Below are 57,671 nucleotides of genomic sequence, written 5' to 3'. Positions count from 1 at the left end.
ACGGCAGCCATACTCTATGTTTCTTACAATATTGTACTGTCTGTGGCTATCTTGTCTCCCTTAGGTGTGGAAGGCCGGAGTAAAAAGAGTCTTGTTTGGGGTGGCCTGCTGGGTGGTCTAGGGTTAGGTGCTGGGATTCTGGCAATTAATCTGGCAATCATCTGCGGGTCTCCGGAAATTCTTCCTTTTCAGGTTCCCATGGTATTTCTCGCTACCAGACTGAATCCCCTGGTAGGCTATGCTTACGGGCTCATTTTGCTTTTGGAGATCTATACCACTGCCGTAAGCATACTCTACGGCTTTACAGCCAGGATTGCCTACGACAACAAGCAAAGGATTCTTGGCGCGAGCCTTGCTTCCATCGGTGCAATTATCGCTGCCCGGTACGGTTTTTCCGCGGCAGTCTCTGCCATATATCCTTTAATCGGATTCGCTGGGCTGATCTTCCTCGGAGGGCTGTTGTTTACGCAGTTCAGGGATAGCTTCAACAGTTTATTCAAATCAGGGAGATTCAAATGATTTTTTTGGGGTCTAGTACATTGATCTTTTAATAATTTGACAAATATATTCATTTGGGTCTAGTCTGCGCGCCACATTCCGCTCTCGGCAGATAGCGCCCTCCATGGCGAGTCGCTCTTTGCCATCCATGGCAGCGACATTAGGCCCTCCGTGGCCGTCAAACAGCCGCGCTCCGCATCCATGCTCCGCTTACGCTGGAACTGAGGCACACAGACCCTGCTATGAAGGTTTTAATGTCTAGTTATTTAGAGAACGGTATACTAGGCAAGGAACTGTAAGTATCCAGCCTGAATGTATTGACAGCCCCCAACAATACTTAGTATTATAAATACGTACATATGCATATATGCGCATATGTACAGTTTTGATTATATTTTGCTTTAGGAGGCCGTTAAAATGTCTGTATTTCACGCACCTGTCCCGGAACAGCCCCAAAAACATATTCCAGGTATAGAACTATCCCTGGAACTGGCAGACTTTTATAAGGTATTTGCGGATTTCTCCAGAATACGTATCCTTTTTGCACTACTGGATCATGAGCTGTATGTGAATGAACTGGCAGAAATTTTAAGTATGAGCCAATCGGCCGTCTCCCACCAATTAAGAATTCTCCGGCAATATAAATTAGTCAAGGTACGCCGGGCCGGTAAGACAAGTGTTTATTCTTTGAGTGACGATCATGTTTATCGGATACTGACCCAGGGGCTCGAACATCTTTCTCCCTAATTGATTGTTTATGGATTCATTCCTTCAATTAAAACCGCTCTTACGGGACTGCCGTCGCAGTCTCTTATTTTTAGAGGCAGTGCAACAAGAAAGTAATCTCCCTCATTAACTTCAGATAAGTCTAGTCCTTCTAATACTGCACTGTTTCCGGAAAGCAGAATGGTATGACTTGAATAAGCGCTGCTCGTAGAATCATCAATGGACAAGTAATCGATCCCAACCAATTGTACCTTTTTTGCTGCAAGGTATTCAGCGGCTTCGGAAGAAAGATAAGTATACTCCGGTTGAAACATAGGGTCCTTTAAAAGGCCTGAGTTCCGGGTTTTAAACAAGATCCTGTCCCCTTCGCGGATTCCTTTGGGGATCAGATGGTCAGGCAGGATACTCCCCGCAACCGCCACTTCGATTACCCTGGCCGCTCCGATAAGCAACTCCAGAGGAATCCTGTCAACAGATCCTCCTCCTGTCAGGCAATGAGACGGCGCATCAAGATGGGTTCCACAATGGGAGCCCATCGAAAGCATCGAAAGACGATATCCATCCTTGTCTAGGGAATACACCGGTTCTGATTGAAACGGCGGATCCCCGGGATAAGAAACCATTCCCGGAAAAAGCGGGATCGTTATATCATGAATTACCATAACAAACTCCCATATCTTCAACTAATTCGCTTCCTACGACAATCCTGTTTCGGCCTGTATTTTTAGCCTCGTAAAGTGCATCATCCGCTCTTTTAAAGATATCATCAACACTCAGGTCCAGTTCTTTCTTTTCAGCAATTCCGATGCTGACAGAAACCTGGATCTTTTCGTTATTTTCCATTTCTATGACGACATCAAGGACTTTCTGCTGGATTCTCTCGGCTACAGTTTGGGCCATCATAAGGTCAGATTCTACTGGAATTACCGCGAATTCCTCTCCCCCGATCCGCGCCAGGATATCCATCTCACGCAAAACCAGCTTAAAAGCCTTGACGACCTCTTTTAGCACCCGATCACCGACCAGATGTCCATACTGATCGTTCACACTTTTAAATTTATCAATGTCAATCAAAAGCATCGTAAAACTCCGCTTATATCTCTCCGAGCGCGAAAATTCCTCCTGCGCTTTTTGCATAAAGGCAAGCCTGTTATCAATGCCTGTCAGATAGTCTGTGGTTGCCTGGTGCAGCAATTCCTTTTCCAACTTTTTCCTGACAGTTATGTCCAGAACAATCATGATTAGATGAACGACATTGTCCCCGCTGTCACGAACTGTGGATAAATTGATTTCGGCCCATAAAGACTGTCCGTCTTTGCATTGGAATTGTTTCTCACATTTCTTCCACGCGTATTTGCCTTCCCATACTTCCCGGCAATGTATGATGCTCTCCTGCCGGTCCTCAGGCACAATCGAATCAAAAAAGGTTAACCTTATTAACTCTTCCTGTGAGAAACCAGTCATCCGGCACAGGGTCGCATTTACGTAATGATAATGCCCATCCTGGTTCAGCAAGGCAATTCCTGCGGCTGCATTATTTATTACCCCACGGTACAACGCTTCACTTTGCTTCAGGGCATTTTCAACCATTCGTTTTTTATGAATCTCCTTATGCATCCCCACATTTAAAGTAAAGGAGAATATAAACAAAATAATAATGATTGGCAGCCAAAAGAAAAGCTTATCATTATCCCCAATAAACAAATAGACAATAACAAAAGCTCCGATTATACAGGCATTAAACAGAAAAAGTTTTTGTCTCCAATTATCCTTATACCAATTGATCTTGTCCATGATTCCTTTTTATCCCATTTTTTATTTTTTGTGGAAATATTTTTGATTGATTAATTCTTGAAAATAATTTAATATCCTTTATTTTTTTTTTGATCGTTTCTGGAATATTTTAGGTAAAATTTGTCGTGATTGTGTTAAAAATACGAAAAATTTAATAACTGATTTGGCTCGATCCTGCAAACCATTCGGGCTAATAGGACTAATAGGCTATTTATCCGGGACTTTGGTCTTTTCTCTTAGGACCTTTATACTATTTGCATTTACATCATAACGCAAATTCCCGTTAATTAAAACCAGAAAATTTTCAAAGGATGGTTCTTGTACCTTACTTTTCCAGCCGATATTACATTATCTTGCTCAGGTCAGTCTCCGTAATGGATGGCCGCTTTCGGCAGGTTGCGCCCTCCTTGGCGAGTCGCTCCTTGCCATCCATGGCATCGCGACATTAGGCCATCCGTGGCCGTCAAACAGCCGCGCTACGCAATCCATGCTCCGCTTGACGCTGGCCATCCATTACGGAGACCTAATCTGGAGTTAGTGAAAACTTTTTTGAAGTAACGTTATTTTGGAATCGATGTACTAGTAAGACGTTCTTAAAATAGCTACATAACGAGCTGTATTCTGACATGCAGACCTGCTTGAATAACCCTCTGATCAGTCTGCGTGCCACAGTTCCGCGACGAGCGGAGCCTGGATGGCGAAGCGCGGCTCTTTTGTTCGGATTGTGCCATCCATGGCACGCGGATATTGTGGCACGCAGACAGGCCCAAATATATTTTAGTTAGTCTTTAGTCCACAGAATTACCCAAACGCAGTGTCAGAATTAAATCGCCCTGAAGTCTCTTGAGCTCCAGGGCGATTATTTATGCAATATGTCATTACTGAAAAGTGTGCACGTGCTGATATCACTCTGCTTTTACTCCACGGTATCTGTCAAGAGGTTCTTCACATACGTCGGAAGGGCAAAGCTTCCTTTGTGTATATCCGTATTATAATACCGGGTTTTTAACCCAAGCTGATTCCAGACCTCTTCTTTGACATCCATTACCGGGTCATACTTTTTTGAAGCAAAACCGAATAACCAGTGACCTGAAGGATAGGTCGGAATATGGGCCTGGTAGACCTTACAAATCGGGAAATATTCCCGGATGCGTTTATGGGCCCTTTGCATGGCTTGCGCATACGCATTATAATAAGGACTTTCATGCTGATTGACCAGGATGCCTTCTTCTTTCAAAGCTTTAAAGCAGTTGCCATAGAACTCTCTGGTAAAGAGCCCTTCCCCCGGACCGAATGGGTCGGTGGAATCAACAATGATAAGGTCATAGGTATTTTCCCTGGAGCGTACAAATCTCAGGCCGTCTTCATAATGAAGATGCACCCGCGGATCGTCAAGCTTGCAAGCTGTCTGAGGCAAATATTTCCGGCAAACATCGACCACCATTTTATCGATTTCCACCATATCGATGTTCTCAATGGTTTTATAACGGGCGAGCTCCCTAACGGTACCGCCGTCTCCGGCACCAATAACCATGACGTTCTTAATCCCGGGATTCGTTGCCATAGGGACATGCACAATCATATCATGATAAATAAACTCATCCTTTTCTGTCACCATCATCAGTCCGTCCAAAGTTAAGAACGTTCCGAACTCCTTGGACTTAAAGACGTCAATTCGTTGGTATTCACTCTGTCCAGTGTAGAGCTGCTCGTCGACTTTGATGGTAAAGCGAACATTTTGGGTATGCTGTTCCGTATACCATAGTTCCATACTTTATTCCCCCACAACCCTGATATTTTCAATAAACATATCTTCCGTCCCGGTGAGAAAACTTCCTTTGCTCTTGGCATAGACAATGTAATCAATAATTTCCTCAGTAATCCGTTCTCCCGGTGCGAGAATCGGAATCCCCGGCGGATAGGCCATCACAAACTCACCGCTGATTTGACCTGCACTTTGGCGGATAGGAAGAGAATGCTGGTTGGAATAAAAAGCCTGCTGCGGAGCCATCGCAACATCAGGCGTAATGTACTCGTGATCAAACATACCTGTTTTATCCCGCATATAAAGCCTCTTAATCTCCGACAAAGATGAAACCAAGCGTTCCAGAGCCAGCGCTCTGTCACCGACAGAGATAATCGCTAAAATATTTCCGATGTCACCAAATTCGATCTGAATATCATAATGATCGCGGAGTATATCATAAACCTCAACTCCGGCTAACCCGATATCGCGGGTATGTACAACAAGCTTCGTCGTATCAAAATCAAAAACCGAATCACCATTGATTAATTCTTTCGAGAAAGCATAATATCCGCTAATTTTATTGATTTCATCCCGTCCATAGTCCGCTAAGGAAACGACCTTGGCAAAGATATTTTTCCCGTCAAGCGCCAGATTACGCCTGGAGATATCCAAAGAAGATAAAAGCAGGTAAGAAGCGCTGGTCGTCTGAGTCAGGTTGATAATCTGCCGGACATGTCCAATATTCAAACGGCTGCCGATCAGCAAGAAAGAACTTTGACTTAAGCTTCCGCCGGTTTTATGCATACTGACCGCCGCCATATCCGCTCCGGCCGCCATCGCATTCAACGGCAGGTTTTCCCCAAAGTAAAAATGGGTCCCGTGTGCTTCATCAGCCAGTACAAACATGCCATTTTGATGGGCAAGCTCGGTGATGGTCTTCAGGTCTGAGCATATGCCATAATAGGTTGGGTTATTAACGAAAATCGCCTTGGCATCCGGGTGCTGCTCCATCGCTTTTTGTACATCACTGATGGACATCCCCAGAGGTATGCCGAGCGTGTTATTGACTCCGGGATTTACGTATACCGGGACCGCCCCGCTGATAATCAGCGCATTAATGGCACTTTTATGGACATTGCGCGGCATAATGATCTTATCGCCTCTTTTGCAGACACTCATGATCATCGCCTGGACTGCCGAAGTTGTTCCATTAACCATGAAAAACGCATGGCAGGCGCCAAAAGCATCCGCAGCAAGCTCCTCCGCTTCTTTAATGACCGAAACAGGATGTCCTAGATTATCCAGGGGTTTCATGGCATTAACATCAACGGAAAGACATTTTTCCCCGAGAAACTCCCTTAGCTCCGGATTACCTCTCCCTTGCTTATGTCCCGGTACATCAAATGGCACGATCCGCATCGCTTTATATTTCTGAAGGGCTTCATAAATAGGCGCTCTGTCCTGAGAAGCTAACTGCATAAAAATCTCCACCCTCTGCTATGGTCTGATTTCTGGATAAAATAGTTCAACGTTACTATAGTAGACAATCAGGACATTGTCAATAAAATCGCTGCATCCTTGGAACAAAAAGTCTGCGCTTCGCATCGTGCTTCGCCCGGCATTCTCCATCATTACAGTGACCGGTGTGAAGTCGGAGAAAGCTGCCGATCCCAGGACGTAATTGTTCTGGCGGATGTAAAATATATGTTATAATGAAATAAATATCACTACCTCTTAAGGAAGTTTACTTTATGATACATAACTACACAATCAGAAAAGCGGAATATAAGGATATCCCTGATCTTAGTGACTTATTGACCGTCCTGTTCTCTATAGAACAAGATTTTGAACCGAATGATGAAAGACAACAAAGCGGCTTAAAAATGATGCTGAATGACAGCATGAACCGCTGTGTTATGGTTGCCGAACTGGGCAAAAAAATCGTTGGCATGGTTACATGCCAACTGCTGATATCAACTGCCGAGGGCGGACAAGTTGCCGTAATTGAAGATTTAATTGTCAACCGGGAATACCAGGGGAATGGGATTGGGAAACAACTGCTTTCTTCAATTGAAGATTGGGCAGTCGAAAAGGGTGCCACTCGTTTGCAGTTACTGGCTGACAAAACCAATACACCAGCTTTGAACTTCTATAAAAAAATCGGTTGGGACCACACCCAATTGATATGTCTGCGCAGAAAGCATTAAAATTCATTATTCGTCACAGTATCGTCTTTTCTACTTGTCATGATAATGTAACCAAACGGATCAGATCATGCTCATTGAATGTTCTCTTTTTCTTATCCGCCATTCGGATAAAAATGCTATAAATTTGATCCAGCTCTGCTTGGCAGTATTCGTAGCCAAGCTCTTTTAATTTGTGTTTTAAGGCATTCCGGCCCGACCTGGCTGTAAGAACGATCTTTCCTGCAGGCGCGCCAATAATTTGAGGATCAAATGGTTCGTAGGTCAGCTTTTCTTTGATAATTCCGTCCTGATGAATGCCTGAAGCATGAGAAAACATATTCGTTCCGACAACTGCCTTGTAGCGGGGAAGTGGAATTCCGGTAATTCTGGATACCGTTTTACTGGTCTCGTAGATCTGTCTGATTTCAGCTCCCGTCGTTATCCCAGAATCGTTTTGTTCCAGATACAAGGCCATAATAATTTCCTCCAGCGAAGCGTTTCCTGCTCTTTCGCCAATACCGTTAATCGTACCTTCCACCTGGTCTGCCCCGGCCAGTAAAGCTGTTATAGCGTTTGCTGTCGCCAGGCCTAGATCATTATGACAGTGAACACTCAACTTGACTCTTTCGATATGCTGAACAGTTTCTTTAAGCTTTCTAATTAATTCTCCGTACTTCCAGGGCATGCCGACTCCCACGGTATCCGAAATTGTAACAACAGTAGCTCCAGCTTTGATCACACTTTCCATGATCCACACCAGAAAATCAAATTGACCGCGCAAAGCGTCTTCCAGGAAAAATTGCACCTCATGAAACGTTTTCCCCGCATATTTGACTGCCCAGACTGCTTTCTCCACAACCTGATCGGGTCTTAACCCAAGCTTTTTGTCCATATGAATGGGTGATATGGCCAATCCGATGTTAATTCGGGTATTTTTGCTCCCCAACATGGCGTCAGCACAAAGATCGATATCTCTTTGCACGCACCTTGCCAGGCCGCAGACAATAGCTCCCCGGATTTCCTGACTGATTCTTCGGACAGATTGAAAGTCATTCGGCGAAGAAGCCGGAAATCCTACTTCGATGACATCGACGCCAAGCCTGACCAGCTGTCTGGCAATCTCTAATTTCTGAGAGCTGTCCATCGTCGCTTCCAGTGATTGTTCCCCGTCTCTTAAAGTTGTATCGAATAAGTCGATCTTCCTCACCTTGTTTTCTCCTTTCAGGTCAAAGCAGGTGTAACGATGAGCTCTACGCGCCCCTCATCTTGCCTGCATATTTGCAGGCTGCATCTGCAGGCTATCAGTTCAGGCTCAAGCCACTGGGGAATATGATTGCAGATGACCTCTAATACCCGGAATTTTTTCTGCCGGAGAAACGGCAAAAGAACCTGCTTCGTCGTAACCTGCAAATGATTCTCCTGAATCTCTTCAAGTGAAACAACATAATGACCTGAGGATATTTCCCGGATGAAACGTTTATCTTCATTTTCAGCCGCCGTTTTTAACAACAAACCCTTCTCCTGTATAAGCTCTTCTTCCTCGTTCTGCAGAATCTTATCGAGAAACTCCGGCGGGCGCCCTTTAACTTCCCAGATTTTGATTTTTTTCTGTTTGAGAATATTTAAAACAATCCCCTCCATTTTTTCCGCCGCAAGAATTTTGCTATCCGCCATAAATGCGGTCAGATCCGCAATCTTATCTCGCAATTCTTCCATGGAGGTTATTCCGCTTAAAGTAAATTCCTTAGCGACTTCTTCGCTCCAAACGCCCGCATTTCTTACGAAAGTAACAGCTCTGCATAAATCCGTCAGAAGGGCAGTCTTACCCTCTTTATCCAGCATAACAGTCATTTTATGGGCCATAGCTCCCCCTCCTTTTTAACCGGCTTCAGTCTGAATCCTGCACTTATTCTTTCTTCTGAACAATTCGCCGGAACAGTCCTTACCAAGCATACCGACTGCATCGGCTCTGCATTGTTTACAATGAGACATCTGCCGCATAAACTTTCCGCATTGCAATCTCATTTTCAGGATGCTTTTCGTATCCGTTGCCGTCCGGTTTTCAAACGGACTTCCTTTAACCGGAATAAAGGGCATAATGTTGGTGGTGAAGACTCCTAGTTCTTTCATTTTCTTGACAACCTCAGGGACATGATCGTCATTAATTCCTTCGATCATCACAATATTTATTTTGACCAGGACGCCGTATTCCACAAGCTGTTTAATTCCTTCCAGCTGATTCCGGATAAGAAGCTCAGCACCTTCAGTTCCGTAATATGTTTTCCCGCGGTAGTTTACGCTGTGATAAATTAGGGCTCCGATAACCGGATCCAGACTGTTTACAGTAACCGTGACATGCCGGACATTTAAAGCCACGATTTCTTTAGCAAGTTCGGGTAGAAGCAGGCCGTTTGTAGACAAACAAAAATTCAACGCATTGCTCATCAGTGCCGGATTGCTATTAGAATTTTTGTCCACAGCGCTTATTTCATCTTGTTCATACCCATAAATAAGTTCCAGTGTCCTTCTGGTGTTTTCCCAGTTCGCCAAAGCATCTCCCGGCCCGGCAATGCCGACAACCGTCAAATTGTTTAATTTTTTTCGGGCAATCTGATATCTGTCCAGCGCATCTTCCGGTGCAAGCAGCTCACTGGTTACTCCCGGCCGGCTTTCATTGACACAGTCATATTCACGGCTGCAGTAATTGCAGCTGATATTGCAAGCGGGTGCAACAGGCAAGTGAATCCGAGCATATTTATGCTGTGCCTTTGAGGAGTAACACGGATGTGTAGTTGTTTTATCATAAAAGTTACGCATATTATTCACCTGACCTTCATTTATATATCTGATAATATTTTTGGTACATCTCGCTACGGTAATTTCGATACTTATTTTCTAAAAGTGTATTGGTAAGCCGGTCCAGAAAGCATAGGCTTCCCTGATAGCCTGCCGATAAAATTCTCTGGCCGCCAACCCTGTCAATGACCGGAAAACCGTATCTGACCAGCGGGATATCCGCCCTTTCTGTCAAGATCTTGCCTTCGGAATGCCCAACAGCAAGATTAACCTTCACTTCCCGGCTTTTTTCAAGAATATGGGCAAAGTCGGTATCACTCATCAATTCGTATTTTTCATGATGATTATCCGGACTCCCGTCAATTTTGGCAAATTCAGCATGCAGCAGCTGTTCAAGTTTTTTACTCCGGCTGCCCGTAGCTATAACGAGCGGATGAATTCCATTCTCCAGACAAAGCCTCGTTACGGCATAAACTTGTTCCGGTTCACCGAAAATAGCAGCCCTGCCTTCAAAGTTATACTTATGGGAATCAAACATGCCGTCGAGCAGTCTGCCTCTTTCTCTGGATATCTCGTCCGGGATTTCTTTCCCGCTGATAAGCTTCAGCGTATTAAAGAATCGGTCGGTGCTTTCAATCCCTACGGGCAGCGGAACCCTGAAAAGAGGTACCCCAAACTCATTCTCCAGATATTTTCCTGCCGATTGAGAATCCTCCACCGTCAGCCCGATTTCCAGGGTAGCTTTTGCTCCCGGCATTTTCCGGATATCTTCCAGGCGCGTTCCCCCGTCAGGTATTTTTTTGTAAGGTTTGGAATAAGGTGCATCCAACGTATCCGCATAGTCCGGCAGTAAAATAAAATCAATATTCATCAGTCGAAGCATTCGTTTGATCTCGCGCAGATCGGCAGTACTGATATGCGGGACAATTACATTAATTTTGGCGTGGGACATCCTGTCTTCAGCCAGAGAAGAAATAATCGTAAAAACAGTACGCCAATATCCCTCCGAATGGGAACCGCCATATCCCGGTGTTGGAACATTCACGATCGGCAGACCATCCGTCAATTGTCTTTCTTCTAAATACCGGCTTGTAATCCGTCCGATATCTTCACCGATGGTTTCAGCCAGACAGGTGGTTAGAACACCGATCATCTTAGGTTCATAGAGCAAGCGGACATTGTCCAGACCTTTCTTCAGGTTTTCTTCGCCTCCGAAAACAGTCCCCTTTTCATTCAGGGAAGAAGAGGCGACATCAATCGGTTCTTCATAATGCTCTGAGATTGTCCGGCGCATATACGTTGCACACCCCTGGGAACCGTGGAGAAGGGTCATGGATCCCTCAATCCCCCTGAAAGCTATAATACCGCCTAAAGGCATACACATATTGCAGGGGTTCTCACTGACATTGCGGTAACTTTCCTTCTGATTTTTCATGTCCTCTCCTCCTTTGCACCCGTGGACAAACAACGTTCCCGATATGCCCAGACGGGTGAGCATACAGTCGCGTAAACTTCCTCGGCAAAATTAGCAGCCCCGGCATAACCGCTCAAAGGATGTTTGCGGTCATGATTGTGATCGATAAACGCAATCCCCATTTTATAGGCCAGGGGACGTTCTTTGACACCGCCTACCAGTAGGTCCGCTTCTTTTTCGATGATGAATTTTTCAAGTTCAGAAGGATTGGTATCATCCATGATGACGGTCCCTTCCTTGACGAGATCATTGATGGTCTCATACTCTTCCTCCCGCCCTGTCTGCGTACCTACCATCACGACCTCAATTCCAAGTTCACGGAACTGCTTAATCAGGGAGATCGCCTTAAATCCGCCGCCGACATAAATTGCCGCTTTTTTCCCTTGCAGCTTGCTGCGGTAATAGGCGATTTTCGGAGCAATTGCCTCTGTTTCCGTTTGAATCAATTCCTCAGTTCTGCGCATCATCTCGGTATCCTGATAGGTCCGGGCAATCCGGCGCAGTGATTCGGAGGTGTCTTCGATGCCGATAAAAGAGATATTCATGTAGGGAATATGAAAGCGTTCTTTCATCTGATTGGCCGTATATATCATCGAACCGGCGCATTGAACGATATTCAGACACGCCTTGGTCGCCAATTTCAAAGTATCGTAACTCGAATCACCTGTAAGCGCCACATTGAGCTCAATGCCAATCCGTTTCAGGTAATTCTGAATGATCCAAAGTTCCCCTGCCAGATTGAATTCCCCAAGATAGTTAATGGTTTTGTCTTTCTCGAGTTCTTCTCCTGGCGGCGGTTCCATCAGCCTCATTAAAGCATCACACGCGGCTTTGTAGCCGGCCGATTTGCTGCCGATGAAGCCGCTGGACTGAACTGGGATCACTTGGATCCGATGCCGCTTGGATGCAGCTTTACAGACAGCCTCCAAATCATCCCCGATCACGCCGACAATACAGGTGGAATAAACAAACATTAATGGAGGATGATACTTTGCCACAAGATCATCAATTGCCCGGGTTAATTTTTTTTCCCCGCCGAAGATGATATCCATTTCCTGCAGATCCGTGGAGAAGCTGAAGCGGAATAGATCCGCTCCGCTTGTTAAACTACCCCGGATATCCCACGTATAGCTTGCACAACCAATGGGTCCATGCACCAGGTGAATTGCATCTGTGATGGGATTAAGGACAACCCTGGCCCCGCAATAGACACATGCCCGTTGGCTGACACAACCTGCCACACTGTCAGTATTGCATTTAAATGGTTGTGTTTGTTCTCCCTTTGTTTGAATAGAGTCTTTTCTCTCTTCAATCGCCAGATTTGACCTGCTCTCCATCTCTTTCGCCTCAGCTTTTTTATTTTTTATGACTTTTATATTTTTGTTATATTCAATTTACAGAACTAAATCGCTTTTGCCTCAAAGCTGATCGCTCTTTTGACGCAGGTCTTGCCGCAGGCCATACAGCCGATACAGTTTTCTTTCTGATCAATTTTGGACTGCATTCTGTCAGCATCCTCATCATCATTCAGGTTACCAAAACCCAATGCTGCCTGGGAACATACTTTGACACAACGCCCACAGCCGATACACAACTCCTGATCGATTTCCTTAATAAATTGAGGCGTCCATTCCGAACCGCCATAGTTTAATCCCTGGTAAAAGGGCATTGGCATGATTCCTCCTTATGATTCATTTCTTCCATCAGACGTTTGCGCAGCCAGGGCGGAGGGGTTTCTTTCAGCATTGTCTGCAAACGCTGCAGCTCCTGGGCAATCGGTGTTCCCTCCGGTGCTTTCAGCGGCTGAATACCGCTTTGAACCAGACGGGCTGCTGCCGGACCTCCAATATGCGTGCAATAGACAACGATACATTCTTTCAGCAGTTGTGCCCGGATTTCAACTTTATCATCTTCCTGCGCTTGTTCCGGGAGATGGAGCATTTTACTGAATTCACAGCTTTCCGAGCCTATATCATAAACAGCAAAATCTGTTGCCATCCCAAAATGGGCATTAATTTTCTCTTCTCCCGTCGTCGCAAAAGCAACAAACATTTCCCCGCCTCCTTCCAATTGAGGGGTAAAGGGCATTTCCCCAATGCGTTGTGCCCTACCCCTAACCCTCATTAAATTATCTGGCCTTATCTCAGCATTTCAAAGCGCTCACTTGGACAATTGCGGTCATATTCATCAATAAATATGTTAGCGAGCATGGTAATCAGATTAATGGCTCCCTGGTAGCCAACGATCGGCTGGCGGTGCAGGTGAACGCGGTCCGTCATGAAGTAGCCGATACGGGCCAACGGCACCTTGGCATCTTTGGCGATTTGTTTGCCATGCGTATCCCCGATCAGCATATCGACCGGATCGGTCAGCAATAAGGAACGCATATGCCAAAGGTCTTTGCCGCTGTATACTTTCCCTTCCGCGCCGTACTGGCTGGTTGCCAGCAGGGCCTCCATTTCTTTGGTAAACGCGTCATTGCCGTTGCTGCAAACAATATGAACCGGCATTCCGCCAATTTCCATCAAGAAGCCGACAAGTCCAAGCAACAGATCCGGGTCCCCATAAAGTGCAAATCTTTTGCCGTGAATATACTGATGCGCATCGACGGCCGCGTCAACCGCCCGTCCCCGTTCCGCCTCCAGTTCAGCCGGAATGGCTTTCCCGGTCATCTGCTGCAGCGTCATCAGGAAAGCATCGGTGTTCTGTACACCAATCGGCATGGTAACGGTCTCCGTCGCAATCTTCTGGACGTTTTTCACAAACTTTTGCGTCCCTGTCGTTGAATATTTTTGCAGGAATAAGAAACCTGAGGCATTCAGCGCATCAGCAAGTTCTGCCATGGTCGTGCCGGGCTGGTACATATTGTATTCTCCGGTATTGGGTGAATCCAATGTTTCAGTCGGATCCGGCAGCATGGTCATATAGATTCCCATGGCTTTAATCATCCGCTTGTATTCTCTTAAATTCCCGGCGTAAAGGTCAAAACCGGGGACCACGTAGAGCCGTCCATTGGTCCATTTACCATTGCGGGTATCCGCCAGGGAATTGAGCAAACCTTTCAGCATATTGTCATATCCGGTGATATGGGAACCGACAAAGCTGGGCGTATTGGCATAAGCGATCGGAAAATCTTCCGGGACCGCTCCCTGCGTTCTGGCATTGATGATAAAGGATTTCATATCATCCCCGATAACCTCCGCCATACAACTTGAAAACATGCCAATGATGGAGGGTTTATAAGTGGCGTAGGCATTTTTGAGTCCTTCAATTAGGTTTGCCTGACCCCCGAATACCGCGGCATCTTCCGTCATTGAATCCGAGACCATCGCAATCGGTTCTCTGACATGACGCGTCAAGGCAGAGCGGAAGTATGCCGCGCATCCCTGCGACCCGTGTAAAAAAGGCAGACACCCCTCAATTCCTAACGCGCAGAGCATCGCGCCGTATGGCTGGCAGGTCCGCGCCGGGTTAATGACCAAAGCCTCCCTGGCAAAGTTCTTTTCCTTGTATTCTTCAGTTGCCATCCAATCTAATACGGCCTGAGTATCTCCCGCGGGGGCACATGATGTCGTGCAAGTGGTTGCACAGTTACTTGTTGGGCATGATTCAGCTTTGCTCATTTTTTACACCTCCTTCGCTTTGTTCCACGGTGCTTTGGTTAAGGACCGGGTCGGACTGTTCACAGCCATATCCATATCACGTGCAAAGATCGGGAATCCATCATAACCATGGTAAGGTCCTGAATAGTCCCAGGAATGCATTTGACGGAACGGTACACCCATTTTTTCAAAAACATATTTTTCTTTAATACCGGAACCAACCAGATCCGGTCGTATTCTCCTGACGAACTCATCCAGTTCATGTTCTGTCGCATCATCGTAGATCACGGTTTCATTGGTCATCTCCGGGAAAGTGCGGTCATAGTCGTCCTTATGGGCAAATTCATAGCCTGTGCCGACGACTTCCATTCCCAGGTCTTCGTAGGCGCCGATGGTGTGGCGGGGGCGCAGCCCTCCGACATACAACATAACCTTTTTGCCTTCCAGGCGCGGCCGGTACGTATCAATGACCTTCTGCATCATCGGCTGATACTTGGCGATGACCTCTTCTCCTTTTTTCTGGATTGTCTCATCAAACATCGCCGCAATTTCCCGGATGGATTCGGCAATTTTGGTCGGTCCGAAGAAATTGAATTCTATCCAGGGTATCCCATACGTTTCTTCCATATGGCGGCAGATATAGTTCATACTGCGGTAACAGTGTATAAGATTCAACTTTACTTGATGCGCAGCCATCATGCCTTCCGTCGTACCGTCGCCCGTCCAGACATTCTTAACGGTAAGCCCCATTTCCTCGAGAATTTTCTTGGATGCCCAGGCATCACCGCCAATATTATAGTCGCCGATTAGGGAAACATCATAAGGGCCGACTTCCTCGGGACGTTCCCGCTTGCCGAGCAAGTAATCCCTGACGGCATCGTTGGCAATATGGTGGCCCAGAGACTGACTGATGCCGCGGAAACCCTCGCAGCGGACCGGAACAATCGGCAGATCCAACTCTTTGGCTGATTTCTTGGCAACGCTTTCAATATCGTCGCCGATGAGACCGACAGGACATTCAGAACAGATGGAAATACCCTGAACTGTCGGAAATAATTCTTTGGCCTCTTTCATGACTTGGGCCAACTTTTTGTCCCCGCCATAAACGATGTTGCTTTCAGAAAAGTCCGAGGAAAACATCATCGGCGAAAAAGTTTCCACCCCGACAACCCCTTGCGTCAGGTTGCGCCGCATCCCCCAGGAATAATAACCGCAGCCGATCGGGCCGTGGGAAATATGAATCATGTCTCTGATCGGTCCCCATACAACGCCTTTAGCCCCGGCATAAGCACAGCCGCGGGCTGTCATCAGCCCCGGAATGCATTTGACATTGGACTTGATAGCGCAGGAACATCCTTCTTCTTTGATAGCAATGTGTTTGGCTCTAAGCTTTTGCGCCTTTTCAGGATATACCGCTAAAACTTCTTCGAGCATAGCAGCGTTTGGTCTTTCTCCCACCGCGATCACCTCCGCTTTATCTTAATTAATTGATAACGTTTATTCATCTGCCTTCATCTTCCTGATGATTTCATCCTTATTCTCATCATTCTGTCGTTCAAATCAGATGCTTCTCCAACTCCGGCTACGGCCTTATCCCAGTTTTGCTGCCGCTGTTTCTTCGTCTTCGATAATTCCAAACTCCATGAGCAGCTCTTCCAATTCATCCATCGTCAAAGGCGTCGGGACTACCAGATTCTTGTTCTCGTCGATTTTTTTGGCTAAAGCCCTGTATTCATCTGCCTGCGGATGCTTATCGTTATATTGGATGACTGTTTGGCGGCGAAGCTCCGCCCTCTGAACCTCATTATCCCGCGGAACAAAATGAATCAGTTGCGTACCCAGGCGTTTTGCTAAGGCATCAATCAGTTCATATTCCTTGTCGGTGTTACGGCTGTTACAGATGAGTCCTCCCAAGCGGACGCCGCCGGAAGTGGCATATTTCAAAATCCCTTTGGAAATGTTATTGGCCGCGTACATCGCCATCATCTCGCCGGAACAAACAATGTAGATTTCCTGGGCCTTATTTTCCCTGATCGGCATCGCAAATCCGCCGCAAACAACGTCGCCCAAAACGTCATAAAAAACGTAATCCAACTCAGGTGTATAGGCTCCATTCTCTTCAAGAAAATTAATCGCCGTGATAACACCGCGTCCTGCACAGCCGACGCCAGGTTCAGGGCCGCCGGATTCAGCGCAGCGTACATCTCCGTATCCCCTATAGAGAATATCATCAAGTTCAATGTCTTCAACCGATCCCTTGTCTCTGGCCATATCCATAACGGTGGTCTGCGCTTTAATATTTAAGATGAGTCTTGTCGAGTCCGCTTTGGGATCGCAGCCGACAATCATAATTTTCTTTCCCATTTCGGCTAAGGCTGCCACCGTATTTTGCGTGGTAGTGGACTTGCCAATACCCCCTTTTCCGTAAATCGCTATCTGACGCATAATCATTTCTCCTCTCTTCTTTATAAAATCCTGGCCGGTGCCAGCCGTTTGAGTCAGACATTCTTGTACTGATCTCATTTTTTCAGGGTACATCAATTTCAGGTGCTTCTTAGGAAACTGCTCTCGGGCCGTTCTCTCCGGTTCTTACTCTGATTACTTCTTCTAACGGACAAACAAATATTTTTCCGTCCCCGATATTTCCAGTCTGATTGGCTTTAATTAAGGCTTTTACTGCGCTTTCTGCTTCGTCATCCTGAACGACCAGGTGCAGCATCCGTTTTGGTATCCACTTCATTACCGCATCCGGCATCGGGGTTTCGTATTTAAGCAGCGGATTTAGCAACGGATCGACCTCTGCGGCCCAGCCTCCTACTCCTTTCTGTTTCCCGTGCCCTTCAACACTTTGAATCGTAAGCGCATTAAAGCCGGCTTCCTCCAAAGCTTTTTTGGAAGAAGGCACCTGATGTCTTCTTATGATGGCTATGATCTCTTTCATCTGCTATCACTCCTTTACAGTGCCTCTTCGCCGGTACGTACTGTGTATGCCGTTTCAACAGCGGATATAAATATTTTCCCGTCACCAATGTTACCTGTTTTGCCATTTTCCAGGATCACTTCAATTGTTTTCTCCAACTCCTCGTCGGATACAACAATCATCAGCATTACTTTGGGAAACTCATCGTAGATAATATCTCCTACCTGCAAACCTTTGGTTTTTCCACGGCCAAATACATGCATTTTTGTCATGGATACAATCCCAATTCCCGCTAATTTTTCAGCAATGCTTTCACTTTTCTCTGGTCTGACAATCGCTCTGACCATTTTCATTTGGAACCCCCTCCTTCTATGAATGTTTTTTTATAAAACAAAAGGCGCTTCTGCTCCGGGTAAGTCCCCGTCCAAAAGCGCCTTTGCTTTAACCAACATGAATAATAATTTAAAAACCCTAGCTGTACTCTAAAAGGCAAAAAAATACTTTCCCCCTTTTATTATTAAGAGGGAAAGCGCCGTTGCTTATAGTTCTTTAATAACCATGCCATTACTATAAAAAAACCGTTAGGTAAAGTCAATAAGAATGCAAATTGTATTACGTATAATTTACAGGATACATAATAATATATATTGACAATATGTTCAGATCGATTATGATTATCCTATCAATTCTACAAATTTCAAATATTATGAGGAAAATTATTTATGTTTAAACTAAAATTGATATTAAGAGACAAAATTTTTGTAATTGCATTAATATATGTCCTTTTTTTAACAATTCTAATATATATGAACCTATCTGTCGTTCCAAACGAAGCATCAGCAGATCAATTTTCAGGAAAACATCCGGCCTTATTACGATTAGAGGATGTAGGTCCCGGGGAAGAATATACAAGCCAGGAAAACCTTGATAAACTGATTGTATTAGCAGATTATCTTCAGCAAGAGGGGATACCGTTTGAAGTCTCCTTAATTCCCAGGATGGTTGTGCCCGGCAGGAACTATGATGTTGCCATTACCGATAATACAGAATATGCCCAAAAATTCGTCTCTACCATTAAAAGCCTGGAAGAAAGAGGCGGTATCATCGGGGTTCACGGCTATACCCATCAGAGCGGGAACAGCAATAGCGTGTCAGGGTATGAATTTTACAGCTCGGCAAAAAATCCCGACGTACCCAATACATACGCGTATGCCAAAGAGCGGGCTGAAAAAGCGATCGCGCTGTTTGATCAAGCAGGGATTTATCCGGCTTACTGGGAGACCCCGCATTACAGCGCTTCGCCCCAGCAACTGCTCGCTTTTCAAGAACAGATCGGTTTGATCTATGAAAACAATTATTACTATCCTGAGGCCTGGAAAAGCAATAACGTCGTAAATCAGCATAGAGAATATTATTGCGGCCTTGATGTTGTACCTGCTCCTTTAGGGCATTTAAATTCCCCGGAGCGGCTTGCCGCTATGCTGGCTGTCTTAGATGATCCGGCAAAAAGCGGGACACTGGCATCCTTATACATCCATCCTACCTATGAGTTTCAGTTTATAAAAAAAGTCCAACAAAAAAACGGAGAAGTTCAGTATATTTATGATAAGAATTCTCTATTGCACCAGCTTGTAAAGGAACTAAAAAAGAGAGACTACGCTTTTGTCTCGATCTACTCATTAGTAGGTTTTGTGCCTGCCCAAAGGGCTGAGAATATTCAGTTCGATCCGAGAGATGAAATCTTTGTGGGTCAGTTCGTACCGCATGCTTCGGGGAAAACTCTGCTGATATGGAACAAGCGGACAAATCAATGGCGCATGTCCCAATATACGGCTTCCTGGTATGCCCCCAGAGACACAAACGCATTTCAAGACTTAGGTGTCTGGCTAAAGGACTTAACACTGGAAAAAGGAACTATTCCACTAGCCGGGTATTTTAAGAACAAGGACAGAGAGGATCTCTTGTTGTTTAATGCTGCCTCCGGTAATTTAATTTTAGCAGTAAACAACGGGAATAAATTTGTTCCTTATCATTTGAAGTGGCAGGCTTTAAATCAATTGCAGACAGTCCGTCCTCTGGCCGGTGACCTTAATCATGATGGTCTCACAGACCTATTTCTCTATGACAAAGAACATGGCAGAATTGGTTCGGCAATTAATCAAGGCGGCTTTTTTACAGATATTACCTGGCAAGGCTTTAACCTGCTTAAAGCTAAGAACCTGAAACTTGCAGCAGGAGATTTTAATGGCGATGGAAACAGCGAACTTTTTGTAATGGATCATGATACCAAGCAGTCGAAGATGCTGGCCGGACGAAAAGCAAGCAGATTCTCTCTTGCCGCTGAAACCTGGAACAATCCATTTTACTTCAAACCGGATTCTCAGCTATTTGCAGCAGATATTAACGGTGACGGCAAGGACGATTTACTGGTACACGGCTCTGACGGTTTTTGGCAAAGCTATATCTCCGACGGTAGTAAATTCGTCGCTGACAGACCGTTTGGCCCATGGGGACCCAGGAACGAAGATGCTCTTGCTGCGGATATTAATGGTGACCATCGGTCTGACCTAATTATGATCGATCATAACACCGGGTATTCCAACCTTAATACCGCTATTTCAGTTTCAGGCAGATAAAGTGATTCCGGGTGATATTAAAAATAGTCTCCGGCATCTCCGGCAGAAAAAATCCGAATAGAAAAGCCTTGTAATCCGTATTCTGACAGCTTACAAGGCTTTATGACAAGGTTAAGCAAAAATTTTGTAATTTGTCATTTAAGATAAAAAGTTCATGCGGGTTTAGCTGTAATTCAGCAGCGCCTAATTAGATCCAGCCTTATTAATAAATGATAGAACTTCAGAACCAATTTGTAAGTTGTTGTTTCGTAACTGTTGCAAGCTTGTTTGAAGTTGCTGCTTAGCCGTGAGCTTTTGCGGATCATTGCTCGATAAATCTAAATATACTAAAGCCTGTAGTCCCGCTTGCCCTTCTTCACCCAGTTTTACTGCCCATGGGCTAATTTCTGCCAAAAGCTGTTGGTTGGTTATTGTCTTCTTAAGATTATCGGGCAAAGCACTCAGTAATTGTAATTCTTTACGAAGTTCTGATTCACTAGGTCCATGCTGCCCTGATTGGTATTCTTGCCAAAAAGCGCCGGCTAATTTGGAAAACCCGGTATTGTCACTCGTATCAAGCGTACTTTGGCTTGAATATTGACAGAATTTACGGAAGGCCAATGCATCACCTATGCCAGACATGCTCTGGAGCGCTTCGTCCCAGGCTTGAAGCGGCTGGTATGCGCTGGGATTGTACAGATATTGAGAAACAGTATAAAGTGCGATTTTTGACGCTTCGGGTTGAAGCATGGGATTTGCTAACATGCCACTCGTGTATGCCGACAAATCCTCCGAACGATTGATCAATGGTCCCATAAATAGTTGTGGCGCTTTCTTTACCACATAGGTATAGTCGTTGACCGGATAATTGTCCCAGATAAGAGGTTTTCTACCCAAAAGCCGCCGTACTTGGTCAGCTTCACTACTTGTAATGGATTTGTTTAAAACCCAAGACCCTGTCCAGATCACCTGTATAGAGGGATCCAGATGTGACCGTATTGTAGCCCAATAGGCGCTGTCCTTAAGACCGTAGTAGTCTGTGGGAGCAAGCCAAAGCCTGAAACTTGAATCTTTTACAGTCTCATCCTTAAGCAATTTATTTGCTAAATCGATATGAGCCTTAGGATAATCAGAACCATACACTTGTTGGTCAGAACTCTTCAAGTAGTGTTGAACATCGTCAAATGAAAGCATAAAGGTGTGAACTCCAATCGAACGCAACTGATCAATTTTGCTTTCAAGCAGTTGTACATCGGCTTTAGATGTAAAGGTAATGGAATTGGCAACCTTTGCTGAAGTCAATGTTTCACCGGGCAGCGGTGATGGGATACCAGGAGAAATGGAATAAACAAAGTTAACTCCATTTGCTTTTGCGCTTTGCACCAAACTCTTCATCTGCTGTAGTTGTCCAATTGGGTAGAGGTCTACCCAATTGGTCCGCTGGTAAGGGTCATCCTTGGGAGCATAGACATACGTGTTAAAATGGTGTTGGCCAATAAAGGTAAGCATGTTTATTCTTTGCGCCATAGTCCAGGGAGTTCCGTAGAACCCTTCGATAACTCCGCGGATAGCAAAACTGTCTGTAGGTGGAGTTTGTTCATTGTCCGCTCCTGGCTGTTGATAAGGTGCCGTGGTATCATTCCGGTGGTTTTGTGTTTGATCCTGGCCATTGGTTTGGGTTTGTGAGCGTGTTGTCCAACCAAATAGGTAATCTTTAATAGGCGTATTATGATAGGCGATGGCTGTAATGCCTAACCCAAATAGAAGCACTGTTAAAGAAAGCAAAACAATTTTCTTCTTCATGGCCAGTCTCCTTTAATATTACTTTATAGGTAAATTTTCTCACTGGTATTGTTTATTTTATATTTTATCCCAACTTTGGAATCTTATAAATGATGTACATACAATATTGAAAAGTCCCGCATTACTGGAATTTCTTTTTGATCATATTATTGTTCTTAATTATAGATGCTCCAATCAATCCTATTTTCTACTGTTTACGAGAAAATATGATTCCACTACCTCAAAATACAGATATGCCATTACTATTGTCCTCCTGATTGTCTGTCACTTTGTCAATCTACTTAACAATACCTAAAGATATTTATACGTATTTACAAGGTTTATCATGGTTATCCAACTCTTATAATAAAAAAACCTGTAAATCCGCCAATATTGAGGATTACAAGTTTCAAAGAAGTACTTTTTATTTCATTAACTCTTCGTATTTTTTTGATCCCACTGCCATCTGCGGGATGCTATATCCCAACTAAGCTCATTTATGCAGCCATAAGGCTGACTTATTTTGAATAGTTCCTTCAAAGGAAAATCGAAAAGTTTACTTAATATCACCCTATTTACTCCGGCATGGCTGATAATGAGGGTATTCCCTGTATTATTTTGGGCGATGAATTCAAAGGCAGGTATAACCCTTTTTTGCAACTGTTCAAAGCTTTCTCCTCCCGGTGGAATAAATTCATCAATACTTACTCCCCTTTTTTCGTACAATTCGCGAAAATGGTCCTTTATATAATCGATTGTCTGGTTTTCCCATTCCCCCATATTGATTTCCTTCAAGTCATCAAGTATGACTTTTTGAGTATTACTACCCTCAAGAAGGATCTCCGCCGTCTGCAGACATCTTTTTAACGGACTGGTATAAGCCTTTTCAATCTCTATCCTTGAGAAATACTCCTGAAGCCTTGTAGCTTGTCTAATGCCGGCATTACTTAGGGGCAAATCAGTTATCCCTATATACCGTTTTTCACTGCCATAATCAATTTGTCCATGTCTAACCAGGAATATTTTTTTATCCATAGTTAAAACCTCTGCCTGTCACTGCCTCAATTTTTTTTATTATTTTATAAGCGGCATCCCTTCTATTTTCTATCTTTCTCAATACTTCAGGGTTATCTTGATATTTATTTAGGGACTGCTTGAATCTTTCCTCAATAGATATTACTTTATCTTCTCTAACAAGTTTATCGGCGAGATATAGGATTTCACTTTCTGTGATTCTCCCTTGACCATCTACTTCAATATCGGTATGACTGCCTATGATAGAACCTACCTTCCCATACCCAATCTCTTGCAAAATCTTTCCTCCTACCCGGGCATGGTTTTCTTCCTTTTTGGCAATATCATGGAGCATCGCCGCGGCCTTCAAGGCACATTCATTAAGCTCGTATCCTGCGTTATTCAAACTGCGAGAAATTTCAACAGACACCTCTGAAACTTTCCTGCAATGTCTTATAATGTTTTCCGGTACTTTATATATATCCAAAATGCTGGAACACTCTTCCCCATCGGGTGCACCGGCATTAAAATATCCAAGCAGTTTTTCATAGTCTTCTTTTGTATCCATATCCATAAGTACTGTCTTGTCAAATACGTGTACATAAATTGAATCAGAAGAATATTCTTTTAAAATTTTCTTCAGCCCGCCTTCCCCGTTACTCCTTAAAATCACCTCTCGGTACTTACAGTGTATCAGCGGGGGATGTCCCACCCTGCCGCAAAAATCAGGGTAGATGATACCTTTACCGCCTTCCAGATACTTTTTTTTCAGTAGCTCGATCGTATGCTTCTTTACAAGAGGAATATCCACCGGCTGCATAAAAAAAGCTGAAACACGCGTATCCAAAGCTTTAACTCCCTTTATGACCGAAGTAAACATTCCTTCCGAATAGTTTTCGTTTTGCAGGCATGTCGCACCTGACTCCCTCAGCTTTTCTGCGACTTCACTTCCTTTGTAACCGGTTACAACGATGATATTATCTATGCCACAGCCTTTATATGTATCAATAAGCATTTCGATTGCTGATTTTTTCCCAAATTTCAGAAACGGCTTAAAACTCCCCATTCTTGAGGAGTAGCCGCCGGCAGCAATAATAGCTGCTATGCTGGTATTTTTCATATTCCAGCTCCCCTATAATCGATAATCTTTCTTTTTACCATACTGTTGATTATTTTTTCCGGTATGCTGTGAGGACTGACAATAAGAGTAAAATTCATTTTGCACCCAAGCTTTTCATCCAGTAAGGTTTGAATACTCTGCTCGATATCCTTTTTGATCGATTTACTTTCTGATCTTATTTCAATTTTGAGAAGGTTTTCATCCGTAATACAGGCTTTATAATCCAAAACTTCTTTAAATTTCAATATTGTTTCATCCAATTCTCTCAAAAATAAAAACTTATTCTCGCCGATGGTGACCTTATTATCCATTCTCCCCAAAACTTTTTTCATTGTTTTTAAAAAAGTTCCGCAGTCACAGGGGGGTGAAGAGAAGGAAGCCATATCACCTGTCCGGTATCTTATTAAAGGCATTGCATTCCTCGTAAGGGTTGTAAACACCACTTCTCCTAATTGTCCGTCCTGGACTGCTTCGCCTGTATCAGGGTTTACAATCTCAAAATACAAATCTGCCTCCCTCATATGATACCCATCCAGGGCTTCGCATTCCACACCTCCACCATAACCCATCTCTGTCATTCCATAATGGGTAAAGATCTTGCACCCATATTGATGTGTCAATTCGTGAATTAAAACATCCGGAACATAATCTGTGCTTAAAAGGACTTTCTTGATTCTGCTTTTAAATACATCACCTTTCAACTTGCTTAAGTGGGATACCTGCATCGGAATTCCAACAAGACAAGTGATATCATTTTCTATGATTTTTTTGGCCGTTTGTTCGGGATCAACCATAACGCCGTGGATAAAGCATGGCACTTTGGACATTTCCAGCGCTCTTTTCAGCAAGTCCCCTATACTGCCGTAGGTATTGCCTGGAAGAAGCACCATAACCCTGTCGTTTTGATCTATTAAACAACTCATTCCAACTTTAAAAAAATCAACGGTAAGGTTTAAATCCTGTTCTGAAAAGTAGATTCTTTTTTCTTCTCCGCTTGTTCCTGAACTCTTTATTGAAACTATTCTTACTATCTCTTTCTGAGGTAGGCACAAGAAGTCCAACGAATTTTGCCTTATGTGATAGGGATGTGTAAAGGGAATGTTTTTAATATCATCAAGAGTATTAATTTTATCTTCAGTAATATTGCTTAGTCTTTGGCCGTAAAACCGGCCATTTTTCTTAACATAATACAAGGTCTCTCTTACCTTGTTCAGCTGGTACTCCTCCAGCATCTTCGAATTCCTTTCCTTAATGTCGGATTTCCCAACAATCCAGTCTTCAAGCGGTGTCACCCTCATGATTAACTCCTTATCATTTTACCAGTATCCAGGTTTAATCCCTGCTTCCGAATTCAAAATCATGATCCCTCCGTATTTCTTGTGCCTTTACCCATTGCCAAATCCACAATTCGGGTATCTGCAATCTTTACAGCCTAAACATAATCCTCCGTGAGCAAACCTGATAACATCTCTTCTTTCAATTCTTTCTCCCGCCGCCAATCTCGGAATCACAAGGTCAAAAATTGTTCTTTTGTTATACATCACGCATGCCGGTAGCCCTAATACAGGAATATTCTTTATATATGAAAGCAGGAACATAGCTCCCGGCATCGTGGGGGCGCCATATGACAATATTTGCGCTCCGGCCTTTTTGACTCCGGTTGGGGTCACATCATCAGGGTCAACTGACATCCCTCCTGTAACCAGAACAATATCAGCTCCCGCTTTTATTAATGCCTTGATAGATTCTGCTATCATATTGGGATCATCTTTGGAAAAAATCTGTTTGATCACTTCAGATCCCAATTCTCTAAACTTCTCAACGAAGACCGGGCCGGATTTATCTGGAATTCTTTTATAATATAATTCGTTCCCGGTTGTCACAAGACCGGCTTTTAATTTAAGTAAAGGCATTACCTGAATAACCGGATTATTCTCCGAACAAATCTTTTCCATGGATATTATTTTTTTTTCTCCTATTGTTAAAGGTATTATTTTTGCACCGGCGACAACCGTATTGACATCAACTAACCTGTTAGAATGAAGTGTCGAAAGAACAATTCCTTCCATAGAATTAATCTCGAATAATGCCCCTTCATTTACTTTAAGAAGTCCCTTACATTTTGCCAAAAGGTTTACTTTCCCCTCGTTTGGTTCAGTAAGCCCTATTCCCTGGCCCGCCGCTGCTCTTGCTATCCTGCCGGCGGCTTCATCTTCATGAATTTCGCCGTCTCTATTCTCTAGAACAAATATGTGTTCTTTTCCCATGTCTAATAAATGGGGAATATCTTCTTTTTTTATGATATGCCCTTTTTTAAACGCAGCGCCTTTATATTTGCCCGGAATGATTTCCGTCATATCATGAACGAGTACCATACCAACAGCGTTTTCTACAGGTATCATCTTCATGTTTTATCCCCCTAATTTACTTTATAATTTTGTCTCCTGTTACACCCAAAATACATCCTTCATCATCGGTTAATATAAATAAGAATTCTTTCACAAATATGAAATTAGTTTATTAGAGCTCGACCCTAGCCAATAGTTCTCAAGAATTCCTTCATAAAAGATATTTAGAGTACTGAGCAGGAAGCGCCTGGTCTTACACAGCGGATGGATATTTATTACAATCGCCGAAGGTCTCCTTCAACATTGCATACTAACGTATTTGAGATAGCTGCCCCGGCTTGCGATAAAGCGCTTCTCCTTGAATATTTGTTAGATTATATGCGCAGAAGGGAATAATCCTCCCATCCGGACTGAACACATGCAGACTGCATTCCTGCAGTCGTTCGAGGTCCAAGGTCCAGCAGTCCTGAAAGGCCATTCCGGTAATCGTAAACCCGTGGGTGCGAATCCTGGAAAGAAAATGATCCATATCTTCCATACCGAGATTCGTAGCTGTTTGACGGCAGCTGTTTTCGTTTTCATTTCTCGTCCACCGTCGAGCCACAAAATTTCTATTTAATTCCACCGCTGAATGCCGGCCCGGTTTGCTGCAACAGGATGCCGGCTCACTTTTCTTGCTCAAAGGATGGATGCTGCCATCGGGAGACAAGACAAAATCTCCATGAAAGCCGCAGCGCGCGTGGTCACAACCCGATGGTCTGAAGTTTTCGGCTTTGAAGAGGCCATTTGTCTGTATCTCAATATTCCTTATAACCTCAGGCAATGTGATTCTCTGTTCGTCCAGCGGGGCTGCCGGGTATCTTCCGAAATAGCTCACCGGCTGAAAATGAATGCCTCTGACTGCGGGGATTCTCGCTAAGGCAAACTGAACGATCTCTCCGATATTGTCTGCATTTACCCCCGGCACTACCGTAGGTACGAGTACAATACCCAGATTATTTTTCCCGCAGTTATCAATGGCGCTTGCTTTAACCGCCATAAGATTGCGGCCTCTGAGCTGTCGGTAGATTTCATTCCTCGTCCCGTCAAATTGCATAAAAACAGCTGACAAGCCTGCTGCCTTAAGCTCTTTGACGTATTCCGGCTCCAGCCCTAAACGAAGTCCGTTGGTGTTTAACTGGATATAAGGAAAGCCCATCTCTCTGGCCAGGCTGATGATTTCCGGGAGATCTTTGCGTACCGTCGGTTCCCCCCCCGAAAGGTGTATAAACGGTTTGCCCAGAACGACAAGCCTTTCCAGCCACGCTTTGATCGTCTCAAAGGATGGATCCGTACAAGACACCCCACTGCCGGCGAAACAGAAATTACAATTCAAATTGCACCTCTCGGTCACTTCCAGCAAAACGCAACAGGTTTGCTGTTGATGCTGCGCACACAGACCGCAATCGTAAGGACAACCCTGATTTACTTCCGTCAGGCACACCTGGGGATGAGCACAGGCTCTCTCTTTAGTCCAGGCGCTATAACTCAGCTCACCGCTGCCGCGCCAAACAGCCGTTGAAAAATCCCCATGAAGACGACAGGTCTTTTTCAGATAAATTCCCCCGCCGTCTAGAATATACCTTGCAGGTATTTTTTCCAAACATACCGGACAAACACTTTCAGTCACTTGGAGTACGTTTTCTGGTTGATTCATTAAGATACCTCCATTATGTTCCCGGTGGTAATTGAATCTTTGGGAGACTCGAGGCCCTGTTTTTAGAGCACACCTATTTTATGGACTGTCTCGAAAGATTAACAAGTTTTTCCGATGCGGCAGTAATCTCACCAAGAGTAGAACTAACCTCACTAGTTGAAGCAACATGCCTAGTTGCTATGTCAGCAATGTTATCTATTTTGCTTACAATATTCTCAATGGATTGCTTTATCTCTTTGATAGTCTCAACAGCCTCTTTAGCAGATTTACTACTTATTAAAGACAGTTTCTTCACTTCTTCGGCAACGACTGAAAAACCTCTGCCTTTATCTCCTGCATGTGCCGCCTCAATCGCGGCATTAATCGCCAGTAGATTCGACTGAGATGCAATATCCTGTATAGAACTGATAAGAGAGTTCGTTTTCGTTATTTTAATCTCAGAAGACTTGGTATCTTTATTAACATTGTCAATTGTTTCAGATAATTCATTGAAAGCCTTCGCAATTTCCTGGATACTTGCGTTAACTTCCTGAATTGCAGAATATAAACTTTCTGCCGACTGATCAATTTGACTTTGTGATTCTAAGTCTCTTCCTATGTTAATAGCGCCGATAACCTTCCCGTTTTCATCATGTATTGGAGTAATGATTACCTTAAACAAACAGCCGGAGCTTTCCGGGAAAAAAACCAATTGTTTGTTTTCTGCAATAACCTTATGGATCGGATGATTTTGATCACCAGCATAACTGGCTCCTTCGGAGAACTTCAGATCAAATTTTTTACTAGGCACATATTTCAGAATTTCTTTCGTATCCCCCAGAACAACACTAAAATCTTCATCCATGATTTCTTGAAGAGAAGGAATAATTTTCAGATACATCTCAAGTATATTTTCCATATTAATGCTCCTTACAAATTTAAAAAAAATTTGTGGTTAAGCGGCCTATAGTGACCTTAGCGGTTTACCTTTTTAGCAATAGATAAAAAATATCCAAGCTTCCATTGCTTAATTTGTTCCCTTGTAATATTTTGATCTTTAGCAACTGGCAAGATACAATACCACAAGTTGTCAAGCGAGCCAAACTTAATAATACTGTCAACAACCATTTGATAAAGCCAGGCTGATTTATCCTGCCATAACTCAACCTCAAAATTATGGGCTTCCAGTTTTGCCAGTAAGGTCTCCTTAGTACTTGCACCCGTGTAGTAGGAATGAATCGAATCTATTCCTTCTGTGGAAACCGGCTTATTTTTAAAATAGAGATCGCTGATGATCAGCCTGCCTGAATCGCTTAAAACCCGATAACACTCCGACAGTACAAGGTCAATATCCTCCATTAAAGACAAACTGCACTCCATCAGTAACCCATCAATCTCGCCGTCACTGACAGGCAGATCTTCAGCTCTTCCCTGCAGGACAGGTAAACCCGGATACGCCTTTTGACCCTTTTCAATCATTACTTGAGAACAGTCGATACCCAGAACATTCATCCCGTAATTTTCAATCAAATACCTGACCGTAGCTCCCGAACCACAACCGACATCCAAAATATTGGCCCCTCTTGGAAATCCGCAAAATGAAACCGCTTCTTTGGTTATTTCAAACCCTCCCGGCCTCATGGTTTCGCCTGTAAGTTCCTTCAATGTTTCCTTTTCGTAACTATTTAAAGGGCCTGTCTCTTTGTCCATATCTCCATCTCCTTATTTAAGACAAAGATTCAATTAAGACCTGCATCTTGCCGCCGCAGACCATTCCTTCATCTTCCGCTATTGTTCCTGTCAGATCAATATTCTGGATTTTATATCCCCCGTTTAGCGCGATATCAATCGCAGTTTGTATAACTGCACCTTCACTGCATCCACCGCCTATACTTCCTAAGATTTTCCCATCAGGCCAGACCAGCATCTTTGCCCCGGCTTTCCTTGGTACGGAACCTTTAGCGGAGATTACTGTTACAATCGCTCTTCTCTCATTTTTTCCCCGGCTTATTTCTTCAAGGACATCACGGTCAAATTCTGTCCAACTGATTTTAGCTGATTCTCTTCCCATTCCCGGGTTCTCCAGTCTGCGGTAACTAACAACTTGCGCCAGAATAGAGAGGGCGATTTCTTGAGGCGTTATTGCGCCAATTTCCAGTCCAATCGGAGCGTTTACTTTTTCCAATACTTCCCGTGGGCAGCCTTCACTTAACAGCTGTTCTTTTAAGCTTTTTACCCGTCTCCGGGAACCTATCATTCCGGCATAGGCCCATTTTCTTTGCGCTACGGCTTTTAAACATTGCGCATCATGCCGGTGACCTCTGGTAACGATGACCACATAGGTATAAGCATTAAAACTAAGCAATTCAAAACACCTGTCAAAACTTTCACAAATTACCCTTGCTGCATCCGGAAATCGTTCCTTATTGGCAAAAGAAAGACGGTCATCAACCACGGTCACAGAAAATCCCAGCTTTGCAGCCATCTCTGTCAAAGGTTTCGCAATATGCCCCCCTCCGAAAACATACAAGCACGGCTGCGGGAAAAAAGGTTCAATAATCGCAATTTTTCCTTCAGGACTTTCAATGATTTGCAGCTCCCCGTTTAACAAAGACTGCTGCATAGAAGGATAAAGACCGCTTTGCTGCAAACAATCTTCGGTAAAATATTCTTTTTTGCAATAGCCTTGATTATTTCCAGAATATTCCGCCGGGACCTTTTCCAGCTCTGTAACCATTACAGCCTTTGCCCCTGCATTCAACTCATCTAATAATTTTTGATAGATGTTCATGGTGGTCCCCCTTATCACTCATGAAATTATTAGTTAAAATGGATTGAAATCTAATATCCCTCATTTTCTTGAGAATATTGTTCTTCGATAAAACCATTATCTTTAAGGATTTCCTGAACTTTCATATAAGTTTCGATAACCATGTTCGGACAGCGCAGCATGCGGTTCCAGGGATCGTCATTTACGATAATCCCACAATCAATCCCGCCATAAGCATTGCCATATTTCTCTTCAAACCAAGTAACAAGATCTGAGATCATGTCCTCTAGTTCGCTATTTTTCTGCTCCTCGAGTTCCCCTCTTCCGGCATATAACCCCAGCAAACAGGCTGATCCCGTTAATACGCCGCAGACTTTTCCGCAATTACCCAAACCATTGGCCAGACCTGCCATTGCTCTGACTAAATCCGGATTTTTTTTGCCCTGATGTTCAAGTCCTAAAATCAAAAGTATTTGACTGCACTGAAACCCCTGGGCGCGAAGCTGAGCGATGCGTTCTGCTACATTTGCCACGGCTTTCTCCCCCTTTTATCCGACGACGATATCATTGTTATTTGTCTTCCAGTTGGATCTCAACTTCCGCCATTTTGCCTTTGGCCAACTCTTCGGAAACATACAGTTGACCGCAAATCGGGCATCGGGGCAAATCAACTTGAAATTGGTGCTTTAAGTAGATGAACGAGGTTTTTAACGGTACAAGCATTACATTGCATTTTGCGCAGATTAATTCGTCATCCTTCATTTATTACTCTCCTCGATTTTCATGCGATGCGTGTAGACCTGCTTTAGTTTAAATCCTGATTCATTTTTTTCATAAGTTACCCAAAAAGTTATTACGCCCTGGAATAAATGGCCCGTAAACTCCCCTGTCTTTACATTTTGCACTTTAGTCCCTGTTCTTTCGCAATATTCAATTACTGAGTAAACGTCCTCTTCCAGAATTAATTCATTATTCATCTTATTTTTTAATTCAGATGGAATCTCAATGAAGAAACCCTTCTCAATAATATCTGTTTCCGCGATAATCTCTCTCCCTGTCAGCGTATTAACCAGTTTAGCCCTGTTTCGTCTGCGTTGAGACAGATCCGGTGCCGGTCGCGCGGGTGAACCGGTGTCAAAGAATATATCCAAGATGTGGCTGCATTCTTTACCTGCTGCGGCAAACGTGTCACGGCAGTTTGAGCAGTAGGTTGCATAAATATTATCATTATCCTGAATCCGATTATTGGCGATATTTCTGACATGTTCGGGATTTGCAATCTGAATATGCCCTCCAAAGCTGCAGCAACGTGCTTCTTTCCCATGATAGGATAATTCTTCGATCTTATAACCGGCATCATGAAGCAGCTTTCGGATACTCTCCTGCATAAGACTGTCATATCTGCTGGCGCAAGGATCATACACCGCTATAACCTTGTTTCCTCCCAGTTCCTTCCACTGGGGACGGGCATGTCGAACCATTACATCGTATAAAGAAATAATTTTGATTTGTGGTATGTAACGCTTAAATGTTTTCAGGCAAGTGGGGCAAGCCATGATAAAAGTAGGTTCTCCCTGACTTTTCCATTCCTGCAGGATGTTATTCTGAACTTTGTTCCTCAGTTCCCCATCCCCTGCCCAATCGGCGGGCACACCGCAGCAGCCGACCAGCAGTGAAGTGTCTGCGCATATTTCTTTAAGAAAATTATAGCCTGCAATGACACTGCCAGGATTAGATGCTCCAAGTTGACAACCAGGGAAGAAAAGATACCTGCAGTTTTCCTCCGCCTTAGGAAGAACCACGGCATAGGCTTGATCCGAATTGGCAAATTCCATATCCCGCAGCCAGAAATCATGGTAGGCTGCAGGCAAGGCGCCGTCTTCAAAAAGGTAATGCCTGGCTTGAAGCAAACATTCCGCCACATCAACATTCTCGGGACAAACAGTTTCACACAGCCCACATTGGTTGCAGGTATTAACCAATCTGTTGGCCACTTTTTCAGGCATTTTGTCGCCTGGATTTAATGTTGAAACCACATCAATCGTGATGCGTTTCGGATTTTTCTTAAACCTCTGCATTAATTCGCAGCTGTCTTTACACAAGGCGCAATCGCATTTGGTACATCGTTTGGCTTCGGCAACAGCTTGTTCCTTAAACTTTTCACCATGCGTCTTCTCCGGGGGGTTTACAGGCATTCCTGTCAATTTGCTAAAATTGGGATTGATTGATTTTTTCTCCCCGTTCTGAGCCACACCGTTCATAAGGCCGACTTTCAAATACTTTTCTATGGATTGGGAAGCCCGGATCCCGTGTTCTATCGCTTCAACAAGCGTGACGCCCATTATACTCCCGCCCATAAAAATGCCTTGTTTTTTCGTCCCTAACGAGTTGAGATCCAATCCCTCTTGAAGTCCGAAGGTACTTCCGTCCGAGCCGGTTGCAATATATACGGCATCCGCCTGAATTTCGGCAAGATCCTTTATTTCTTTAGACAATACCAGATTATAGGCAACATGCTTGAATTCTTGTTCAAATTCCTGCAGGTAGATACTCTTAGGCAACCGTTCAGCCAGTTCTCCGCCCGGAGCATCTTTTTTTTCGTAAACTGTTACATTATAACGCTTGCTGGCCAGCTTGAGGGCACACGCCAAACCGCTGAGTCCCGCACCGATGATGGCAACGCTCTTATTTTTTTCAGGAACATTATAGTCAACTGGTTCTCTGTCCTTCGTGAATTCCACGCAAGCCTGTTCGATATACTGCAAATCGACTGCCGTGTCGGCTGAATTGCGTATGCATACGTTCTTACATGGCTGATGGCATATCATGCTCACTATACGCGGAAACAAGGCTTGATTCCGGAACAAACGGTAAGCGGCAGTAAAATTCTCCTTTTGCACCCTGTCGATAACGGCGCCAACATCCACTTTGAGCGGACATTCACATACACAAGGCGGGCATTCTCCTTGAAAGCATTTCTCTGTATAATGTTCAAAAGCTTCAATATCCATAGAACATACCTCTTAAGTTTTTCGACTGTTGTGGAATACAGGCGCATACAATGAGCCTGTATTCCACAATGGATCGAGAGTTCCTAAAATGGGTTTGCCTTCAAATAATCCAATTGATCATAAAAATCAGAACCGAGGAAATATTTTTTCGGTTTCAACTCTTGTCCTTTGGCCTTTGCTTCCAAAGCAGCCTTGACTTTTTCCGGGGAGGCAGGAAGTTCATAAATCCTGACGCCCACAGCGTTATTGATCGCGTTTATCACCGCCATATGCTGGCTGCACTGGAAGACTTCCGATGCTCCTGTGGAGCCGAAAGGACCGCATGCTCTCGGATTATCGTCCATGAACATAATGTTTATATTATCGGGGATGTCCTTAATATAAGGAATTCCTGCGCCTGCCATCGTGGCATGTTTTTTAACGTCTTCGTATTGGGTCTGCAGAGCAAATGAAATACCGTGAGAAAGCCCGCCGTAGGCCTGCCCTTCGACTGACAGGATATTCCCTATCCTGCCAACATCGGCTACCCCGGTCATTCCCAGACATGTTGCTTTGCCTGTGGATACTTCGACAGCCACTTCGGCTATGAAAGCGCCATACATGAGCGATGCGAACGGATTGCCGTCCAGCGTATTAGGGTTAACACTGGGGCCGGCGAAACTTGTGCTGGACTTGCCAGCATATTTTGTCGGAATGCCTTCCGCCACCATCTCGTCATAGGTTCGGAAAGTCCCATCATCCTTGCGCATCGCTCTTATGAGTTTTTCGGCGGCGTCTATAACAGCGTTTCCTGTCATAAAATGAGAACGGCTGGCTGCGGCAACGCCGGAATCAGGGCAAAGATGACTATCGTTCATGTGCAGTCTGATTTGGTCTACGGAAAGCCCCAATGGTTTTAATGCCTCATGCGTAACCGTCAAAGTACCGATATCGCCGCCTTGTCCCTGGTCCTCCCAAGTATTAAAATGTGTTACCGTGTCGTCAGGATTTAATTCCAAATGAATTTCGGCCATATCCATATTGGCCATAGCCACGCCAAACATGGAGGTAACGACGCCGACACCGCGTTTAACTTCCGGTGTGCTTGCCGCTTTTGCTTCAGCAAGCGCCTTCTGGTAATAGGGACGAAGTTTATCCATTATATTTGGCATTACATAATCTCTAAAAGGATGGCCTGTATTGTTGGTCTGTCCCTCGCGGGGAAGATTGATATATCTGAATTCAAACGGATCCATCCTCATTTTTTCAGCCAACATATCCATCATTGCTTCAGAAGCGGTATATGCCTGTACAGCTCCAAAACCCCGATAAGCTGTGCCGAAAGTATGATTGGTTACAGCACATCTTCCTATCCCGGCTATATTTGGAATGACGTATTGCATACCCATTGAAGACATTGCTTTGTACTGCTCGGCAGTTACCTCGTCGGCGAAAGCGCCGCGGTCAAGGGCGATATCATATTCCATCGCAGTCAGTTTGCCTGCTTCATCACAGGCTAGCCTGCCGTTGGTATATCCCGGCGCCCGCTTGCCGCTAAAATGCTGATGTTCTTCATAGGACATAGTAAGTGTTAACGGTCTATCCTTTACAACCATCAGACATACTGCCATCAATGCATAGTTAAGTCCGCTGCATGCCCAACCGAAACTGCCTCCGGTCGGATTTTCAATCAATCTTAATTTTTCAATTGGAATGCCAACTCCGGCGGGTAATTCATGCCGGGCCCAACCAATCGCCATTGTTTTGCAGTGAATCGTCATGTTGCCTTGTTCATCCCAGTAGCCCTGCATAGTATTGCCTTCAATAGAGAGATGAGCTTCCCTGGGGGAATAAAAACTGCCTTCTACAGAACAAAAGGAATTATCAATGACCTCGCTTGCGTCTTCTCCTTTAATATGGGCTCCCACCATAAACATGTTAGGAGTTTGTCCGTGAATTGGTATGGCATCAGGAACAACTGCATCTAACAGGTTCATATATTCCGGCAACGATTCAATTTCAACGATGACTTTCTTGGCCGCCTCACGGGCAATTTCCTCGCTATCCGCAATAACTACCGCGACGACATCCCCATAGCGGCATATTTTTTGGTCGGCAATAATTGGAAATTCATTTCCTTTCAATAAGGAGCGCGGATTAAAAATTGGAGCCAGCATGCGGTTTGTACCTTGAACATCTTTGGCCGTTACGACTTTATAGACGCCCGGCACCGCCTCGGCGGGAGCTGTATCTATACTTAAGATCTTGGCATGAGAAGATACTTTTGGCTGGACAACAGCTAAATGCAAGGTGCCTTCAGGCATTTTATATTTAATGTCGTCACCGTAATCGCACAGTCCTGTTACCTTGGCCAAGGCGGAAGGTCTGGGCAAAGCCGTGCCATAAATTCCATTTTTCGTTTTTTCCATGTCAAACGTGATATCTTTCATGGAGGCTTCGCCGCGCATTACTTTGGCTGCGGCCATAACAGCGTCGACGATAGGCTTATATCCTGTACAACGACACAAATTACGGTGTTTTTGGAACCAATCGCGAACTTCTTCCCTTGTAGGATTGACATTTTCTCTCAATAACCCCAACGCCGACATAATGAACCCCGGGGAACAAAATCCGCACTGGACACCTCCATAAGTGATGAAGGCTTGCTGCAGCGGGTGAAGGTTAGTGGCTGTGCCAATCCCCTCAATCGTTTCTACTTTGGCGTATTCCGGGATATTTTTTATCTTACGGGCACAGGAACGTACAACTTTCCCATCCAGGATGATTGAACAAGACCCGCACTGTCCCACGCCGCAGCCGACCTTTGTACCTGTCAGCCCTAATCTCCTTAGGGCAGTCGCTAAAGTGTCTTTTTCCGGATCACAGATAAACATCCGGTCGACTCCGTTGATATTTAGAAACTTTTTACTTAAGGCCATTAGATTCACTCCAATCTTTTAATTCCGAATTGACATGTTTTTCAGCAAATGTTCGGACTGGCGGGTCATTCGTCATGCCCGCAGGAACAGGTTTCCGCATGATGCGAATGGGAATCGTGACCGGTACCGCCAATATGATCGGTAATAAGTTCTAACATATTCTCATGTTCAATAGCATCCGGTATCGTAAGCCCGGCACCCAATGATCGCGTTACTCCTGCCGCGGCGAGTATCTCAAACGGTATCCGCTCAATTTCACCGCAAATCACCGACTCGCAATTTCTCTGAACAATTATTTTTGCGAACTCTTCATTTTCCGTATCTTGACTTCCCCTGCGAACTTTTTCGCAAATACGCTGCCGATCCATTTCTACAATTAATAACCAGCAGGCATCAGCAAATTTAGCCGTAACCTTACTCTCCATATCACAACCATCGGCAGCTATTGCAATCTTCATTTTCCTCTCCTTCCTTATAAATAGTAGATCAGTAATATTCGTTATATTGATCCCAAATGTGTTCAAGCGATTGATCAACTTCCATGAATCACTTTAGTTTTTTACAAAACGCGGAAAAAGCTTTAATGCGGTTTCTGCTGCAATCATATGTTGTTCATCCTCTTCCAGGCCAAGGTTATCAGCAATATCCGTTACGCTTTGGGCTATACCTTTTTCAAGCCTCATAGGAAAATCCGTCCCGAAAAGGACATGGGATGCTCCAGCCAATTTTTTCAAGGCGGGGATTGAATAGGGAGAAGCTGAGAGCGCCAGCTCATAATAAAGCGTGCTTAGAGGCGCCAGCACCTCCGCGGGAGATTGGGTGATACCGTTCCATTCTTTAGCAATACTCAAACGATGAGCAAGATATGGGATTGTCCCTCCGGCATGGGCAATAATCCAGCGAATATTGGGGTATTTTTCGATCTTTCCCTTGTAAACGAGATCCATTATTGATCGGGTTGTATCAAACGGAAATTCGTAAACTGCAATATCCCGCCCAAATAAAGGCAGATTGTCGCCGGCAGGCTTGCCGGGATGAACAAAGACGACTGCCGCCCGCCTGTTTAGTTCCGCTAAAATTTCCTCCATACGCTCATCACCGAGATAAACGCCGTTGTAATTGCTTAAGAGGATAAAGCCATCAGCATTAAGGTCATCATAGGCATAAGCAATCTCATTTAAGGCGTCATCGACACTCAGGCAGGGAAGGCTCGCCAGGAGACCATAGTGGTTCGGATCCTTTGCGCATATTTCTCCCATGAAAATATTGATCTGGCGAACAATTTTAGCTGGAGAAGGCGCCGGGAGCGATAGCAAGGCCCCCGTAACTCCCAGGCGCTCCATAACCTCACGATCGTAATCAATATTCCACTCCGCTACTTGCATTCCGCTGCGCTTCGCTTCAGCAACCATTTCGGGAAGAAACGCATGATGGTGTACATCAATCAATGTTTTTGATTTAAGCATAACTTCTAATCCTTTCTGATTTTATTTACCCGTTATTTTTTCATTATCTTAATATAAAGGGATACTCTTTTGGCTGATTAGAATCATAATGACAACTGCAGAAATTAATACGATAAACAGTAAATCTTTGAGGCATATTTTACTTTTCATTTTAACCTCGATGTTTAATGTGCATTTTTATTTGGTTAGCAGGGTACAATACAATTTTGTCCGACATCTTTTTTATCCATTTTCTGAGATGCAATATTATCTCGTTGATTAACAGTCCTGGGCAAAAAAACCTGCACCAGAATCTTTGTATAAAAAAAGAGGCAAAAAAAACTACCGGTAAAATAAGCCACTGAATACCGAACCCCTGCCTGCCAAATAAGGTGGAAAAAGGTTCATACCCTGCAAAACTAGGCGTTTTGGTTAAAAAAGCCCCTATAAGGGCCATGTATACCAGTACATACCGTAATTTGGCTATTTTTGTTTCGATTGACTTATTGCAGCATTTGAATTTGCCGCCGCCGATTTTTGCAGTTAATTCCTGCAAGGCACCAAAAGGACAAAGCCAAAAACAGTATACATTCTTTCCTAGTGTTAAAGTGATCAACGGAATTCCAATCAAGAATACATACCAAACCAGATTTTCATGGAAGGGTGGAAAATGGCCCATTAAAAGTCCTGCAATATTCGCAAGAGAAACAGGTGTATTGTACCAAAAGCCAATCAAGACTAAACTGCTGATAAGTGTAACCCAGCGTAGTCTTCTCCGTTTGAGTGCAACTCCAATCAACATTAATGCGACCAATACAATAACAGCTATTTCTTTTGCGCCAAATTTAAACGGTTCCTCCTCATCATCCTGAACAACCAGTCCAAATTGCCTTCGGGCTACTTCATGGCTTCCCTTGGAGACAGCTTTGGCAATACCCTTTGAGGAATAAGTAGCACCCGAAATACGGTCAATGTCTTTATCAATAGACAAAGGGGCGACAATTATCTTACCAATAAACTGTTCAAGATATTTCTTCTCTGTGATCTTTTGAATGTAGGAAGGCGTATCCTTATGATCTGCAATAATTACCCCGACGATTTTTCCCTGCAGATCGATTCCGGTTACGATTACAATGGGTCCACCGTAAGCAACAGCTTCGTCTATTACCACGTAGCCAACTTTTTCTTCGTTACCGTTACGGTTTTTTATTCCTTGATATATCGACGGAGAAGAATTAACTTTTTTAAAAACTTGGGCTTCAGGAAGGGCTTTTATCAAAAATGGCTGCAAGTCTTTTTCTGTCTGAGTCCAACTGAAGCCCAAGGCTACAAGTAATACAAGTATTGCTGCTAAAGTGACAAATTTCCTAAATGCTTTCATTATTGCTTATACCTTATTTCTACTTATGAAATTGCACTATCTTTCGCATTATTTTTAAAAGTTAATTTGGATATTAAATCATTCCATTTAACCGTAAGAAGAATAAGACAGAGGAAAATTCCTCCAAATATCAGTAATCCCATACCGGCAGCTTGAATTTCTGCCTCTGCCAAACTGCTGACAATCCATGCTATGGTGAAAGCTCCCCATAAAACAGATATTAGAGCCAATACCCACTTCGTTTTGGACATTTTTCCCGCTACCTGGAACTTTAAATAAACAAACCAAAAGGCCGATGCCACAAGTGCACCCAGAATCAACCAAAAAATAATCATACTAATATCACTCCTTATTCAACCTTACTATTTATTCCAGAAATCCTTTGTTGCATCTTCAACGCTAATCTTGCCATAACCGAACAAATCATCAAAGAATCTTAGGACTGGCCTTGCAGGGGTCCTTGTCCCCAATCTGACAAGATCATGATGCCATTCATCACTTTTATTGTAAGGACAAACTTTAATACAAATACCGCAGTCAGTACCGACTTCTGCCCACTGGGATAAACATTTCTCGCAGTCCATAGCCCATTTCTTCACACCACCATTTGTCGAAACGGTTGAAACATCAAAGCTGGGTTCTTTCTCTTTGGATATCGCACCTGAAGGACAGGCATCCGCGCATTTTCTGCAGTTTTTGCAAAATTCCATTGCTCCAAAAGTAATCGGCTTGTCAATAGCTAACGGCAAATCTGTAAACACTTTGCATATCCTAACTCTTGGCCCGAATTCAGGAGTAAGAAGAATACCAATTCTGCTCAATTCTCCCAAACCGGCTTGGACAGCCAGCGGAACGCTCAAAGCCGTATCATTGCCGCAAGCAATGGCGTGATAACCTAACCGCCGAATGAAAGCACTTACTTTATGCGCCGTAACACTCATATTGGAATAAATATTGGCTGTTGACGCCATTTCGAGAAAATCCGGAGCCCCTTGAAATCCTTCATAGCTCATTTCCAGAGCCATAACGACCACATTCGTAGGCTTAAAAGGCAATACGTTCGGAACACCTTTCATTGTTTTCATATCGAAAACAGTTTCAAAGACCCAACGTTCGTCATATGGGGCTATCCCGACCAAGCTTGCTCCGCAAAATTCTGCCGCTTTTTTAACAGCCTTGCTCGCAAGCTCAGGGCTGTCAAATTTATATACATCGGGATTTACTGGATAGTCCCATTTATATAATAGTCCTTGTGAAGCAAACCCTGGAGAATGATAACCATTAATATCACCCTCAATAGATCCCGCGCCCGCCATCAAGGCGTCCTCAAGCCTGCCCCTGCCCGGTCCTTCTTTTGAAGGAAATTCCCCGGTATGTTGACCGAAATAACGGGCGAACAAGGGGGCTGTTACCGGATCTCCCGCATAAGAGCGCATAATAACATTTTTACACTGATCATACCGCTTGTAATCGGCTGAAATTTCAACGGGCATATCATTATGCTGTACAATATCCGCCGCTTCAGCTATCCTGTCCACTCCCGGAACCCCCGTCAACTGATTCCCCAGTAAGGCTGCACCCGCTACCCCAACCCCCATTCCCAGTGAGGTTTTCAAAAAAAACCTCCTGCTTAGTTTCTTCGGGATACTCTTTTTTTCTTCCAGGTTCTTTGTGTTCTCATTACTTAAGTCCATACATGCATATCCTCCTTTTAAACTTTGTCTAAAAATTAGCATAGTTCAAAGTAATAGGATAGGTGTTTTCACTACTAAGGTAGCTTAAGCTACATCTGTTTCTGGATTGAAAGTGTATAATGAATATTAGATAATGGGATATTAGATAATAATAAACATTGACTCTATTTCTACTATGGTGGAGGTTGGTCATTTATGGAGCGATTAAACAGAGAAGAGTTTTCAATTATTTGCAAACGTGATAATATCTCCAAAGCATTAATTAACAAAGGGAGAGAATCACTTATTGCTAAGAATACAATGATAGCCTCTCCCGGTGACCTTCCAAATGAATTATGTTATGTCAATAAGGGTAGCGTATTCGCTTACGAATACTCCCCGAAAGGGAATGAACGAATAGTGGGAATTTTTGATGAAGGCAGTATATTATGGGAAACTTGTTTCCTTTTTCAAATACCTCTCACTTATTACTTTAAGACAACAAAGGACTCTTCTTTAATCTCTATAAAGCATAGTGACCTCATGAATTTATTAGCAACAGATTTGGATGTAACATTGTCTATTCTACGGTCGCTGACTAAAAAAATGGTTTCCATGATGAACCTGGTAGATGAACTACTCTTTTATAATACGGAATGGAGAATCTGCAATCTTCTTATAGTAATGGCCGAAAATTACGGTTTAAAAGAAGAGGCAAAGATTAAATTGAATATTAATATTACTCAACAGTTTGTGAGCAACCTGCTTGGTATTAATCGAGTCACGACCGTAAGAGTTATTCAAAAATTAAAAAAAATGAAGCTAATTGATTTTACTAATGGGTACTACTATATAAGAGATATTCAAAAACTAAAAGACTATCAGACAAAAATATAGCATAGCTGTTAAAAGTATTCCGTCCTTTGATGTATTTTCCTAACTTTAAGGAGTCATATTATAGAATTACTTAAACCCATTGCATTGCAGTATTCTGGTTAGACTATGTCTGCCTCTTTTCTTCCTGCAAGATAAGGCAATGCTTGAAAGTAACCTGTGTGGCCGTAGGTTCTTAACGGAAAATCCTCTTCCCTTATCACCTGCAAGGGCTGCCTCTATTGCTACGATTTAAGCAAGCAAATTAGATTGTGTTGCAATATCTTGAATAGAGCTAATAATTGAGTTGGTTTCAGTTATCTCTGAGAAACCTTTGTGTCTTTATCCACATTATCAATGTGTAATAGATAAATCACTAAGGCCTTTACGATTTCATTAAAATAATTGTTTTTACAAAGTGAACTTATAGTTGCCTGCTTTAAGCAGGTATAGCTTTATACTTAATCAGAATAACTGAACTATAAAGGATTATCGTCATACCTGGTTGACTTTTTCTTAAGTAGACTAAGGAGTTGATTGCCCAATGAATATGTCGAACGGCAAGAAAACCATAAAAAACACTAAAAATCTATATGATCAGGATCATAATTGGCAAGACATATTGGATTGTTGGAAAAGATGCATTGAGCAAAATGCAGATCCAAGGCAGATGTCTGTTATAAGAAAAGAAATTGCCGAATCATGGCTACGATCAAGGGATATGAATGTTAACCCATATACGTTTCATTCTGCCAATCTGCTTGATAGTGCAAAATTCGAAATGATAAAAAAGACCAAAAAACTGCTTCTCGACACAGCACTTCCAATTATCCATGAAACAGAAAAAATGTTACATTCGATCACCCCTTCTTGTATTACCAGCTTGGCCGATGAAAACTGCATTTTACTATATACACACAAAGATGCCCAACTTGAACTTGAGACCAATAAAATTAACATCGGGCCTGGGTTCTGTTTTTCCGAAAATGTGATTGGTACTCACGCTGTAGGGACTTGTCTTGCCCTTCAAGCTCCCGTGCAAATCAATGGCCCCGAACACTATTTCTATGGTTTAAAGAATCTTATTGCTTCAGCAGCAGCACCAATATTTTACGATGGATATTTAGTCGGATTATTTGGAATAACGACTGTTGTTAAGAGCAGTCACGATAAAATTTTAGCCCCTACATTTTTTAACATCTCCTGCTTAACGGCACGCGCTATACAAGGCCAGTTAGAGTTGTCACGCATCAATCGTAGACTCGCTTTAAAGAACCGTTTCTTACATACTACTCTTAGTTTTGTTTCTGAGGGATGTTTATTGACAGACGATCAAGGAACTATTATTCTAGCAAATGATTCAGCAAGACGAATGATTAACTTAAATGATGATAATGTGGATCTTATTATTGGCCGCAATCTTAATACAATTATTGACAATCAATCAATTATCCAAAGTGTAATAAAGTATCCTCAAAAAGCAGCCAATTTTGTGACAAGTATCCATATCGAAACAAAAAATAAGTATACGTGCTCAATGAATCCAATCATTAATCCCGAGAATGGGTGCCTTGAAGGGATTACTGTTATCCTAGATCCGCTTCCAAATAATAAAGCGGTAATTAAGTCACACTCTCAGTCTGATGCAAAATTTACTTTTCAAAACATTATTAGTACCAGTACAAAATTAAAACAAATTATTAGCCAAGCTCAGGTCTTCGCAAAAACTCCTGCTAACATTCTGATTCTAGGGGAAAGCGGAACAGGTAAAGAATTATTCGCTCAGGCAATACATAACGAATCCCGCCCCACCGATCCTTTTATAGCTTTAAATTGTGCTTCACTCCCAAGAAACCTTATAGAAAGTGAGCTTTTCGGCTATGAAAAAGGCTCTTTTACCGGTGCACTTAAAGATGGTCAAAAAGGAAAGATTGAATTAGCTAATGGCGGAACATTATTTTTAGACGAAATTGGCGATATGCCTCTTGATTTCCAACCGACACTCCTAAGAGTACTGGAGGATAAAAAGGTTATGCGTATAGGAGGAAATCGCAATATACCAGTAGATTTCAGAGTTATTGCTGCGACCAATCAAGACCTGGAAAAACTGGTAAAAGAAAAAAAATTTCGTGAAGATCTTTATTTTAGATTGTGTGTATTGCCGATATCTTTACCTCCTTTAAGAGAACGAGATGGAGATATTGAAATACTGACAAGATATTTTTTAAATATTTTTTCTAATAAAGAAAATAGTATTATACCTAAGATTACAGAGGAGGCATGGGAGTTATTACGTAATTATTCATGGCCCGGCAATATCAGAGAATTGGAAAATTGCCTGTTTTATGCAATCAGTGCATCGCAAAAAGACTGCATACAGTTATCGGATTTTCCTGAAAGAATACGGCACAGACCCGATTCATATTTAAGCCAAGAAGCCAACCAAAAGAAAATTCCATTTTTCGCAAATACCTTAGTTAATCCAAATAGTGATATATATCAGAAATCTAATCAACTATTATCGATTAGCCAAATAGAAAAACAAGCTATTGAAACCACAATGCGATGCTTAAATAATGATACAAAAAAAGTTTCTGAAATCCTAGGAATATCCAGAACTACTCTTTACCGGAAACTAAGTGAATACCAAATAAGTATAACAAAGTAAATTAATCATTGAATTAATTGGAGTCCTATGTCTCCCAGCACACTATCAAGAGTTGATATGTTTATTGTTGGCCAGAAATAATCGTTCTTAAAAATTGTATCATTCCATACACTTGAAATTTATTTATCATAGATTCACATTTAGCACTAATTGAGGATTAGCAACTTTAATCCCATAAATCTTTTCCAACTCACTAATACACCTAGCAAATTTAATAGGATTAGTATTGCCGATACCTCTTTAGCGAAGATAGCATACTTAACATGGACATACAGTGTTTTAAATAACCTTTAAGCTGTTTGAATGTTTAGATTGAAGAATTATATGGAGAAATAATATAACCGCCTAAATTGGCGGATAATTTCAAAATTATATAGCAAAAGAGACCTCGAAACAGGTCTCTTAGTTTGTTCAAATTCATTATTTTTGCCTAGGCTCCTGACTAGGTTTTTGACTAGGAACTTACAGATACTTATAGTAATTTGCGGTATTTACTGCGATATAACTATTAACACAAAATATCATCAAACCGTTGGTACGCAAGTATTTGAAGGTCTATGCTTTAAAATGTTATCCGTTTAAATGAGCCTAGAATCAGTTAAAATTAGCTGGATAGGTGTGCCACTACCCAAACCTAAATTCGAACGGTTTAACGGCTTAAAGACGCTTTAAAAGCGAGATTTATTATTACTAATTGCTATTCTATTTCACTTGGCTTTATTCAATTTCTAGTCATTTTTATTATAAAAAAAGACCTTTTTTTACAGGTCTTTTCTATTGTTCTAATTCATTATTTTGTTGACCGAATTTTGACCCAATACTTACGGATTCTTAGAGATATTTACGAGTATTTATCCTTAATTATGGACAAGTTGTCCAACCCCCATATCTTTTCGAAAACAGCAAATCCTTTTGTATCAACGCTTCTAGCGTTTCATTTTGTTTTCACCATTTAGTAAAATGGTGGGTTTGAGAGGACTCGAACCTCCGACCCCTGCGATGTCAACGCAGTACTCTAACCAGCTGAGCTACAAACCCAAAATTGGTGCCGAAGACCGGAATCGAACCGGTACGAGGGGTAAACCTCGCGGGATTTTAAGTCCCGTGCGTCTGCCAGTTCCGCCACTTCGGCGTTTGGAGGCGGCACCCAGATTTGAACTGGGGGATAAAGGTTTTGCAGACCTCTGCCTTACCACTTGGCTATGCCGCCATAAGTTTTTGGAGCGGGTGACGAGATTCGAACTCGCGACTTTCACCTTGGCAAGGTGACACTCTACCACTGAGTTACACCCGCATGATCATGGTGCCTCAGGACGGAATCGAACCGCCGACACGAGGATTTTCAGTCCTCTGCTCTACCGACTGAGCTACCGAGGCATAATCGATGTTCGAGGCACGATGTTCGATGTTCGAACTTGTGTATGCCTCTGCGGTATCTAATCCGCAATAGTTGATCTATAATTCCAAGTACCGTGGTGACTATTCGCTATGGAATTTAACTTCCACCTTTCGAACTTCGAACCACGAACTTCGAATATCGCGTATGGCGACCCCGATCGGATTTGAACCGACGATCTCCTGCGTGACAGGCAGGCGCTTTAAACCACTAAGCTACGGGGCCAATTCGGTATTCAGGCACGACGTTCGATATTCGAACCTTCGTATTCCTCTACAGTAAGTTTCCCGATGTTCAGTTCGTACCTTCCGCTCTTCAAGCAATATCTTAATATGCTTTTTCGAACTTCGCGCGTCAAACTTCGAACTTCGAGTTTGGTGGGCGATGACAGGATCGAACTGCCGACATCCTGCTTGTAAGGCAGGCGCTCTCCCAGCTGAGCTAATCACCCAGGCTTGCTGTGACGAATTATAGTATACACAAATATCGATGGTGTGTCAAAGGATTTTTTGCGTAAAAACAAGACATCTTCTGATGGATTGTTATTTCACAGCAAGCGAAAAGACCCGGGTAAAACCGGGTCTTCGTTTACCTTGAGACTGTCAGCTGGTCGATACTTTTTCTTCCGCACGAATTTCCTCATAATTGATTGAGCGGGTATGCATTGTATGCGACCACTCTTTCTTGTTGCGGTGAATGAACCCGGCAATAATGATCGGTATCCAGCTGTACATAAAGATCGGATACAGAATCAAGCCAAAATAGGCCTTGGTAGGCTTTTTGTCCAAGTACAGGGACAATATGGCAAAAACAATAACACTTCCGGAAAGAACCTGCCAGACACCTGCAGGAATATAGTCAATAAACAAGTTGACATAATAAGGGCGCAGAAAGAATAACACCTGCATCACAATAAACGAAGCCGAAATAATCAAGAAGAACGGCTGAAAGAGATGCATCGCTGCATCAAAATACAGCCACTTTTTCTCGCGGAATCCTTTTACAAGAAGAATAGGCAAATATCTGCAGGCAACGTCAACCTGCCCCTGAGCCCAGCGTTTCCTCTGATGACAGGACTGTACAAAACTAAGCGGCTTCTCGTCATAAACGACCGCGTCATGCGCCCAGCTGGTTTTTATCCCATATACCAAGGCTTTCATCGTAAACTCGAGATCTTCAACCAAAGAGTGAGCTCCCCAGCCAAATTTCTTAAGTACATCGTAGGAAATACACATCCCCGTACCAGCCAGGGTATTGGAAACTCCGAAATTAAACCTGGCCAGCTGTACCAGCCTGTTCATCATCCAAAATGCAATTGAAAACGAAGTGGTGACCCAGGTATCATAAGGGTTCTTGGAATCCACATAGCCTTGAATGATTTGATCTCCCTGACAGAGCTTTTTATTCATCTCTCTGAGGAAATTATCCTTGACGAGATTATCGGCATCAAACAAAACAAAAGCATCATACGTATGGTCTAAAGCAAAAATCTTCGCAAATAAGTATTCCAAGGCATAGCCTTTCCCGCGTTTTATCTCATCAAAACGCTTGTACACATTGGCTCCAGCCTTTTTTGCCAGGTAAGCAGTGTTATCCGTGCAATTATCGGCAACAACAAAGACATCAAAAAGTTCTCTCGGATAATCCAGATTTTTAAGGTTGTTAATCAGCGGCGCGATTACCCTTTCCTCATTATGAGCTGCAACGACAATCGCAAATCTATTCTTGGGCTCGAATTCGTCATTTTCAGATTTCCGGTGCATCCCTAGAATTGATAAAATAAAATAATACAAAGTCACAAAAATAATGATGACTTGTAGAGAAATCATAATAATGTTAAAAATTTCTTGCATGATACTGGAAAAGCTATCCAAAAATCTTACCCCCCTCAATTTATCAATTTTAGCAGATATTACTGCTGCCTGCAATAAGACTTGTACAATATCTTAAGAATATATTTTATTATTCTTTTAAGGCAGCGAAGATACACAAATGTTTATATTTAAACATTTTTTTGAAAGTCAGTCATCGATAGAACCATTTATTTTTTACGTCTGAATAATTTATAGATGATGATGGAGGCAAAACCAATCATCATCACGATTAACAGCAGGCTGATCTTTAACGCCAAAAAGACGGAAGACCAGTAGGTACCGGCAACCTGTGTCCCGCTTACGAAAGGTATCATATTACGGAACAGCGCTCCAATACCCTGCCCTATGATCACCATCAGGATAATTCCGACGGTTATTAACAGTATTCCCAGAAGACCGATTGGACTATCCGAATGTCTTTTATTTAATTTCTGCCTTTTCCACCAATAGTATTCTACTAAAAGTTCACGACGAATACGCTCCCACATTTGTCGTCACCTCAGTATATCCTATGAAAAAGACAAAGCCTCAAGTACGAATTCGACGGATTTTTCCATCTGGTCAATTTCGACATATTCTTCGCGGGTATGCGGTTTATGATTACCGAGGCCCAGTGCCAGACATGGTATGCCGCGGGAATTTAAGATATTGGCATCAAGTCCTCCGCCAGTTGAAGTTAACTCCGTGTGAATGCCGAGCTTCTTCCCTGCCTTCAGTAAATTCTGAACAGCAGGATGTGCCGGATCTATGCAGAACGCTTCATAGGCAAGTTCCTTTGTATAGCTGAAATTTGCCTGGTTCTTAGCTGCAACAGTTTCAAATTTCTCAAGAATTTTATCAGCTTCAATTTCAAGTTTGGCTTGATGGTGACTTCGTACCTCTGCCGTAATTTGTACCTTTTCAGCAACCACATTACGCGCTGTTCCGCCGGTAATGATCCCGAAATTACTCGTTGTTTCCTGGTCTATCCTTCCTGATTTCAAGTCCGCAATGGCTTTGGACACAACAACAATTGCATTCACGCCCGTTTCCGGTGCCAAGCCCGCATGTGCAGCTTTACCCTGAACAACCAGATCAAGCGTGATATGAGAAGGTGCTGCGTGAACTACGGTACCCACAGGGCCGTCACCATCTAAAACATAGCCGAAGTCAGCTTTAAGGGCATAATCAAGATTTTTTATGCCATAGAGACCAATTTCTTCCTGCACGGTCAGAACAACTTCAACCGGGCTATGCAGGATATGCTTGTCTTCTTGAAGCCTGCTCAGTACTGCGAGTATCACGGCTATTCCAGCTTTATCATCCGCCCCTAGGATGGTCTGTCCATCGCTGCGAATGACCCCTTCCTCAATCCGGGGTGTCATTCCTTCGATCGATGCTACCGTATCCATATGAGCTGCAAGCATGATCACCGGTGCACCCTCACAGTTGCCCGGCAGTACTGCAATCAGGTTGCCTGTATCACTACCGGTCCTGACGGCGGAATGGTCCTCATAGACATCAGCACCGAGCTCCTTCAGCCTTCGTTTCAGATAGCCTGCGAGTTTCCCTTCTTTTTTGGACGGACTGTCAATGGAAACAAGCTTAAGAAATTCATCCGTAACATTGATTGACATAGTTACCTCCGATCACTCATGCTTTCACTCATAGAATAAACAACCGCCCTATTATTTAGACGGATTTTCTTGGGATAATTCGTCAACATATAAATAATATTTTCCAGTGCCTCATTAACTATTAAAATATCATCTGACTTTATCATGAAACAAACACTATCATCCTATGTGTATGGCTCAAAAATATTTTTCACGGCAAACCAGATGTTAACCCGGTATAGTACTATACCGGGTTGCAAGTCAGCCCTATTCCAGTTCGTGAATAAGCAGTCCGCTTCTCAGTTTGGGTTCAAACCAGGTAGATTTGGGTGGCATAAGCTTATCTGCATCAGATACGGCAAAAAGTTCATCAATCGATGTCGGATACATCGAAAAAGCAAGTTTCATATCACTGGCCACCCGCTTTTCCAGTTCCTTCAGGCCACGTATACCACCGACAAAATCGATTCGTTTATCCGTTCTGACATCTTTGATATCCAGGATCGGTGTTAAGAGATAATTTTGCAGCAGTGAAACATCCAAGCCTTCCACAGGATCATCGCAAAGAATCTCATCCCTAGCCTCCAGTTTATACCATGATTCTTCCAAATACATGCCAAAGACCGCTTTTTTCTGAGGTTTATAGGGTTCAGCCCCCATTTTGGTTACAATAAATGCTTTTTCTATTTCATTCAGCAGGGCATCTTTCTGATAACCATTAAGATCTTTGACCACTCTATTGTAATCCAGGATCATCAGTTGATCGTGCGGGAAAAGGACAGAAAGAAAATAGTTGAATTCTTCCTCTCCGTTAAAACCGGGATGGGCGTCTCTTCTGCGCAAGCCTACTTTTACCGCCGAAGCCGCTCTGTGGTGTCCATCCGCAATATAGATGCTCCGGGTATTTTGAAATCCGGAATAGATCGCAGCCAAATCATGATCCCCGTCTATTTTCCAAACGGTATGTCTGATTCCGTCCGGAGCAGTGAAATCATAGAGGGGGCTTTCTTGTTTAATTCGGCTGACAACCTCATTAATTCCCTGTTGAGACCGATAAGCCAAAAAGATCGGGCCGGTCTGGGCCTTGCAAATGTCGACATGATTGATTCTGTCAATTTCCTTATCTTCTCTGGTTTTTTCATGTTTTTTGATAACATTGTTCAGGTAATCATCAATCGCGGCACAACCGACCAGGCCCGTCTGGGAACGGCCATCCATCACCAGTTCATACACATAATAGCAGGGTCTATCCTCCCTGACAAAAACGCCGTTTTGGATCATTTCCTGCAGACTGTCTCTCGCTCTCTCATAGACCCGGGTATCATAAGGACTGACCTCAGGAGCGAACTGGGTCTCTGCCCGGTCAATCTGCAAAAACGACAACGGTTCTTTTCTTACTTCAGCTAATGCTTCTTCGCGGTTATAGACATCATAAGGAAGTGCCGCGACTTTCGCAGCAAGTTCTTCCCTCGGCCGCAGCGCTTTAAACGGTCTGATCGTAGCCAAATCCAACCCTCCCAATACCAACAATATCAACAATATCAACTTTCATTATTTTACGATTTTGACTCTGTAGACTCCTTCAATCGCTTCAATTTTCTGCTTTATTTCCGGTGTGGATGGTGCCTCAATATCAACCAAGGTATAGGCATACTGGCCTTTGCTTTTATTAATCATATCAGAGATATTAATATTCTCCTGAGCCAGGGCCGAAGTGAACTGACCAATCATATTCGGGATATTTTTGTGATGAATCGCGAGACGGCCGGCATTATCCGGATAACCGTTGTCACAGTCGGGATAGTTCACGGAGTTTCTGATCGTGCCGTTTTCAAGATAATCCATGAGCTGGCTGACAGCCATCACCGCACAATTATCCTCTGATTCACAGGTGGAAGCTCCCAGGTGCGGAATAGCAATGACTTCATTTAGGGGCGCCATTTTAGGAGTAGGAAAGTCGGTAACATATTTGAATACCTTGCCAACTTTTAGTGCTGCAATCATATCTTCTTCATTGACTAAAGAATCGCGCGAGAAATTTAGAATGCGGACGCCGTTCTTCATCATCTTGAAGGCTTCTTCATTCAGCATCCCTTGAGTTGCATCGGACAAAGGTACATGGATGCTGATGAAATCACATTCTTTATAAATCTCCGCCAAGGATTTGCTGGGCTTGATATATTTAGACAAATGCCAGGCTGAGCGGACAGAAATGAACGGATCATACCCATATACTTCCATGCCAAGTTTCATCGCCGCATTCGCTACGAGAACCCCAATCGCTCCAAGCCCGATTACACCAAGTTTCTTGCCGCTGATTTCAATACCTGCATACTTGGCCTTATTTTTCTCAACAAGTTTAGCAATAACCGGATCATCTTTAACAGTATTTACCCAGTTTACGCCGTCGATAATGTCACGGGATGCCAGAAACAGTCCGGCAAGTACCAATTCCTTAACACCATTGGCATTAGCCCCCGGTGTATTAAAAACAACAATCCCTTTTTCAGCGCATTTATCAAGCGGTATATTGTTCACTCCTGCTCCGGCCCGGGCAATTGCCTGCAGAGAATCCGGCAGGTTCAGTTCATGAACACTGGCACTTCTGACCAGAATGGCATCCGCCTCTTCATAGTTATCCGTAATAGCATATTCGTCCGAGAAATTGTCCAGCCCAATCCTAGCAATCGGATTTAAACAATTGATTTTAAACATACAGACACTCCTTTACTCCTGATTGTATAAAGATGATTTTCTTTCTCAGATGTTTTCTTCTTCAAATTTCTTCATGAATGCGACTAACGCCTTCACGCCTTCCATGGGCATCGCATTGTAAATGCTCGCTCTCATTCCTCCGACTGAGCGATGACCTTCTAAATTCACCAAGCCGGCCTCTTTGGCTTCTTTGGTAAATTTCTTGTCCAGTTCTTCTGATCCGGTTACAAACGGCACATTCATCAGTGAACGGTCTTTCTTAACCACTGTTCCTTTAAACATTCTGCTGGAATCAAGATAGTCATATAAGATTGCGGCTTTTTCCTCATTGATTCTTTTCATGACTTCGAGTCCGCCAAGTTTTTTCAGCCATTTAAATACTTTGCTGCAAATATAAATGCCATAGGCCGGCGGTGTGTTATAGAGCGACTTGTTGTCTGCCTGTGTTTTGTATTTCAACATGGTAGGCGTTCCCGGCAGCACATCATCAGTAATCAAGTCTTCCCGGATAATGACGACGACAACACCGGCCGGGCCGACATTTTTTTGAGCCCCGGCAAAGATCAAACCATATTTGCTTACATCTACAGGTTCAGACAAAAAATCCGAAGACATGTCCGCAACCAAAATTTTGTCACCGGTTTTGGGCAGTTCTGCAAACCTTGTTCCGTAGATGGTGTTATTATGGCAAATGTATACATAGTCGGCGTCCTCGGAGATCTTCAGATCTTTCAGATCAGGAATATACGTATATGTTTTGTCTTCTGAGGAAGCAAGGACATTAATTTTACCGTAGATCTTTCCTTCCTGAATTGCTTTTTTAGCCCACTGTCCGGTGTTAAGGTAATCGGCAACCCTGTTCTTCATTAAATTCATTGGGACCATGGCAAACTGTTGTGATGCACCGCCTTGCAGGAATAGTACCTTATAATTATCTGGGATATTTAGCAAATCTCTAAGATCCTGCTCCGCATCACCAATAATTTTTTCAAAAGCTTTGGAGCGATGGCTCATTTCCATCACGGACATCCCCGTGACATCATAATCCAGCATTTCCTCAGCAGCTTCTTTGAGAACTTCTTCAGGCAATACTGCCGGTCCTGCAGAAAAATTAAATACTCTTGTCATTGTAAATTCCTCCTCCATTATCATATTAGTATTCTTTCACTTTTGTATAGCGCTATGAAAAAAAGCAAAATCCACCCCAGTGTTGGGGCGGATATTCCGCGGTGCCACCCAAGTTTTAGCCATTTCTTCATAAAGTGACAACGTCTTTCATCTGCAGAAATACATAAATAAAACCTCTAATCCCAAAATCAGGGACGAGAGGTATTCCCGCGTTGCCACCCATGTTGCCAAATCGGCCAACTTATGTCCGCGATATCGGGCGGAACCCGCACAATTCATCATCGGCCACTCCAGGATGGAATCTCATTACATGTTGGCTGACTTGCACCGGCCATCAGCTCTCTGAACAACATTTAAATCAGACTTTCCTCTCATCGTGTTTGAGCATATAGGTTATTTTCAATATAGTAATGTATCCGGGATGATTTGTCAAGTGGATAGATAATCTTCATTTTTCTCCATCCAATTGTGCAGATAAACCCCCTCTATACATAAGAAACAGAGCACCCATTGATGCTCTGTCCTCATTTCTTAATTAACCTTTGCCACCAGTAAATCGCGTCTGTTGATATTGCTCTGTTTGTTGGTATTGTACTGTCTTTTGCTGATAAGGAACATTACAGCAGGGCATAGTCGGAAAGCAAATTACTGGATAATAACACGTACATGCATACGAATAAAAGCCTTTTCCAAAAAGGTGCATTTTTTGTTACCTCCTCGTATAAATTTTTTAAACAAAGTAGATTTAGATTTTATATTCCCATTATATTCCATACTACTTTTTTTGAAATTAGTCCATATATTTTATTAAATTTTTAACCAAACAAAGACCTGGCAAATAGTATAAACAGGGGTGATTAACATGTATTCGATTGTGCTTTCTTTAAATAAACGTCAGCTTTATGTGTCCGAAAACAGTCAAATCATCAGGACCTATCCGGTTGGTATCGGGAAAACAGCGACACCTACTCCAATCGGATCTTATGAAATCATTAGTAAAGTACCAAATCCCGGAGGCGTATTTGGTGTGATGTGGCTTGGACTCAGCATCCCTGGATATGGAATCCATGGTACAAATAATCCTCAGTCAATTGGCCGACAAGTTTCTAAAGGCTGTATCCGCATGCTTAATAAAGATGTCTTAGAGCTCGCTAGAATTATCCCCACTGGCACCTCAGTCACTATCCGTTCTTAATTAATAATACCCCTATTGTCCGCCAATCGGTCAGATTTGTATCTGCCTAGACCTATTTTCCGTATCGTCGCTCCAGGAGGTTCCTCAAACTTTCTAGGCGAACACCCTCACTCCATTAATGTAAAGAGACTACATCACTGGATGTAGTCTCTAATTACCTGGCAACGTCTTATCTTCCCTTACAGTATTTTCAGCCCAGGAGGATACTCAACCGTAACCGTCTAATAAGTCGGTGTATGGAAACATCACTAAAGCAGTGAGATAATATCCTCTAAACTAGAGTTATTGGAGTTTTTCAAGTTTACTTTAAAAACTCCAAAAGGAGGAGTTAGTGATGGATAGCAGAGAAGCCACTCGACAATATCGATTGAATCAGTGGGCCCAGCGCATCCGTGAATGCCGCAGCAGCGGGCAGAAAATTGCCGACTGGTGTGCGGAGCACGGTTTAAGCGAGACGACTTACTTCTACTGGCTGAAACGTGTCCGTGAAGCAGCCTGCGAAGCCCTTCCCGCGCTGAATGCCGAAAAGAATCCAATCGTGCCGGTAAATATTGCGTTTCCTGTAGCCGACGCTGACCATAAACGTCAGGACTCATCAGCAGATATTGTTGTGAGCTTGGGTGCCGTAAGCTTGGAAATCCACAACAGCGCAGCACCTGCCTTAATAGAAAATACCTTGAGGGCGCTCCAAAATGTTCGGTGATATCTCCAAAGCAGAGAAAATCTATATCGCCTGCGGGTATACCGACATGCGCAAATCCATTAACGGGCTGGCCGCTTTAGTCCAGCAGAACTTTCAGCTAAACCCATTCCAGAACAGTCTGTTTCTCTTCTGCGGCCACCGGCATGATCGACTGAAAGCACTCTACTGGGAAGGCGATGGCTTCGTATTATTATATAAGCGGCTGGAAGCCGGTAAATTCAGGTGGCCGAAGAATTCCGAAGCAGTCCGCAACGTCACTTCCCAGGAGTTTCGCTGGCTTATGGAAGGACTGTCCATTGATCAACCAAAAGCCGTAAAAAAACTGGGTAAAGAGAAGTGTTTTTCCCTGTAAAAACTTTGGGAAAAGTGCCGAAAGTCCGCATAAATGCTGGATTGTTTGGTATTTTTATGGTAAAATATAAGCAGCGAAAAACGCAAAGGATATCGTAATTTGATGAGTACGGCTGAACAGATCAAAACGCTGGAAAATCGCATATCCGAACTGGAGAAGGAAAATAGACTCCTTCTGGAAACCGTACACCATCTAACGCGTAAACTCTATGGCCGAAGCACAGAGAAGACATCCGTTCTATCCTTAGGACAGATGTCTCTTTTTAATGAAGCGGAAACCGAGACCGATCCGAAGTCCAAGGAACCTGACTTGAAAAAGGTCGAGGGTTACCGGAGAAAGAAAGTAAATGGCCGGCGGGAAGAACTTTTAGAAAATCTGCCGCATGAAAAAAAGCTCTGTACCCTTGTTGAAGATGAACGTTTTTGCGAAACGTGCAATACCCCGCTTAAATCCGTCGGTGAAAAATTTGTGCGTACAGAAGTTGAATATATTCCGGCTAAGCTTAGGGTAATTGACCTTTACCGTGAGACCTTCGAATGCCGCAGCTGCCGCAAAAATGGTCTGCCTTACATGGAGAAATCCCCGATACCTGATTCGGTTATTCAGCACTCCTTAGCGACTCCTTCCACAGTGGCTTGGGTCATGCACCAGAAGTTTGTAAACGCGCTTCCCCTTTACCGTCAGGAAAAAGAGTGGAAGACGCTCGGTTTGTCTTTAAGCCGCGCTACCATGGCTAACTGGATCATAGCTGCGTCCCGCGATTGGCTGACCCCCATCCTAAAAGTTATGCATCAAGAGCTCCTTAAAGAAAAATATATTCATGCTGATGAGACTCCTGTTCAGGTGATGAATGAGGAAGGTCGCAAGAATACAAGTGATTCTTACATGTGGGTATACACTACCGGAAAGCATACTGAGCATCCTATCCGGATCTTTGAGTATGAGCCCGGAAGAAATGGAATTTACCCACAAAAATTTCTGGAGGGATTTAAGGGATACCTTCACTCGGATGCTTACGCCGGTTACAAAAAGGTCGAGAACATCATACGCTGTCTTTGCTGGTCACATCTTCGCAGAAATTTTGTCGATGCTTTGCCTAAAGACATCCGTGGTCCCGATGATACGCTATCTGGTCAGGGGATTACTTATTGCAACAAACTTTTTGAAATTGAAAGTACTCTTGAAAATCTGACAAGTGAAAAACGCAAATTCGAACGTCTGAAACAGGAAAAACCAGTATTGGATGCTTTTTGGGCATGGATTGATTCTGTCGAAAACAAAGTTCTTCCCAAATCCAAACTGAGTAAGGCCTTAAATTATGCTTTAAACCAAAAGCAAGAACTGATGAATTATCTGGAAGACGGTAACTGCTGTATTTCCAATAACCTGGCAGAAAACTGTATTCGGCCCTTCACTATTGGACGCAAAAACTGGCTGTTCAGCGGAAGTCCCAGAGGAGCCGCGGCAAGCGCAGCCGTTTACAGTATGATTGAAAGCGCTGAAGCCAATGGCCTAAGTCCTTACAAATATCTTTACTATATTCTTAACCGGCTACCGGGTGAACAGTTCGGTCAGTATCCTGAAATCCTTGAGGATTATCTGCCGTGGAGTCCGGAAGTTCAGGAAATCTGTAAATAGAGCAAAACCTCAGTTTACACTGGGTTTTGCTTTTTTTCT

The 57,671-nt window shown here is 43.3% G+C and carries 50 protein-coding genes and 7 tRNA genes (1 of these 57 running past the window's edge); 10 read left to right on the top strand and 47 right to left on the bottom strand.

Going from position 1 to position 57,671, the window contains the following annotated elements:
• Nucleotides 1-519, top strand: partial view of a hypothetical protein gene (locus AAH944_RS01050; protein WP_415535782.1) — the 3' portion only. The gene continues 567 nt to the left of window position 1, outside the view; only the last 519 of its 1,086 coding nucleotides appear in the window; its start codon lies beyond the left edge, outside the window; the stop codon is at nucleotides 517-519.
• A 396-nt stretch (nucleotides 520-915) separates the two neighbouring features.
• Nucleotides 916-1,245, top strand: a complete 330-nt coding sequence (locus tag AAH944_RS01045; protein ID WP_415535780.1) for an ArsR/SmtB family transcription factor — start codon at nucleotides 916-918, stop codon at nucleotides 1,243-1,245.
• A gap of 8 nt (nucleotides 1,246-1,253) precedes the next feature.
• Here the strand turns inward: AAH944_RS01045 and AAH944_RS01040 are convergent, their stop codons facing one another.
• The 4 genes from AAH944_RS01040 to AAH944_RS01025 all read right to left on the bottom strand — a co-directional run bounded on the left by AAH944_RS01040 (nucleotide 1,254) and on the right by AAH944_RS01025 (nucleotide 6,244).
• Complete coding sequence (locus AAH944_RS01040) at nucleotides 1,254-1,886, bottom strand: cyclase family protein (protein ID WP_415535778.1); 633 nt, start codon at nucleotides 1,884-1,886, stop codon at nucleotides 1,254-1,256.
• Nucleotides 1,873-3,018 carry a GGDEF domain-containing protein gene (locus tag AAH944_RS01035; protein WP_415535776.1) on the bottom strand — a complete coding sequence of 382 codons (1,146 nt, stop codon included), beginning with the start codon at nucleotides 3,016-3,018 and terminating at the stop codon, nucleotides 1,873-1,875. The genes AAH944_RS01040 and AAH944_RS01035 overlap by 14 nt, the downstream gene beginning before the upstream one ends.
• 916 nt (nucleotides 3,019-3,934) lie before the next feature.
• Nucleotides 3,935-4,789, bottom strand: a complete 855-nt coding sequence (gene speE / locus AAH944_RS01030; protein ID WP_415535774.1) for a polyamine aminopropyltransferase — start codon at nucleotides 4,787-4,789, stop codon at nucleotides 3,935-3,937.
• Between the two features lie 3 nt (nucleotides 4,790-4,792).
• The gene (locus tag AAH944_RS01025; protein ID WP_415535772.1) at nucleotides 4,793-6,244 is read right to left on the bottom strand and encodes an aminotransferase class I/II-fold pyridoxal phosphate-dependent enzyme; all 1,452 of its coding nucleotides are present in this window, start codon (nucleotides 6,242-6,244) and stop codon (nucleotides 4,793-4,795) included.
• Between the two features lie 272 nt (nucleotides 6,245-6,516).
• Here AAH944_RS01025 and AAH944_RS01020 point away from each other — a divergent pair, with 272 nt between their 5' ends.
• Nucleotides 6,517-6,972 carry a GNAT family N-acetyltransferase gene (locus AAH944_RS01020; protein WP_415535770.1) on the top strand — a complete coding sequence of 152 codons (456 nt, stop codon included), beginning with the start codon at nucleotides 6,517-6,519 and terminating at the stop codon, nucleotides 6,970-6,972.
• 37 nt (nucleotides 6,973-7,009) lie between these two features.
• On the opposite strand, the gene AAH944_RS01015 is transcribed toward AAH944_RS01020, so the two are convergent.
• The 12 genes from AAH944_RS01015 to AAH944_RS00960 all read right to left on the bottom strand — a co-directional run bounded on the left by AAH944_RS01015 (nucleotide 7,010) and on the right by AAH944_RS00960 (nucleotide 18,096).
• Nucleotides 7,010-8,158 carry a 2-isopropylmalate synthase gene (locus AAH944_RS01015; protein ID WP_415535768.1) on the bottom strand — a complete coding sequence of 383 codons (1,149 nt, stop codon included), beginning with the start codon at nucleotides 8,156-8,158 and terminating at the stop codon, nucleotides 7,010-7,012.
• 14 nt (nucleotides 8,159-8,172) lie between these two features.
• On the bottom strand, nucleotides 8,173-8,814 hold the full coding sequence (locus AAH944_RS01010; RefSeq protein WP_415535766.1) for a Fe-only nitrogenase accessory AnfO family protein: 642 nt from the start codon (nucleotides 8,812-8,814) through the stop codon (nucleotides 8,173-8,175).
• A 15-nt stretch (nucleotides 8,815-8,829) separates the two neighbouring features.
• A complete protein-coding gene (locus AAH944_RS01005; RefSeq protein ID WP_415535765.1) occupies nucleotides 8,830-9,768 on the bottom strand; it encodes a radical SAM protein in 939 nt (312 codons plus the stop codon).
• A gap of 16 nt (nucleotides 9,769-9,784) precedes the next feature.
• Nucleotides 9,785-11,182 carry a nitrogenase component 1 gene (locus AAH944_RS01000; protein ID WP_415535763.1) on the bottom strand — a complete coding sequence of 466 codons (1,398 nt, stop codon included), beginning with the start codon at nucleotides 11,180-11,182 and terminating at the stop codon, nucleotides 9,785-9,787.
• Nucleotides 11,179-12,558, bottom strand: coding sequence for a nitrogenase iron-molybdenum cofactor biosynthesis protein NifE (nifE, locus tag AAH944_RS00995; protein WP_415535761.1), 1,380 nt, complete (start codon nucleotides 12,556-12,558; stop codon nucleotides 11,179-11,181). The genes AAH944_RS01000 and nifE overlap by 4 nt, the downstream gene beginning before the upstream one ends.
• 65 nt (nucleotides 12,559-12,623) lie before the next feature.
• Nucleotides 12,624-12,890 carry a 4Fe-4S dicluster domain-containing protein gene (locus AAH944_RS00990; protein ID WP_415535759.1) on the bottom strand — a complete coding sequence of 89 codons (267 nt, stop codon included), beginning with the start codon at nucleotides 12,888-12,890 and terminating at the stop codon, nucleotides 12,624-12,626.
• Nucleotides 12,869-13,273, bottom strand: coding sequence for a nitrogen fixation protein NifX (gene nifX / locus AAH944_RS00985; protein WP_415535757.1), 405 nt, complete (start codon nucleotides 13,271-13,273; stop codon nucleotides 12,869-12,871). The genes AAH944_RS00990 and nifX overlap by 22 nt, the downstream gene beginning before the upstream one ends.
• A gap of 86 nt (nucleotides 13,274-13,359) precedes the next feature.
• Nucleotides 13,360-14,844: a nitrogenase molybdenum-iron protein subunit beta gene (gene nifK / locus AAH944_RS00980; protein WP_415535755.1), complete on the bottom strand. Its 1,485-nt coding sequence runs from the start codon at nucleotides 14,842-14,844 to the stop codon at nucleotides 13,360-13,362.
• A gap of 3 nt (nucleotides 14,845-14,847) precedes the next feature.
• Nucleotides 14,848-16,257: a nitrogenase molybdenum-iron protein alpha chain gene (nifD, locus tag AAH944_RS00975; RefSeq protein WP_415537718.1), complete on the bottom strand. Its 1,410-nt coding sequence runs from the start codon at nucleotides 16,255-16,257 to the stop codon at nucleotides 14,848-14,850.
• 156 nt (nucleotides 16,258-16,413) lie between these two features.
• Nucleotides 16,414-17,274 carry a nitrogenase iron protein gene (nifH, locus tag AAH944_RS00970; RefSeq protein WP_415535753.1) on the bottom strand — a complete coding sequence of 287 codons (861 nt, stop codon included), beginning with the start codon at nucleotides 17,272-17,274 and terminating at the stop codon, nucleotides 16,414-16,416.
• A 103-nt stretch (nucleotides 17,275-17,377) separates the two neighbouring features.
• Nucleotides 17,378-17,764, bottom strand: a complete 387-nt coding sequence (locus tag AAH944_RS00965) for a P-II family nitrogen regulator (protein ID WP_415535751.1) — start codon at nucleotides 17,762-17,764, stop codon at nucleotides 17,378-17,380.
• 14 nt (nucleotides 17,765-17,778) lie between these two features.
• On the bottom strand, nucleotides 17,779-18,096 hold the full coding sequence (locus AAH944_RS00960) for a P-II family nitrogen regulator (protein ID WP_415535749.1): 318 nt from the start codon (nucleotides 18,094-18,096) through the stop codon (nucleotides 17,779-17,781).
• A 453-nt stretch (nucleotides 18,097-18,549) separates the two neighbouring features.
• Here AAH944_RS00960 and AAH944_RS00955 point away from each other — a divergent pair, with 453 nt between their 5' ends.
• Nucleotides 18,550-20,379 (top strand): DUF2334 domain-containing protein, encoded by a 1,830-nt coding sequence (locus AAH944_RS00955; RefSeq protein ID WP_415535747.1) that lies wholly within the window; start codon nucleotides 18,550-18,552, stop codon nucleotides 20,377-20,379.
• 183 nt (nucleotides 20,380-20,562) lie between these two features.
• On the opposite strand, the gene AAH944_RS00950 is transcribed toward AAH944_RS00955, so the two are convergent.
• The 18 genes from AAH944_RS00950 to AAH944_RS00865 all read right to left on the bottom strand — a co-directional run bounded on the left by AAH944_RS00950 (nucleotide 20,563) and on the right by AAH944_RS00865 (nucleotide 41,516).
• On the bottom strand, nucleotides 20,563-22,161 hold the full coding sequence (locus AAH944_RS00950; RefSeq protein WP_415535745.1) for a protein O-GlcNAcase: 1,599 nt from the start codon (nucleotides 22,159-22,161) through the stop codon (nucleotides 20,563-20,565).
• A 411-nt stretch (nucleotides 22,162-22,572) separates the two neighbouring features.
• A complete protein-coding gene (locus tag AAH944_RS00945; RefSeq protein WP_415535743.1) occupies nucleotides 22,573-23,175 on the bottom strand; it encodes a histidine phosphatase family protein in 603 nt (200 codons plus the stop codon).
• Nucleotides 23,168-24,274: a DVU_1551 family NTP transferase gene (locus tag AAH944_RS00940; RefSeq protein WP_415535741.1), complete on the bottom strand. Its 1,107-nt coding sequence runs from the start codon at nucleotides 24,272-24,274 to the stop codon at nucleotides 23,168-23,170. The genes AAH944_RS00945 and AAH944_RS00940 overlap by 8 nt, the downstream gene beginning before the upstream one ends.
• Nucleotides 24,271-25,572 (bottom strand): DVU_1553 family AMP-dependent CoA ligase, encoded by a 1,302-nt coding sequence (locus AAH944_RS00935; RefSeq protein ID WP_415535740.1) that lies wholly within the window; start codon nucleotides 25,570-25,572, stop codon nucleotides 24,271-24,273. Before AAH944_RS00935 ends, AAH944_RS00940 begins: the two co-directional genes overlap by 4 nt.
• A gap of 87 nt (nucleotides 25,573-25,659) precedes the next feature.
• Nucleotides 25,660-26,682 carry a molybdopterin-binding protein gene (locus AAH944_RS00930; protein WP_415535738.1) on the bottom strand — a complete coding sequence of 341 codons (1,023 nt, stop codon included), beginning with the start codon at nucleotides 26,680-26,682 and terminating at the stop codon, nucleotides 25,660-25,662.
• 250 nt (nucleotides 26,683-26,932) lie between these two features.
• The gene (gene trsS, locus AAH944_RS00925; protein ID WP_415535736.1) at nucleotides 26,933-28,318 is read right to left on the bottom strand and encodes a radical SAM (seleno)protein TrsS; all 1,386 of its coding nucleotides are present in this window, start codon (nucleotides 28,316-28,318) and stop codon (nucleotides 26,933-26,935) included.
• A gap of 73 nt (nucleotides 28,319-28,391) precedes the next feature.
• The gene (locus AAH944_RS00920) at nucleotides 28,392-29,216 is read right to left on the bottom strand and encodes a methyl-accepting chemotaxis protein (protein ID WP_415535734.1); all 825 of its coding nucleotides are present in this window, start codon (nucleotides 29,214-29,216) and stop codon (nucleotides 28,392-28,394) included.
• Between the two features lie 56 nt (nucleotides 29,217-29,272).
• Complete coding sequence (gene trsM, locus AAH944_RS00915) at nucleotides 29,273-30,007, bottom strand: DVU_1556 family methyltransferase (protein WP_415535732.1); 735 nt, start codon at nucleotides 30,005-30,007, stop codon at nucleotides 29,273-29,275.
• A gap of 16 nt (nucleotides 30,008-30,023) precedes the next feature.
• A complete protein-coding gene (locus AAH944_RS00910) occupies nucleotides 30,024-31,088 on the bottom strand; it encodes an XdhC family protein (RefSeq protein ID WP_415535730.1) in 1,065 nt (354 codons plus the stop codon).
• 50 nt (nucleotides 31,089-31,138) lie between these two features.
• The gene (locus tag AAH944_RS00905; protein WP_415535728.1) at nucleotides 31,139-31,600 is read right to left on the bottom strand and encodes a DVU_1555 family C-GCAxxG-C-C protein; all 462 of its coding nucleotides are present in this window, start codon (nucleotides 31,598-31,600) and stop codon (nucleotides 31,139-31,141) included.
• Between the two features lie 37 nt (nucleotides 31,601-31,637).
• Nucleotides 31,638-31,829, bottom strand: coding sequence for a DVU_1557 family redox protein (locus AAH944_RS00900; protein WP_415535726.1), 192 nt, complete (start codon nucleotides 31,827-31,829; stop codon nucleotides 31,638-31,640).
• The gene (locus AAH944_RS00895) at nucleotides 31,826-34,078 is read right to left on the bottom strand and encodes a pyridine nucleotide-disulfide oxidoreductase/dicluster-binding protein (protein ID WP_415535724.1); all 2,253 of its coding nucleotides are present in this window, start codon (nucleotides 34,076-34,078) and stop codon (nucleotides 31,826-31,828) included. The genes AAH944_RS00900 and AAH944_RS00895 overlap by 4 nt, the downstream gene beginning before the upstream one ends.
• An 83-nt stretch (nucleotides 34,079-34,161) precedes the next feature.
• Nucleotides 34,162-36,996 (bottom strand): molybdopterin-dependent aldehyde oxidoreductase, encoded by a 2,835-nt coding sequence (locus AAH944_RS00890; RefSeq protein ID WP_415535722.1) that lies wholly within the window; start codon nucleotides 36,994-36,996, stop codon nucleotides 34,162-34,164.
• Nucleotides 36,997-37,061: 65 nt separating this feature from the next.
• Entirely contained in the window at nucleotides 37,062-37,454 is a 393-nt protein-coding gene (locus AAH944_RS00885; RefSeq protein WP_415535720.1) for a NifB/NifX family molybdenum-iron cluster-binding protein, read from the bottom strand.
• A gap of 93 nt (nucleotides 37,455-37,547) precedes the next feature.
• Nucleotides 37,548-38,462 carry an amidohydrolase family protein gene (locus AAH944_RS00880; protein ID WP_415535718.1) on the bottom strand — a complete coding sequence of 305 codons (915 nt, stop codon included), beginning with the start codon at nucleotides 38,460-38,462 and terminating at the stop codon, nucleotides 37,548-37,550.
• Between the two features lie 151 nt (nucleotides 38,463-38,613).
• Complete coding sequence (locus tag AAH944_RS00875) at nucleotides 38,614-39,822, bottom strand: 4Fe-4S binding protein (RefSeq protein WP_415535716.1); 1,209 nt, start codon at nucleotides 39,820-39,822, stop codon at nucleotides 38,614-38,616.
• Between the two features lie 23 nt (nucleotides 39,823-39,845).
• Nucleotides 39,846-40,157, bottom strand: a complete 312-nt coding sequence (locus tag AAH944_RS00870; RefSeq protein ID WP_415535714.1) for a dehalogenase — start codon at nucleotides 40,155-40,157, stop codon at nucleotides 39,846-39,848.
• Nucleotides 40,158-40,184: 27 nt separating this feature from the next.
• A complete protein-coding gene (locus tag AAH944_RS00865; RefSeq protein ID WP_415535712.1) occupies nucleotides 40,185-41,516 on the bottom strand; it encodes a reductive dehalogenase in 1,332 nt (443 codons plus the stop codon).
• A gap of 195 nt (nucleotides 41,517-41,711) precedes the next feature.
• Between AAH944_RS00865 and AAH944_RS00860 the strand changes: the two genes are divergently transcribed.
• A complete protein-coding gene (locus AAH944_RS00860) occupies nucleotides 41,712-42,392 on the top strand; it encodes a Crp/Fnr family transcriptional regulator (RefSeq protein WP_415535710.1) in 681 nt (226 codons plus the stop codon).
• A 520-nt stretch (nucleotides 42,393-42,912) separates the two neighbouring features.
• Nucleotides 42,913-45,036 (top strand): sigma-54-dependent Fis family transcriptional regulator, encoded by a 2,124-nt coding sequence (locus tag AAH944_RS00855; RefSeq protein WP_415535708.1) that lies wholly within the window; start codon nucleotides 42,913-42,915, stop codon nucleotides 45,034-45,036.
• A gap of 961 nt (nucleotides 45,037-45,997) precedes the next feature.
• On the opposite strand, the gene AAH944_RS00850 is transcribed toward AAH944_RS00855, so the two are convergent.
• The 13 genes from AAH944_RS00850 to serC form a co-directional block, all read right to left on the bottom strand.
• Nucleotides 45,998-46,074 (bottom strand) — tRNA-Val (locus AAH944_RS00850).
• A gap of 5 nt (nucleotides 46,075-46,079) precedes the next feature.
• Nucleotides 46,080-46,168, bottom strand: a tRNA-Leu gene (locus tag AAH944_RS00845).
• A 3-nt stretch (nucleotides 46,169-46,171) separates the two neighbouring features.
• A tRNA-Cys gene (locus tag AAH944_RS00840) sits at nucleotides 46,172-46,246 on the bottom strand.
• A gap of 9 nt (nucleotides 46,247-46,255) precedes the next feature.
• Nucleotides 46,256-46,330, bottom strand: a tRNA-Gly gene (locus AAH944_RS00835).
• Between the two features lie 7 nt (nucleotides 46,331-46,337).
• Nucleotides 46,338-46,413 (bottom strand) — tRNA-Phe (locus tag AAH944_RS00830).
• Between the two features lie 167 nt (nucleotides 46,414-46,580).
• A tRNA-Asp gene (locus AAH944_RS00825) sits at nucleotides 46,581-46,657 on the bottom strand.
• A gap of 150 nt (nucleotides 46,658-46,807) precedes the next feature.
• A tRNA-Val gene (locus tag AAH944_RS00820) sits at nucleotides 46,808-46,883 on the bottom strand.
• Nucleotides 46,884-47,034: 151 nt separating this feature from the next.
• Nucleotides 47,035-48,306: a glycosyltransferase family 2 protein gene (locus AAH944_RS00815; protein ID WP_415535706.1), complete on the bottom strand. Its 1,272-nt coding sequence runs from the start codon at nucleotides 48,304-48,306 to the stop codon at nucleotides 47,035-47,037.
• A 167-nt stretch (nucleotides 48,307-48,473) separates the two neighbouring features.
• Nucleotides 48,474-48,794, bottom strand: coding sequence for a hypothetical protein (locus AAH944_RS00810; protein ID WP_415535704.1), 321 nt, complete (start codon nucleotides 48,792-48,794; stop codon nucleotides 48,474-48,476).
• A 21-nt stretch (nucleotides 48,795-48,815) separates the two neighbouring features.
• The gene (locus tag AAH944_RS00805; RefSeq protein ID WP_415535702.1) at nucleotides 48,816-49,922 is read right to left on the bottom strand and encodes a M20/M25/M40 family metallo-hydrolase; all 1,107 of its coding nucleotides are present in this window, start codon (nucleotides 49,920-49,922) and stop codon (nucleotides 48,816-48,818) included.
• A gap of 246 nt (nucleotides 49,923-50,168) precedes the next feature.
• Nucleotides 50,169-51,407, bottom strand: coding sequence for a DUF1015 domain-containing protein (locus AAH944_RS00800; RefSeq protein WP_415535700.1), 1,239 nt, complete (start codon nucleotides 51,405-51,407; stop codon nucleotides 50,169-50,171).
• 45 nt (nucleotides 51,408-51,452) lie between these two features.
• Nucleotides 51,453-52,616: a phosphoglycerate dehydrogenase gene (locus AAH944_RS00795; protein ID WP_415535698.1), complete on the bottom strand. Its 1,164-nt coding sequence runs from the start codon at nucleotides 52,614-52,616 to the stop codon at nucleotides 51,453-51,455.
• Between the two features lie 45 nt (nucleotides 52,617-52,661).
• A complete protein-coding gene (gene serC, locus AAH944_RS00790) occupies nucleotides 52,662-53,744 on the bottom strand; it encodes a 3-phosphoserine/phosphohydroxythreonine transaminase (RefSeq protein WP_415535696.1) in 1,083 nt (360 codons plus the stop codon).
• A gap of 862 nt (nucleotides 53,745-54,606) precedes the next feature.
• Here serC and AAH944_RS00785 point away from each other — a divergent pair.
• The 4 genes from AAH944_RS00785 to tnpC all read left to right on the top strand — a co-directional run bounded on the left by AAH944_RS00785 (nucleotide 54,607) and on the right by tnpC (nucleotide 57,632).
• The gene (locus AAH944_RS00785; RefSeq protein ID WP_415535694.1) at nucleotides 54,607-54,939 is read left to right on the top strand and encodes a L,D-transpeptidase; all 333 of its coding nucleotides are present in this window, start codon (nucleotides 54,607-54,609) and stop codon (nucleotides 54,937-54,939) included.
• Between the two features lie 334 nt (nucleotides 54,940-55,273).
• Nucleotides 55,274-55,642, top strand: coding sequence for an IS66 family insertion sequence element accessory protein TnpA (gene tnpA, locus AAH944_RS00780; protein ID WP_287896878.1), 369 nt, complete (start codon nucleotides 55,274-55,276; stop codon nucleotides 55,640-55,642).
• Nucleotides 55,632-55,994 (top strand): IS66 family insertion sequence element accessory protein TnpB, encoded by a 363-nt coding sequence (tnpB, locus tag AAH944_RS00775; RefSeq protein ID WP_287896876.1) that lies wholly within the window; start codon nucleotides 55,632-55,634, stop codon nucleotides 55,992-55,994. The genes tnpA and tnpB overlap by 11 nt, the downstream gene beginning before the upstream one ends.
• Nucleotides 55,995-56,096: 102 nt before the next feature.
• Nucleotides 56,097-57,632, top strand: coding sequence for an IS66 family transposase (gene tnpC, locus AAH944_RS00770; RefSeq protein ID WP_287896874.1), 1,536 nt, complete (start codon nucleotides 56,097-56,099; stop codon nucleotides 57,630-57,632).
• The last annotated feature ends 39 nt before the right edge of the window (nucleotides 57,633-57,671 follow it).

The sequence above is a fragment of the Dehalobacter sp. CP genome (assembly GCF_047652685.1).
Taxonomy (GTDB): domain Bacteria; phylum Bacillota; class Desulfitobacteriia; order Desulfitobacteriales; family Syntrophobotulaceae; genus Dehalobacter.
The sequence above is the reverse complement of the archived record's forward strand: the minus strand, read 5'-3'. Positions and strand labels throughout refer to the sequence as shown.

Excerpts from the sequence above, each read along its gene's own strand:
- AAH944_RS00855 (WP_415535708.1), top strand. The coding sequence starts at position 42,913 with ATGAATATGTCGAACGGCAAGAAAACCATAAAAAACACTAAAAATCTA.
- AAH944_RS00865 (WP_415535712.1), bottom strand. The coding sequence starts at position 41,516 with ATGGACTTAAGTAATGAGAACACAAAGAACCTGGAAGAAAAAAAGAGT.
- speE (WP_415535774.1), bottom strand. The coding sequence starts at position 4,789 with ATGGAACTATGGTATACGGAACAGCATACCCAAAATGTTCGCTTTACC.
- AAH944_RS00890 (WP_415535722.1), bottom strand. The coding sequence starts at position 36,996 with ATGGCCTTAAGTAAAAAGTTTCTAAATATCAACGGAGTCGACCGGATG.
- nifX (WP_415535757.1), bottom strand. The coding sequence starts at position 13,273 with ATGTTTGTTGCTTTTGCGACGACGGGAGAAGAGAAAATTAATGCCCAT.
- AAH944_RS00875 (WP_415535716.1), bottom strand. The coding sequence starts at position 39,822 with ATGAAAGCATTTAGGAAATTTGTCACTTTAGCAGCAATACTTGTATTA.
- AAH944_RS00910 (WP_415535730.1), bottom strand. The coding sequence starts at position 31,088 with ATGAACATCTATCAAAAATTATTAGATGAGTTGAATGCAGGGGCAAAG.
- AAH944_RS00795 (WP_415535698.1), bottom strand. The coding sequence starts at position 52,616 with ATGTTTAAAATCAATTGTTTAAATCCGATTGCTAGGATTGGGCTGGAC.
- AAH944_RS00880 (WP_415535718.1), bottom strand. The coding sequence starts at position 38,462 with ATGCTTAAATCAAAAACATTGATTGATGTACACCATCATGCGTTTCTT.
- serC (WP_415535696.1), bottom strand. The coding sequence starts at position 53,744 with ATGACAAGAGTATTTAATTTTTCTGCAGGACCGGCAGTATTGCCTGAA.
- AAH944_RS00940 (WP_415535741.1), bottom strand. The coding sequence starts at position 24,274 with ATGAAAAATACCAGCATAGCAGCTATTATTGCTGCCGGCGGCTACTCC.
- tnpC (WP_287896874.1), top strand. The coding sequence starts at position 56,097 with ATGAGTACGGCTGAACAGATCAAAACGCTGGAAAATCGCATATCCGAA.
- tnpA (WP_287896878.1), top strand. The coding sequence starts at position 55,274 with ATGGATAGCAGAGAAGCCACTCGACAATATCGATTGAATCAGTGGGCC.
- AAH944_RS00955 (WP_415535747.1), top strand. The coding sequence starts at position 18,550 with ATGAACCTATCTGTCGTTCCAAACGAAGCATCAGCAGATCAATTTTCA.
- AAH944_RS00930 (WP_415535738.1), bottom strand. The coding sequence starts at position 26,682 with ATGAAGATGATACCTGTAGAAAACGCTGTTGGTATGGTACTCGTTCAT.
- AAH944_RS00965 (WP_415535751.1), bottom strand. The coding sequence starts at position 17,764 with ATGAAAGAGATCATAGCCATCATAAGAAGACATCAGGTGCCTTCTTCC.
- tnpB (WP_287896876.1), top strand. The coding sequence starts at position 55,632 with ATGTTCGGTGATATCTCCAAAGCAGAGAAAATCTATATCGCCTGCGGG.
- nifE (WP_415535761.1), bottom strand. The coding sequence starts at position 12,558 with ATGGAGAGCAGGTCAAATCTGGCGATTGAAGAGAGAAAAGACTCTATT.
- AAH944_RS01040 (WP_415535778.1), bottom strand. The coding sequence starts at position 1,886 with ATGGTAATTCATGATATAACGATCCCGCTTTTTCCGGGAATGGTTTCT.
- AAH944_RS01025 (WP_415535772.1), bottom strand. The coding sequence starts at position 6,244 with ATGCAGTTAGCTTCTCAGGACAGAGCGCCTATTTATGAAGCCCTTCAG.
- AAH944_RS00920 (WP_415535734.1), bottom strand. The coding sequence starts at position 29,216 with ATGGAAAATATACTTGAGATGTATCTGAAAATTATTCCTTCTCTTCAA.
- trsM (WP_415535732.1), bottom strand. The coding sequence starts at position 30,007 with ATGGACAAAGAGACAGGCCCTTTAAATAGTTACGAAAAGGAAACATTG.
- AAH944_RS00900 (WP_415535726.1), bottom strand. The coding sequence starts at position 31,829 with ATGAAGGATGACGAATTAATCTGCGCAAAATGCAATGTAATGCTTGTA.
- AAH944_RS00960 (WP_415535749.1), bottom strand. The coding sequence starts at position 18,096 with ATGAAAATGGTCAGAGCGATTGTCAGACCAGAGAAAAGTGAAAGCATT.
- AAH944_RS01045 (WP_415535780.1), top strand. The coding sequence starts at position 916 with ATGTCTGTATTTCACGCACCTGTCCCGGAACAGCCCCAAAAACATATT.
- AAH944_RS00810 (WP_415535704.1), bottom strand. The coding sequence starts at position 48,794 with ATGTGGGAGCGTATTCGTCGTGAACTTTTAGTAGAATACTATTGGTGG.
- trsS (WP_415535736.1), bottom strand. The coding sequence starts at position 28,318 with ATGAATCAACCAGAAAACGTACTCCAAGTGACTGAAAGTGTTTGTCCG.
- AAH944_RS00895 (WP_415535724.1), bottom strand. The coding sequence starts at position 34,078 with ATGGATATTGAAGCTTTTGAACATTATACAGAGAAATGCTTTCAAGGA.
- AAH944_RS00805 (WP_415535702.1), bottom strand. The coding sequence starts at position 49,922 with ATGTCAATCAATGTTACGGATGAATTTCTTAAGCTTGTTTCCATTGAC.
- nifH (WP_415535753.1), bottom strand. The coding sequence starts at position 17,274 with ATGATTATGCGTCAGATAGCGATTTACGGAAAAGGGGGTATTGGCAAG.
- AAH944_RS00870 (WP_415535714.1), bottom strand. The coding sequence starts at position 40,157 with ATGATTATTTTTTGGTTGATTCTGGGTGCACTTGTGGCATCGGCCTTT.
- AAH944_RS00785 (WP_415535694.1), top strand. The coding sequence starts at position 54,607 with ATGTATTCGATTGTGCTTTCTTTAAATAAACGTCAGCTTTATGTGTCC.
- AAH944_RS01035 (WP_415535776.1), bottom strand. The coding sequence starts at position 3,018 with ATGGACAAGATCAATTGGTATAAGGATAATTGGAGACAAAAACTTTTT.
- AAH944_RS01005 (WP_415535765.1), bottom strand. The coding sequence starts at position 9,768 with ATGCGTAACTTTTATGATAAAACAACTACACATCCGTGTTACTCCTCA.
- AAH944_RS00935 (WP_415535740.1), bottom strand. The coding sequence starts at position 25,572 with ATGAGGGTGACACCGCTTGAAGACTGGATTGTTGGGAAATCCGACATT.
- nifD (WP_415537718.1), bottom strand. The coding sequence starts at position 16,257 with ATGCTCGAAGAAGTTTTAGCGGTATATCCTGAAAAGGCGCAAAAGCTT.
- AAH944_RS01000 (WP_415535763.1), bottom strand. The coding sequence starts at position 11,182 with ATGAAAAATCAGAAGGAAAGTTACCGCAATGTCAGTGAGAACCCCTGC.
- AAH944_RS00950 (WP_415535745.1), bottom strand. The coding sequence starts at position 22,161 with ATGAAGAAGAAAATTGTTTTGCTTTCTTTAACAGTGCTTCTATTTGGG.
- AAH944_RS00990 (WP_415535759.1), bottom strand. The coding sequence starts at position 12,890 with ATGCCCTTTTACCAGGGATTAAACTATGGCGGTTCGGAATGGACGCCT.
- AAH944_RS00885 (WP_415535720.1), bottom strand. The coding sequence starts at position 37,454 with ATGAAGATTGCAATAGCTGCCGATGGTTGTGATATGGAGAGTAAGGTT.
- nifK (WP_415535755.1), bottom strand. The coding sequence starts at position 14,844 with ATGAGCAAAGCTGAATCATGCCCAACAAGTAACTGTGCAACCACTTGC.
- AAH944_RS00945 (WP_415535743.1), bottom strand. The coding sequence starts at position 23,175 with ATGGATAAAAAAATATTCCTGGTTAGACATGGACAAATTGATTATGGC.
- AAH944_RS00860 (WP_415535710.1), top strand. The coding sequence starts at position 41,712 with ATGGAGCGATTAAACAGAGAAGAGTTTTCAATTATTTGCAAACGTGAT.
- AAH944_RS01020 (WP_415535770.1), top strand. The coding sequence starts at position 6,517 with ATGATACATAACTACACAATCAGAAAAGCGGAATATAAGGATATCCCT.
- AAH944_RS01010 (WP_415535766.1), bottom strand. The coding sequence starts at position 8,814 with ATGGCCCATAAAATGACTGTTATGCTGGATAAAGAGGGTAAGACTGCC.